The sequence below is a fragment of the Microcoleus harperi Pol14_C6 genome, from assembly GCF_036701295.1.
Classification (GTDB): domain Bacteria; phylum Cyanobacteriota; class Cyanobacteriia; order Cyanobacteriales; family Microcoleaceae; genus Microcoleus.
Genome location: NZ_JAUBQN010000036.1, coordinates 1 through 57,671, shown reverse-complemented (window position 1 = coordinate 57,671; position 57,671 = coordinate 1). Strand labels below are relative to the sequence as shown.

The window sequence follows — 57,671 nt, the reverse complement described above, 5'->3', positions numbered from 1 at the left end:
TCGCGGTACAGCGAGTAGCCTTTGCCCTTCGTACAACAGGCTGGGTTTGCTTCTGGGTACAGGTAGTGCTAGGGGTGGTAGCGGCGATCATTTTGCTCTTTGCCATCCCCTTCGCCCTCCCCAGGGCTAGCGCCGCTGCTGGTTCAACCAGTGCCGGCACCGGCGGCGGCGTATTTTTTGCCATTTGCGGGCTGGCCGTACTCGCTTACAGCGTATATCGCTCTTTCCGCTTCACTCGCTTGTCGAGACAACTGCGATCGCCCGCTAACGCAGTCCGCCCCAAAAAAGCAGACACCATCAAAGAAGTGCGGCTGGCACTTTGGAGCAACTTATCGGGAATGGTGCTGACGCTGATCGGTGCAGAAGCCATCAGCGGCACGCTTTTAGCCAAATCTCTAGCTCAGCCGCAAGCCTTGTTCGGTGCCGCAGTTGATTTGGGCCGATTTATTCAGCCTCTAGATATATTTGTCGTACTCGCTAATACTCACGCCACTGTTGCCCATTTTGTCGGGATTTTCGGGGCTCTTTTTTTGCTCGATCGCATCCACAAGCAATAGAAAATTGGTAAGTGGGAATTGCGCCTCTCCCACTCTCTCTCACTCTCCCACTCTCCCCCAACCGACATCCGGAATCACTGCCAACCTGTCGAAGAACGTACTCAGATACCTTCTACTAAGACAACATGAATATCATGGCACTGAAACCCGAGGCTTATTTTGGGGTGACAGATCACCCAACTATTGAAATTTCTCAAGAAAGTTTTCGTTCTGTCCTAGGTCAAATAGAAACTGAACTCCTCTGTAGCGACACCTATAGCCACGCTCTAGCTAGCCTGCAAACAATGTTGGGCGAAGCAGCCTCCGCTGCCGAAATTTTAATTAGAGCAGTTAGCAGAGAAGCCGTCAAGCTCGCATTCGATCGATTTCCCAAACAAAACAAAATTGAACCGCAAGTACCCCAAGAGAGTTTTACTGTTGTAAGTCCCGCCATTGAGACGGTGACAGAAATTCAAGAATTGGAGTCACCAGTAGCTGCTCCTGTCTTCTATTGGCGCAGCGCTAGTGTGGAAGCGCCACCCCAAACCGAGTCCGAAACTGAAAATTCCGATCGAGACACTGACACTTCTGAAGACAGCAAACAAGCACCCCAAGACGAAATCAAAGTCGAGTCGGCTCCACCTGCAACTGTCACCGTCCCCGGAAAATCCTTCCCAGGGTTCGGTTTTCCCAAAAAGCCGAAAAAACTCACCAAGGAAGAAGAAGCAGCTTTAGCCGTTCAAAAGCGAGAAGAGTGCCTGCGGGAGTTGGGTGGAGAATTGCGTAAGGGACGGCAAATTCGCTCCCTATCCATGCAGCAACTCCACAGTCAAACTCTCGTGCCGCTGCACCACATCGAATCGATCGAAAATGGGGAAATCGACAAACTGCCCCAAGATATTTACGTTAGAGGTTTTATCCGCAGACTCGGCGACGCCTTGGGACTAGACGGCAGCGCTATGGCGAATGCTTTGCCCAAACCCGAGCCGAGCCCAATTCCCAGTATGTATGTGTCTGTTTCCGATTCCGACTCAAGCGAAGGCTTTCAAATGCGTCCGGTGCATTTGTACATCGGCTACACCGCTTTGATGGCTGGGGCTGTAGGGGGTTTGGGTTGGCTGTCGCAGCAACCTGTGGTGCCAGGAGCACAGGCAGTACCTCCAACGCAGGTGACACCGCCAGCCTCAGTTGCACCGGCTCAGAAGACCCCAGAAAAAGCACCTCAACCGGGCTTGAAGAAGTCTAGCAACGGGGGAATGATGGTGGGGGCTGACATGGCGCCGCCGGAGGTGATTTTTGGTTAGTGTGTGTCGGGCGAGTGATCGTCCGACAACTCTCTTGGCGCAGGTGAACTCGCAAACCCGGTTTCCGAGTTCACCTACATACGGATACTTGCTTGAAGAAATAAGTCTTGGAAACCAATTACAGTTGAGATTTTAGTTCCATCCCCCACCTTCATCCATCTGTGGAGTCAAATCTAAAATCTAAAATCTAAAATCTAAAATCGCCGGGTCGTGTACCCAAAGTGAATTTTCAACTGCATCAGGAAACCCGATATGTGCGATAAACTATCTATTTGACCACTCCTCAAAGAGGTTTCCGATAAGATGAGTTCCCCAGCCACCGCTGCTTTCTCCGATCTCGATCCCCTATCGACTCACTCGCCAACAGTCACGAGTTTGGCGGCACCAGACAGTGCTTTGGTAACGGTGGCTCAACTGCCACAAAAATCTTGGACAATAGAAGATAGTGAGAAACTCTACCGCATTCAAGGTTGGGGCGAACCGTATTTTTCGATCAATGCAGCCGGTCACGTTACAGTTTCTCCCAAGGGCGATCGCGGCGGTTCCCTCGATTTGTGCGAACTGGTAGAATCCCTGAAACAGCGAAATTTGGCTTTGCCACTGCTGATTCGATTTTCTGATATTTTGGAAGACCGGATCGAGCGCTTAAATTCGTGTTTTGCCAGAGCGATCGCTCGGTACAATTACAAAAATGTCTATCGCGGTGTCTTTCCAGTTAAATGCAACCAGCACCGACAATTAATTGAAGATTTGGTGCGTTTCGGTCAACCCCATCACTTCGGGCTCGAAGCCGGCTCCAAACCGGAATTAATGATAGCTTTGGCGACCTTAAAAAACCCAGGCGCTTTGTTAATTTGTAATGGTTACAAAGACCGCGAATACATCGAAACTGCTATTTTGGCGCAGCGGCTAGGGCAAACTTCCGTAATTGTACTGGAGCAAATAGAGGAAGTAGAACTCGCAATTGCCGCGAGCAAAGCATTAGGAATTAAACCGATTTTGGGAGTGCGAGCAAAACTCACTACAAAAGGGGTTGGCCGCTGGGGAGGTTCCACGGGCGATCGGGCAAAATTTGGCTTGACAATTCCTGAAATTATCCGTGCAGTCAGCGAACTAGAAAAAGCAGGAATGCTCGATTGTTTGCAGTTATTGCACTTCCACATCGGCTCTCAAATTTCCTCAATTAGTGTCATCAAAGACGCCATTCGAGAAGCCAGCCACATTTATGTAGAATTAGCTAAGTTGGGAGCTAATATGAACTACTTGGACGTAGGCGGTGGACTCGGCGTTGACTACGACGGGTCTAAAACAAATTTCCACGCTTCCAAAAACTACAATATGCAAAACTACGCTAACGACGTAGTAGCGGGAGTGAAAGATGCCTGCGACGAGCGCAAAATCCCCGTTCCAATTATCATTAGCGAAAGCGGGCGGGCGATCGCTTCTCACCAATCAGTGTTAGTTTTTGACGTACTCGGTACTAGCGATGTCCCCAGAGAAGTACCCGAACCAGTAGATGAAAACGCGCACCAAATTCCGCGCAATCTGTACGAAATTTACCAATCTATCAGTCCCGAAAATTACCAAGAAGTTTATCACGATGCTATCCAATTTAAGGAAGAAGCAGTCAGTTTATTTAACTTAGGCTATTTGGGAATTGCGGAACGGGCGAAAACCGAACAGTTGTACTGGGCTTGCTGCGATAAAATACAGGCGATCGCGCGGCAAAACGAATACGTATCTGACGATTTGGAAGACTTAGAAAAAGTGATGGCGTCTATTTATTACATCAACTTATCTGTTTTCCAGTCAGTACCGGATAGTTGGGCAATTAACCAATTGTTCCCAATTATGCCAATTAACAGACTCGACGAAGAACCAACTCAGCGCGGTATTTTAGCCGATATCACCTGCGACAGCGACGGCAAAATCGACCAATTCATCGATTTGCGAGATGTGAAGTCGGTTTTGGAACTGCATACTCTCAAACCTGGAGAACCGTACTATTTGGCGCTATTTTTGGGAGGTGCTTATCAAGAAATTATGGGCAACCTTCACAACTTATTCGGCGATGCTAATGCAGTTCACATTCAGCTAACACCTTCTGGGTATCATATCGAACACGTTGTGAAAGGAGACACTATGAAAGAAGTCCTCAGCTACGTACAGTACGATTCAGAAAATTTGGTTGAAAGCATCCGCCGTCAGACAGAAGCAGCTTTGCAGCAAAATAAAATTACTCTTTCCGAGGCCCAACTTTTGCTGCAAAATTACGAGCGGAGTCTGAGCCAATATACTTATCTTCAGTCTTAAACTGTAGGGTGCAACCTAAGCACATTACCAGAATTGAAAGCTGAGATCGTAAATGTAAAAGTAGGGTGCGCTAGGCGCACCTCACCTTGAGTAATTACCAATTACCAATTATGCACCATGACCGAGAATTTCAGATATCGCCCGCCGCTCTTCCCCGTGGTGAGTGGGTAAAACTTGGCGAGCGTCAGTAATCAGCCAATCTAGAGCCGCCGCTTGCAAATCGATCGCCGCCCCGGTTTTATCAACGCAGTAGCGCCCGAACACCAGTTTGTCAACCAACCGCACCTCCGGGCCCAAACGGGAATACTCAAAAATCACGCTGTTTTCCACAGTCGCGCCACTGCACAGCCAGCAATTTGGGCCAATCATTGTCGGTCCGACAATTTTTGCTCCATCCTCAATGATCGTCATCCCGCCAATGTAAACAGGCCCAGTAATATCAACCTTATCCCAGTTAACAGCTACATTCAAACCCGCGTAAACACCGGGGCGCACTTCAATTCCGGGAATCGAAACATTTTTAACTTGTCCCAGCAGCACGCTCTGAATTGCCCGCCAATAGTCAGGCACTTTGCCGATATCCACCCACTCAAAGTCCATGCTAATCCCGTAAAAAGGCGCGCCTTCTGCTACTAGCTTGGGGAATAACTCCGAACCGATATCGTATTCCTGGCCCGAAGGGATGTATTTGAATATTTCCGGTTCAAAAATATAAATACCAGTGTTAATGTCGGTACTCAGAGCTTCCTCTACAGAAGGTTTTTCTTGGAAATCTTTAATTTTGCCAGACTCGTCTGTTACTACCACTCCGTAACTGGGAACCTCCTCGCGGGGAACCGATTTCATAACAATAGTAGCGATCGCCCCTTTTTCCCGGTGCCACTTCACAGCAGCAGTCAAGTCCAAGTCAATTAAAGCGTCGCCGCACAGCACCACAAAAGTATCGTCAAAAAACGGCGAGAAATCCTGAATTCGTTTCATGCCGCCAGCCGAACCGAGAGCCTCTCCAATCATTTCTCCCTCCTCAATTCGCCCTTCAAAAGAATAGGCAATTTGTACCCCAAACTTTTGACCGTCGCGGAAGTAGTTTTCAATCACGTCTGCCAGGTGGGAAACATTGACCATAATCTGGTCAAATCCGTGCTGGCGGAGCAATTCAACCAAAAACTCCATCACTGGCTTTTGCAGGATGGGAATCATCGGTTTGGGTATTGTCTGAGTAATGGGACGGACGCGAGTGCCTTTACCGGCCGCCAGAATCATCGCTTTCATTATTAACTTCCTCAACCCTCTGTTAACTGATATCAACTGAACAATTAGATGCTAGCGGTTGCGATCGCATCGATCGCAGCAAAATCCTGACCCCGCCCAAAAACGGGTACAAGTTTCCGACGCGAGCGTCCGGGTCGATTTCAAAATTTTAGACGCTAGTTCAAGCTCTCAGATTCAATGCAACAGTAAATCTAAAATCTAAAATCTAAAATCTAAAATCGACTGACCTATTTATAGGCGACATCGTACCAGGCTATCAATGACTCTTCCCTATTTGCTTGATTTAAAAAACCAGGAATCGGGAATCAGCAAAAACTTCGCACTCCCGCTGTCCGCATTCGAGACTCAGCAGCAGAATGGCGGCGAGCGAGGTTCTGTCTGGAATTTTAACCGACGCAGCGGCACAGTTATTAGTTTCGCCCGAGAAACTAATACCCTGCAAGCTCAAAGGGCGCGGATTTTAAGGTCTTGGTAAAACTCCTCTTGAAGCAACTCTACTTTAGACTGAGCCGACAGCAGCAACAGTGCCCAAAAAATACCCACACGGTCATGATTTGGCAAGTGAACTTCCCCAGTCGATACCGGGAGTTCTGGGTTGACAGGAGAGTGCAAATCGTTATGATGCCAGAGGTCCAACAATTTGTCCAAGTCCAGCCAACCCTCGTCAATTTCCGAGCCCCGCTGAGCAAGAAACAGTTCGAGTTCGCTAGCAGTTTCTACGAGATTTTCTTGGTGAGCTAGCTCAAAGATAGCCTGAGCTGCTTGCGATCGCATTTTTGAGGTAGGGCGACGCCGGGGGGTAACTGTCTGCTCCATGGCGGCTTTCATGAGCTGCAACTGCTCAATCAGTTCTGGGAGAGTCACCGGGCGTTTTTGCGGTAGTTGAGCTACACCTCGACGGCGCAATTGCCGCTCCAAATGCTGGGGCAAGTGTCGCCCTCCTGAGTGCTCTGCGTCTTCGAGTGTCGCCTCCTCGGCCGACTCTGGATTCGCGGGGGGTTCTGAGAGGACGATACTTTCTGCTTTGAGCAAAACCAGCATGGAAGCGTACAAAAACGCTTGGCCGGAGTGGGACAAATCAGAGAAATCCTTACTCGCATCGCCATCGCAGGCGTTCGTAAGCTTGCTCAAACATCGATCGAACACTTCAATTACCTTAACGTCCCAAGGATCGATTTCTCCCCGTTCTGCGAGGTCAATTAAAATTGCGATCCCCTCGGAAATCGTTTCTAAACCATCTTGGTCTCGGGAAACGGCCATTCGATTTTAGATTTTAGATTTTAGATTTTAGATTTTAGATTTTAGATTTTGCCTCTGAGAAAACGAGAGAGCATATCAAGTTAATTGGCGGTCATTTCAGCAGTTGTACCCTCAATGGCTGCTATTTCTAAACTTATCGGTTCTGCACTTTCTAACAAAGGTTGTTTGCCTTCTACTTCAGCTTTATAGCGTTCAAGGTTTTGTTCTAATTCCTGAATCCGCTGCTCTTTTTCGCGAACTTGGCGAATCTCTTGGCGCAATGCGAGGGTTCGCTGCATTCTCGACCACAGACTGAACAGCCAGGCTAGTGTTGCCCCTAATCCGGTCGCTACAATTAGTTCTACGCACAGCGGAGCTTTAACTTGGACGCCTTTGATAACTTGAATCGCGACTGGCTGTGTATTTTCGATGCTGAATAATACTAGAGCCAAGCAAATCAGAAAGATGAAGAAGAAATTTAGCGATCGCATTTTCTCTGTTCCTAATTTTCAATTCAGGTTACGCAAATTGTTTCCCATTTGTCAACTGTTTTTGGGCAGATTATCCCAGCTTTTTTGATAATATCAAATCTGCTAAGTTAACTATAATATCCGAAGATTGGCGGGTTTATTGCAGCTCTGAGAGTTGATTGAATAGATTGGTTCACCCGCCCCTCTAGGACATATCGTTTTTAGGTTTGGCCGATGTTTTGCGATTTCTTGCCGATTCCCAGCGCTGGCAATATTTGATATTTCAAAGCAATCCCCGCCGCCACAAATAAGGCAATAATTAGCGCCCCAATTCCTACAGGACTGGGAATCCAGAATATCGCCTCCAAATAGTTAATTTCCCCGGGTTTGAGCTTCCAAACTAACTGTTTTCCCTGCTGATAGCTTTCGGGAACCAGCGCACCGGCGACAGTTTCAATACTTTTGGCGCCCCAAGGCGTGTTCAAGCTAAAGTCTAGCTCCAAAAGTCCCCCCGGACTAAGCAGCAGACTGCCGTTAGAAGAAAGCAGAGAAAGAGAGCGCAAATCCAATTCCAAACTCAACCGATTTCGCAGCACCAATAACAAATTATTCTGCTTGACATTCAGGTGAGATTCAAACTTCGGCAAATCGGTTTCTAGGGGACTTGCAACCCGAGATTTTGTAGTTGGTGCGACAGGATTGTAAAATTGGTTGAACTTGTCTTGCAACTCGGCTCCATTATTGAAAGGAATCCTCACTAGAACTTCGGTGGGCGAAAGCCGTTTAGTTTTTCCGTCCAGCAACCTCACCCGGCGTTCTACGCTTTTCAACCATTCTGCAACAGTTTCGGTGCTGAAGCTCGTCAACCTTTCCCCCAGTTTTATGTGCTGCACGATTTCGCCACGAGTTTGACTCTCAAAGTTCACCCCGACATCGTACTGAACGCATCCACTCACTAGAGTTAAAAGGCAAAAAACTAAAGGTAAAAGAAAGAAAAAGTGCTTTTTCTTCTTCCGAGTTCCATCCTTAAAATTTTGCTCTTTCATTGTACCTTTTTCCCTGTTTTTCCCTATTTGCATGAATTAGCAAAGCGTTGAATAGCCGGCAGTATTTATGTGTTTTTATTTTCACGTCGGGACTTGCGAACCGCATACCAAAAACCCGGTTTAGGAGCTGCCGAAGGGCGATTTCACAGATGCTTTGTGGCAGAAACCGGGTTTTTTTGACGTGAGTGCTAACATTTTTCTAGCAGCAGTGTCGGCCTTACCTGGAATTAACCGCACTGAACTTATTGCCTGGAAGCTACACCCAACTGTTGAAACAGCATACTCGGCAAATATGCCGCACCGCCTACCCATTCGGCTTCGCTGCTCAAATCTGCCAAATTTTTAAAGGCTTCAAAAATACTGCCTGCCACCATTGTATTCTTGACGCGGCCGACAATTTTGCCTTTTTCTACTTTATAGCCTAAGTCCAAATTGACAGAAAATTCGCCAGCTAACTGATTGGACTGACCGGCACCTAAAACCTGCTCTACTATGAGCCCTTCGTCCATGCTAGCAATCAAGTCTTGAGTGGCGGTATTTCCAGGGGAAATGCAAAAGTTAGTCAAATCAGGGCCTGGGCGAGACAATCCGCCACGAAAACCGTTGCCAGTTGATTGTACACCGGCGCGAGCGGCCCACCTGCGATCCCAATAAAATCCAGTGACAGTACCTTTGTCTATCAAGACTTTGCGGGTGGTGGGTGTACCTTCGTCGTCAAAGGGACAAGCAGAAGGGCCTAAAGTGGGGTCTTCAAAAAAGGTAAAGCGTTCGTCAAACAAGGTTTCGCCGATTTTGTCGGCTAGGGGAGAGGCTTTTTGAACTACTGCTTGACCTGAAAGGATGGTATCAAAGAGGCCGCCGAGGGTGCTAGCGGCGCCTCTGGGGGTAAATAATACTGGGTAGGAACCGCTGCTGATGGTGGCTGAATGTTCGGCGAGGCGGTATTTGTCGAGGAGTGATTCGAGGATGCTGTCGGTGTCGAGGGGACGATCGCGCGCTACGTCGTAACTGTATGCTTGCATAAAGTCTTCTCCCTTTACCAAATTTCCCGCGATCGTCCCGCTGATTATTTGGCTACTTCTTTCGGCATACAGGTCTTGCGTCGTAGCAATTTTCACGCGGCCGCTGCGGACGTGGAAGCCGACATCTACCATAATATCGGGATTGTAGGCGTGAACTTGCTCGATGAGGTTTTTGCCGTTTTCCACTAATTCTTGAGTTGTGGGCGGAGTGTAGGTGGTTTCCGGGCCTTTTAGGTGAAAGTTGGAGGCAAGTTCAAATTCTGCGGGGTCGCCGATTTCGGCTGTTTGAATCGCTGCATCTACTAAATCGTCTACCCGCGTTAAATCTGTGGAACTGGCAAAACCGATTTTGCCTTGGTAAATCAGCCGGAGTGCTACGCCTTGCAGTGCTTTGGTTTGCAGGGATTTGAGGCGATTGTTTTCAAATTCTATGGGGGTGTCTTGACTCGAGAGGTAGTATACCTCAGCCGCATCGGCGCGTTGAGAGGCCAATTTCAAAATCTGTTCTATGGTTGAATCGCTCACAATAATCGCCTTTCTGGTTTGGTCTTTTTTTTATTTTAGCAATTATCGCTATTCAACATCTGACTCCTGCCTCTTGCTCGATAATTAATCGGTGTATCCGTGTCAAAACTACTGGTGCTGCCTTCCTTATTCTTTCTTCCTAACCTCAGCTACATCCGTTACATCCGTTAAATAATCCGTTGCCGAAATTCCTTTTCCTATAATTGTAATTCACACTGTTTAAAAACATAGTTAACGGCTGCAAACAGTCGATCTAAGTCTTGAATTGTATAGAAAAATTTATTTATTGAGCAAACATTTATAATTTGATCTTGCCAAGCTGCCACATTGCCCCATTAGAAACAATACTAAAGATAGTTTGTTCTGGTTCATTGTTAAGTCGCTGCACGGCGATCATTTCTGCCAAATACTGCCCCCATACTTCATCAAATGCGCTCTCTTTCTTGGCTTCAACTAATATGAAATAGGGCTTGTCAAAAACTACTGTGCCGAGGGGGGAGCGCTTCGCCTATAATCTGGAACTTCTAACAGATTCTCATTATAGACTAAGGTTTGGTGACTCCAGAGGATAAAATTAGTTCGATAATTTTTCCAAACTTCTTTTAATACAGGATAAATGATATTTTCACCAATGGCGATTTCCGAGTGGTCAAATACTCAGTCATTGACAATCAATTCAAATTATTCCGAAAAACTTCGCTGACTGCAAATTATCTTTCGAGAATAAAATTATTCCGTAGGCAATTAATTTGGAATTCTTTCGCGACAGCGCTGATACTTTTATAATTGCTAAAAGGCATTGCTTAACTTCTCTCAGTAGGGGTGAGGTGAGCCTCGGCGCACCCTAGAGATAGAATTTGTGCGAATGAAAAAATGATTAATAACTAATAAATAAGCCGCCTAAAATTAGCCCGATCGCAATTAAAGCCACCCATATAAACCTATTATCTTTCGTATTAACCTGACTCAAATCTACAGGCTCTGGTACGACTGGCTTGGGTTTAGCGTACTTGATATCAGGGTTCGGATTAGCTTGAAAACTGATTGATTGATTTTCATCTAAAGCTGCCAAATCAGGAATTTTCACCATCCATTCAGGAGGGATAGTGAGTTTGGGAGCTTCGAGAATGTACAGCAAGCGCTTTGCTTGCTGACGGGTTTCTTGGCGGGGATGGCGGGTGAGCGCACGGCAAAGCTCGATCGCCCTTTCTGTATTGCCAGAGGCTTCGTAGGCTGTCACTAACCACATCTGCACCTCACCCCCTAACCGGGAATTTCGATCGACTAAACCGGTAGCTGTTTCTAAACTCTGCACAGCTTGAGCATACCGGCCACTCTCAAAAGCTACTTGCCCAGCTTGGTACTCAGTTTGAACAATTTCTAACTTTTCTGAAGTCACAAGCACCCACCCAATTCACAAATATTACTTCCCAAATTCCCCAAACGCTAGAATTCGCTGTTGTGTTGCGACATACCCGACTCGTTGTCGCGTTTGGAACCCAGCAAGTCTAAATGGTCTACTTTAATTACTGGCTTCGAGCGATTTGAACCCGTATTGCGGTCTTGCCAGCGATCGAACTTCAAAGAGCCTGTTACGCCAATTAGAGAGCCTTTGCGAACGTAGTCAGCCGCAATCTGCGCTGTTTTGCCCCAGATTTCCAGATTGAACCAGTCTGGTTGATCGCTGTTCTTGGTTCTGCGATTCACTGCCAGCGTCAAACTACACTTAACTGTACCCGACTCAAAATACTTAACGTCCGGGTCGCCGCCGACGCGGCCTACTAAAGTCACAACATTAAGACTCATAAACTTTTCTGGGAATGTGGTCGATCGGTGATGTAGTTAAACAGTCCACACGCGCATTAGCCTCCAAACTGAACTTGGAACAACGCTTGTGAGGCTTCATCCTGATTGTACACCCAGTTAGCAGAACATATTGATGGTGGATGATTGGCAAGTCTGCGCTCAACCTGAGCTCGACAATGTACATTTCTGACTAGACTCAGGATGAAAAACGTAATAGAATCCACCTCGGTTACACTTTTGTAACAACATTATTGCACACAATAGTATTTTAGTTTTTGGGGGGGGTACAAATCAGTGGGTCTTCTCAATCGATTTTCGTTATCTAGAGATATGGGTATCGACCTCGGTACTGCTAACACGCTCGTTTATGTATCGGGCAAAGGTATTGTTCTGCAGGAACCTTCTGTAGTAGCGATCGACCAAGATTTAAAAATACCGCTGGCTGTTGGAGAAGAAGCCAAAAAAATGCTCGGGCGCACGCCAGGGAATGTCATAGCACTGCGCCCGCTTCGCGACGGGGTAATTGCAGACTTCGATACGGCAGAACTGATGCTTAAGACTTTTATCCGCAGAGTTCACGAAGGCCGAAGCTTAGTTTCGCCGCGGATAATTATTGGCATCCCCAGCGGTGTCACCGGAGTCGAGAGGCGTGCTGTCATTGAGGCGGCGACTCAGGCCGGTGCTAGAGAAGTACGGTTAATTGATGAACCCATCGCTGCGGCGATCGGGGCTGGACTGCCTGTTGCTGAGGCGACTGGCAATATGATTATAGATATAGGCGGAGGTACGACGGAAGTTGCGGTTTTGAGTTTGCAAGGTACGGTGATCAGTGAGTCTGTGCGGGTAGCCGGCGACGAACTCAATGAGGCCATCGTCCAATACATGAAAAAAGTTCACAATTTGGTTATCGGCGAACGCACTGCTGAAGAAATTAAGATTCAGGTTGGTTCTGCATATCCAACTCCAGAGGATGACGATGTAATGATGGAAGTGCGGGGCTTGCACTTACTGTCGGGTCTGCCGCGAACTGTTACTATCAAAGGCCCAGAAATTCGCGAAAGTATGTCGGAACCGCTTTCAGTAATTGTGGAAGCTGTCAAGCGTACTTTGGAACGCACCCCCCCGGAATTAGCAGCAGATATTATTGACAGGGGAATTATGCTGGCTGGTGGTGGCGCGCTGATGAAAGGTTTAGATACTCTGATCAGTCACGAAACAGGAATTGTCACTCACGTGGCAGCCGATCCTCTGTCCTGCGTGGTTTTGGGAACTGGTAGGGTATTGGAAAACAAACAGTTGGAACGGGTTTTCAGCGGGCAGTCGTCGCGTAATATGTAGTTAACAAATTTGGGATTGTGGATTTAGAAATACGGCTGCAATCTCAAATCTAAAATCCTGACTTAACAATTTTAGATTAGTGAAATTATGCTAAAAAATACATTCCGAAAGTGGTGGGATCTGCGGCTGCAAATTGCTCTTTTAGGTTTAGCTGTAACTGCCGCTTGGGGAGTTAGGCAAACACAAGGTGCTGCTGTATTTGAAGTTTACAATTGGGTGACTCGTCCGTTTCACGCCAACGGCTCTGGGCAAGAGGAACTCATCTCGGCGCGCACTCAAGAATTGCAAGCGCAGCTATTAGAATTAGAAAATCAAAATCAGAAGCTAAAAGAGCTTTTAGGTTACGTTTCGGGTAAGAAACCTCAAGGAATTGTAGCTCCTATTGTCGGTCGCAGCGCCGACCACTGGTGGCAGCAAGTAACCTTGGGGCGCGGCAGTAACGATGGCATCAAAACAGATTTTACTGTGATGGGTCCCGGCGGTTTAGTAGGCAGGGTTGTCAGCGTTACTCCTAATACTAGCTTGGTGCTGTTAGTCAGCGACGCTACGAGTCAATTGGGTGTGGGAATTACCCGCAGTCGCCACATGGGTTTTATGCGCGGGAAAGGCGGAAATCAGGCTGTGATGGAATTTTTTGAGAATGTTCCCAATGTCAAGCCTGGGGATGTGGTTTCAACTTCTTCTTACAGTCAGTTGTTCCCTCCTGGTTTGCCGGTGGGAAAAGTGGTTTCGGTGGATATGAATAAAACTCCGGCTCCCGAAGCTGTTGTTGAGTTCTCTGCACCGATGAGTGCTCTGGAATGGGCGGTGGTTTACCCCCACTCTAAGCAAGTCGAACCAAAGGATTCGTCGAGTCAATCCTCTGCACCATCTGAGGGAGCACAGCAACAATGAAAGCTTTATCTCGGATGTCTTCACCGCGATCGCGCCAATTTCTCAACTTCGCAGTTACATTTCTATCTGTGATGCTGTGCATACTGATATTGCCCACTCGGATGCCGGGAATGGAATTGCTGGGAATTGGACCGAACTGGCTGTTAATTTGGTTGGTAGCTTGGAGTATTAAGCGGAAACGTACAGTTTGGGGAGCTGCTAGCATGGGCTTGGTTTTGGGGTTTCTTCAAGATGCGATGACGGCTCCTCATCCCACCCATGCTGTCAGTCTAGTTGTTGTAGGAGTTTTAACAGTTGTTTTGCAGAAAACCTGGTCGATTCCGGTAGATATTGTTGAGAGAGATCCGATCCCGATCGCGTTAATTGTGTTTGGGATGGCGGTGGTAGCGGAAACGGTGATGGGGCTGCAATTTTTTTCTATGGGCGATCGGGCTTTACTGGAAATTTGGAGCTATCACCAGCGAGTGGCTTTGTGTTCTGCTATTCTTAGCAGTCTGTGGGCTCCGGTCATTTATTTTCCTCTCAATCGCTTGTGGGAAATGACCAAGAATGTAGAAAAACCTTAGTCAGCGATTAGTCATCAGCCATTGGTCATTAGTCAACAATTAAGTGTTAACTAATTACTGTTAACTGCATTCATTCTACTATTACTTGTTGGTCGGAACCTAATAAGTGATGAACGGCAATAATCAAGTTGCTGAGAATGAAGTTAGGCTGATGCTGTTGGAGTTGATAGCGGCTACGAATTCCGCAGGTAACGGCAATGGTAGGTATTCCCAATGCTTTGCCTGCGAGGATGTCTGCTTCTGTATCTCCGATCATCCAAGCCGAACCCAGCGATGACTCAAATTCTTCTGCAACTTCAGCCAACAATTCAGTTTTTAAGGCTGTATAGTTGTGATAGGCGGCATCCGCCATCTGAGTTCCGCGAATGCTGGTAAACAGTCTGGCTAAACCGTAATTTTGTAACAGTTGAACGGCTTGATTTCTCGGCCGCAGGGTGACTAAAATCAGCCGCACGCCGCGGGAGTGCAGAAGTCCGATCGCCCATTGCACTCCCGGCTGGATGCGATCTAAGTGCAACAAGTCTGGCTGATTGACAATCTGACTGACGCATCCGAGAAAAACGTGAATTTCTTCTCCCGACAAGCCGGAACTTTTAGCGATTTCAGCATCGGGTACTCGGTTTTGTTTCATTTGCCAAAACTGCTGTTTGCTGAGGATTTGAAGGTTGAGGTTGATTCCCCTAGTAAGATAAGCTGCTTGAGTGTCGGCCAATCCCTGTTGATAGGTGGTGTAGTAGCGATCGGACACATCGACTATGGGCCCGTCTAAATCGCAAAATACCGTCATCCGGGGGGACGAGTCAGCCTCTGATGGTAGCTTGTACTGAAGGTTTTCGGAGTCTTGGGCGACAGCAGTTAACATAAAACGTTAAGTAAATCAAGGGAGTTATACATTTCTCGACTGTAGCAAAAAATGTATAAGTTATAATACAAAAATTTTAATGATTTCATTAAAAAAACCTATTAATTTTTTGAGGATGGGGCTCAAGAAAGGCGATCGAGCAAGCCTGCGCGTCGATAAAATTCAGGGAAAAAGTGATTTTTGTGGCTGTTAATATGTGCTTTAGCCATTAAAGTTTAGAATTGAGTTTTTAGTCTTTTGTAATTTACCCATGCTCAAACAAAGCGATTTTGTTAGGAATTCGGACACTAATCGAGTAGAGGTGCTGTCCGAAGCGCTGCCTTACATTCAACACTTTGCCGGTCGCACCATAGTGGTCAAATATGGCGGTGCGGCGATGAAAGATAGCAATCTCAAAGACAAGGTGGTTCGGGATATTGTGCTGCTAGCTTGCGTGGGGATGCGTCCGGTTGTGGTTCACGGCGGCGGTCCGGAAATTAATATTTGGCTGGAAAAATTGGGAATTGAGCCGCAATTCAAAGATGGTTTGAGAGTGACTGATGCGGCTACAATGGAAGTTGTGGAAATGGTTTTGGTGGGGAAGGTAAATAAGGAAATTGTTTCCTTAATCAACCAAGCTGGCGGCAAAGCAGTGGGATTATGTGGCAAAGATGCCAATCTGATTCAAGCTCGTCCAGATGGCAGGGAAGGAATTGGATTTGTTGGTGAAGTCAGCGGCGTGAAAATTCAGATTTTGGAGTCTTTGGTGAACAGCGGTTATATTCCGGTGGTGTCGAGCGTGGCGGCGGATGAAAACGGCCAATCTTACAACATTAATGCTGACACGGTGGCTGGAGAAATCGCGGCGGGTTTGGGAGCGGAAAAGTTGATTTTGATGACTGATACTGCGGGAATTTTAGAGGATTATCACAAGCCAGAGAGTCTGATTGCTAAGTTAGATATTCAGGAAGCAAGAGAGTTGGTTGAGTCGGGAGTTGTGTCTGGGGGGATGATTCCGAAAGTTAATTGTTGTGTGCGGAGTTTGGCTCAGGGTGTGAAGGGTGCTCACATTATTGACGGTCGAATTCCTCACGCTTTGCTGCAAGAAATATTTACGGATGCGGGGATTGGGTCGATGATTGTGGCTTCTGAGTTTAGTAGCGCGAACTTAAGGCTTAAGTAAGGCGTAAATCCTAGCGGGGAGAGGGCGGGTGCGTGAAATGGGTAAACTCGCTGCGATTGCGTATATCCTAGCTAAACCTGCCCCTAAAAACCTTGAGGAGGTACTTCTGGGAAATGACTTCAACTATTTCTAACCGTTGTTGGATTTCAGCTTTTATTAAACTATGATCAAACACTTTATAGTTTTGGATTCGGTTGCGATTCTCAAGCCGATTTCAAATACGCGATTAGCGCTAGTGGAACCAGAATATGCCTCTATTTCTAGTTTGCCAGTTGGACTTGTGGGAACTATTGTTGAAGTGTATGAGACGGGAAAGGAATGTCAGTATTTAGTGGAGTTTGCTGATAGTCAAGGGAGTGAATATGCTATAGCTATGTTGAAAGCTGATGAAATTTTAGTTCTGCAATATGAACTTGCTGTTGCTTAGTAAAGTGAGGGGAATAGAAGTTAGATAAGGGCGATTCGCTACGGGATAGCTTGGCACGCGCGTACTTTAGGAAAAAGAACAATTGCGCTACACCCAAAACATTAGGAAACTGCTTTGAGGTATTGCGTGACAGGCTTCACATCGATGTCATCGTGCGAAGTCAGTATTTTAAATGACAATGCCGGCTGCAATCAAAACTTCCCAATCGCGATCGAGCTTTGACCAATTCTCATAAATGCCGACTTGCCTGAGTTACACAAGCTAAAGATGAATCTTTCGGGTCATTCACTCCCGTGTATTTGTACTGAATATCAAAACCAGCCTTTTCCCCAATTTCTTCGAGATCCCAGTCTACAAGTGCCATATCCGTCGCTTCAACGGCTAGGGCAATATGACCGGGCAGTATGGGGTCAAGAGGCTCGCAGGACCAACCCTCAGAATGGTTCCATACACTTTGACCTTGAGATTATCGAATTTTCATGTCTTTTGCCTCACTGAAAGTAGCAGCGAAACCAGGCTTTGCCTTCAGGGCGAACATCTGCAAGAGACCGTTTATATTCAGTTGCTATAGCAATCCTAAATCATTTGTGAATTTCTTACTCCCTCCCCTTGGGTTCGGGCAGGGTTGGGGTGGGGTAAAAATTTACGATTCCTGCAAGGATTGCTATAGCTAATTTAGGATGATTACATTTACGGCCTAGAGCTTAGCTATACAGAGGCTTTGATGGTTTTCCAAGAAGTCTAAAGATGTAGTGAGGGAAATTCGTCTTCCCTAGCAAAAGACCATTCCTGAATTGACTCCTGGAAGGGTTGCACCATCAATGCTTCCACTTTTAATTAGGATTGGGACTCCCACTGTTGCTCCCAAACGTCGAGGAAATTGTGCCGGATGGCTAGAAGGTAAACTTCGTACTCAAAGATGTCGCTATCCCGTGATTAAAAAGGCTAAAGGTCGGTTCCAAAAATCACCAAAAGTCGTAACTTAACCTTGAAAACTCTTTCTAAATTCACTAAAATTTCACTCCGCTAACCTGGAGTCAATTTATGCTTAGTCTAAACTTCAATCTAAATGAAGTATTCAAACTAACTCCGACACCAAAAATTAATGTTCTTGTGGGGGGGGTACTGCGGCCCGCCCCAACTGAATTTATGCTGCTTTAGCCGGACAGGATCTTACCCATTGCTTAACTTACAAATTGCAACTCATATCCCCCGATAATTGACTGAAACGCGTATTTTCCCGATAGTCTACCGGACAGTCAATCACGCAAGGAACATCTTGAGCAAGGGCTTCTTTCAGAATCGGAATTAAATCTGTTGCAGATTCCACTCGATAGCCTTTTAAACCCATACTTTCCGCAAATTTCACAAAATCGGGGTTGCCAAATTTGACGAAATCTGAATGACCAAAATAATCTTGCTGCTTCCATTCAATTAACCCATAACCGCCGTCATTAAAGATCAGCGTCACAAAATTAGTACCGACTCGCAAAGCAGTTTCTAATTCTTGGCAGTTCATCATAAAACCGCCGTCGCCGGTGGCTGCTATTACTTTGCGATCGGGATAAACGAGTTTTGCAGCCACCGCACCCGGAATCGCAATTCCCATCGCCGCAAATCCGTTAGAAATCAAACAGGTATTCGGGCGATCGCAATGATAGTGCCGCGCAATCCACATTTTGTGAGCTCCCACATCCGATATAAGAATATCTTCCGGGCCAAGAACTTGTCGCAAATCGTAAATGAGTTTTTGTGGCTTGATCGGGAAACCGTCGTCGGCTGCATATTGTTCGTACCCAGCGCGAATATCCGCCCGCAATTGCTTAGCAAAAGGGTCTATTTTCTCCATGCGATCGGCACGCTGTAAAATTTCATTGAGAGAATCAGAAATATCTCCCACAACTTCTATAAGAGGAATATAACTGCTGTCAATTTCTGCAGGCAAAGATCCAATGTGAATAATCGGAATTTTTCCTTCTGGATTCCACTTCTTCGGGGAATATTCAATCAAATCGTAGCCAACAGCAATCACTAAATCCGTTTCTTCAAAAGCACAGCTAATATAATCCCGTTTTTGCAGTCCCGTCGTCCACAGTGCCAAAGGATGAGTGTAAGGAATTACACCTTTGCCCATGAAAGTATTAGCTACGGGAATATTCAATCGAGTAGCAAATTGTGTCAAAGCATCGCTGGCGTTAGCACGGATCGCGCCGTTTCCTACTAAAAGCAGAGGACTTTTAGCCTTGGAAATTGCCACAGCAGCTTTATTCAAGCTTTGGTAAGCGCCAAAGGTTTTTTCGCGGTTGTCTTTGGTGAGCGGATTTCCTTCAGCAGGCATTGCTGCGATATTTTCAGGTAAGTCAATGTGAACTGCTCCCGGCTTTTCACTTTGAGCTACTTTAAAGGCTTTGCGGACAATTTCTGCCGTCGTGCTGGGGCGAACAATTTGAGCATTCCACTTAGTAACTGGCTCAAACATGGCAACCAAATCTAAATATTGGTGCGATTCTATGTGCATCCTATCTGTGCCGACTTGTCCGGTAATTGCTATTAAAGGAGCGCCGTCTAAGTTGGCGTCAGCAACTCCTGTCATTAAGTTAGTTGCGCCTGGACCCAAGGTGGACAAGCAAACGCCGGCTTTGCCGGTCAGACGACCGTAAACGTCGGCCATGAAAGCCGCGCCTTGTTCGTGGCGAGTAGTAATAAATTTAATTGAAGAGTTTCTCAGGGCTTCTAGAATTTCTAAATTTTCTTCTCCGGGAAGTCCGAAGACGTATTCGACGCCTTCATTTTCTAAACATTTTACCAATAGTTGAGCTGTGTTCATTTCCGTTTCTCTCCTCGGTTAATGGGGGTTTTTGGTGTTTTTCAACCGATCGCAAAAATACTATATGGACATTTTTAACCGCAGGTAAACGCAGATAAACGCAGACTTATGTAGATTTGTGCGATCGGTTGATAGAGTGGGAGCTTATTTCACCCACACTGTTTTAATGTTAACAAATTCATGAATTCCTTGGATGCTCAATTCGCGTCCGTAACCGGAGCGTTTGATGCCACCGAAGGGCAATCTCGGGTCGGATTTTACTAAACCGTTGATGAATACCGCGCCGGCCTCTAGTTCGGAAATAAAGCGATCGCTCTCTGAGTTTACTGTAGTCCAAGCTGACGCACCCAAGCCAAAAGATGTGCTATTTGCGAGTTCGATTGCCTCATCGATGCCTGCAACTCGGAATACTAAAGCTACAGGTCCGAAAAATTCTTCTTGACGGGCAGAGGCATTCGGCGGAATGTCTGCCAGAATAGTTGGCAAGTAGAAATTGCCGGTCTTCTCTGACAATGGGCGGCCACCTGTCAGAAGTTTTGCTCCCGATTGGATGCAAGTTTGCACTTGATTTTCCAAGTCTTTGAGGATTGCGGGAGTAGCTAAAGGGCCGATATCGGTTTCTGGCAACATCGGATCGCCTACTTTTAATTGCTCGAATTTTTCGACAAATCCTGTGATGAATTCGTCGGCAATCTCTTCTGCTAAAATAAAGCGTTTGGCTGCGATGCAAGATTGACCGTTATTGAGCATCCGGGATGTCACAGCATTTGATAAAGCTGCTGCTACATCGGCGCTGGACATCACAATAAATGGGTCGCTCCCTCCCAATTCCAGCACTACTTTTTTCAAATTTTTGCCCGCATTTGCTGCCAAACTTTCACCCGCTGGTTCGCTACCGGTGAGAGTTGCTGCTTTTATACGATCGTCCGCAACGATATCGGCTACTTTGTCAGCGCCGACTAACAAAGTTTGAAAAACTCCTTCGGGAAAGCCAGCAAGCGTAAAAATTTCTTCGATTTTCAAAGCGCACTGAGGCACGTTGGAAGCGTGTTTGAGCAAGCCGACATTGCCCGCCATTAGTGCTGGCGCCGCAAACCGAAAAACTTGCCAAAATGGGAAATTCCAGGGCATGACGGCTAAAATAGGGCCCAGCGGTTGGTAGCGGACAAAGCTGCTGCTAGCATCAGTGGTTGCCGGTACGTCTGCCATAAATTGAGCGGCATTTTTGGCGTAATAGCGGCAAACTAAGGCGCATTTTTCCACTTCGCCGATCGCAGATTTGAGCGTTTTGCCCATTTCCAGGGTCATCATTTCAGCGTAAATTTCGCGATCGCGCTCCAAGATGTCTGCAGCTTTCTGCATCCACAGAGCTCTCTGCTCAAACGGCAGTTGGCGGTATTTTTTAAAAGCTTGCTGTGCTAATTCTAGCTTAGCTTCTATTACCTGATCAGCGATCTGCTCGAAAGTTTTCAGCGTTTCTCCCGTTGCCGGGTTGATAGTAGCAATAGCCATGGTTTTATCTCCTGTGTGAAAAACACAAAACTCCCTGCTAGTTTTCAGCCTCGGCAGGGAGTTGTATCAAGGTATTACAAAATAGGAATTTACCACCCACGTTTTCTTTCAGGTCTTGCCAAGTTGCAAGTGCCACGATTTGTTTAAATTTCTCTACTTTTAATTATAGTTCAGAGTCTCGATCACAAATCTTAAGAAAATTTGTCTTTCTGAAATCACGCACAAATCTCGCTTAACAGGCTAGACGACCTGTTCCACAAAAGTTAAATGTTCTTGTGGGGCGGGACGCCCGCCCCTGACAGCTTTATTCACAATTAATGGTGTAAGATGGATGAAATATCTTGTGAGGTATTTCGCCCGCCTTGCATTCTCAAGAACAGGCGCGACGGCCTGTTCCACTACACATTTCTCAATTCCTCTCCCTCAAACAGACTGTTCCTGGACGTAATCCTGCACGTAAGACTGATAGTAATACCTGCTGCCTTTATCGTTATTCGCCACCATTCCCAACAGCGGAATTCCCGCCATTTTTAAATCTTCAAACGCCAACAACAGCGCCTCCCGCTCAGTTTGATGCAGCCCCACTACCAGCATCAATCCGTTAGTGTGAGCCGCCAACAAATTCGCATCCGCCAAACCCAAAAGCGGTGGAGTATCGTAAATAACTAAGTCAAATTGACTTGACAAAGCTGCCATTAAATGCGGCATTTTTCGCGAAGAAAGCACCTTTGTCGGATCGAGAGGAACAGGGCCGGAAGTTAACACAAACAAATTTTCATCGCGGGGCGATCGCAAAATCAACTGTTGCACATCCACATCATCTGCGATCGCATTGTGTAAGCCTTGCCAATTCGGTAAACCCAGCATTTCGTGTACCTGCGGGCGCCGCAAATCGGCATCCACTAACAGCACTTGCTGGCCCATTGCAGCAGCCGCCCGCGCCAGATTGACTGCTACAGTAGACTTGCCGTCAGCTACTTGACAAGAAGTAATTACACAAGAATTGATGGGAGTATCAAGGTTGAGTAAGCGAATATTCGCATTGAGCGATCGAAAAGCTTCTTGAAAAGCATCCGTCGGCATCGGCGAAATTGCCACATCCACCGGGCTTGTCTCAGCAGGAGGAAGTCTCAAAATTTTATCGCTAGCAGGAATTACCCCCAACAAAGGCAGGCGAATCGAATGTTTGACATCCTCTGGAGTTTGGAACACCGTTTTATTGTTAAACCGTTCCGCCAACTGCGCCGCCAGCATACCGAACAGCAAACCAGCCAGTCCCCCCAAAGCCAAATTCAAAGGCATAATCGGAGCAACAGCCATCAACTCGCCATTTTTGTAGCGCGGAATTTCAGGCTTAGCAATAACTTCCCAAGCCACCTCTTTTTTGCCCACAGATTCAAGCTGCAAAGCTTGCTGTTTTGCCAGCAAACCATTCAGCGTATTGTTGGTTAAATCCAACTCGCGCTGCAAATCCGAATAGCGCCGCAAAATCACCGGCAATCCTTGAGAGTATTGATTCAACTGCTTAGCAGCTTGTTCCAAAACTTGATTCCGCACGCCCAGCACCTGAATTAAATTAGCAGTACCAATAAACTGCTCAATTAACTTAATCCGCACCGGATCTTGAAAAGCCAGCACTTGCGAATTTACCTTAGCTAAATCAGTTCCCAGAACCTGTTGGGCTTCTTTCTTCAATAAAGGAATTAGGTTTTTGCGCTGTTCTCGCAACAATTGCATTTGCGGAGTTTCGTCTGTAAACGTAGCCGAGTTAATCGCAATTTGCCCTTCTAATTGCTGCAATTGAGTCAGCATCGCTTGATAGCGGGGAGCTTGACTCAGAGCCGAGGCCATCAGCGCTTGCTTCTGGTTTAATCCGAGCTGATTTTGCAGATTGGAATAGAGCAATCTCTGCTGATTGAGTTGGGTTTGCGCGTCCAATCTTTGCGTTTGAATTTCGCTGATTTGCTGCGCGAGTTGTTGGGTTTGAATTTGCGGGTCGATAAAATTGTACTGCTGCCGCAACTTTTGAATTTCTGTTTGCAGAGCTTGTTGGCGCTTTCGCTGGTTGGGAATTTGCGATTTCACAAAATCCAGAGTCTGACTAATTTGAGTTGTGGTATCTTGCACGCTGTAGTTGCGGTAGCCTAGCGCAACTTTTTCCAAAACAAACTGAATTTTTTTCGGGTCATAATCCCGATATCTAACTTCGATAATCTTGGTATTTTTGAAGCGATTAATTGACAGCCTGGTTTCCTGAGAAAACGGCAAATTATCTGCTTTTTGGTTCAATAGGTAGCTGTAATTTATTTCGGGATACTTAGCCTGCAACTGTTTAATAATCGGCGACATTACTTGCGGGCTTTGCAAAACTTGAATTTGGGATTCATAGTCAAAACCGCCCTTTTCTTCTGTCGCCGGAGCCGCTGGTTGCAGTTTCAGCTCACCGGAGTATATTTTTGCTAACGTATTTTGCGTAACTGCGGGTTCTACTAATAATTGAAAGCGCCCCTCGTACTCGCTTTTTTGATTGAGCGTCCAGGCGAAAACCCCGGTGGTTACTGCAGCTGCTACACCAATGACTAAGATGGAGCGACTGCGGCAAACTTCCCAAAAACTTAACTCTTCTGCCTCGGTTTTCTCTCTGCCTAAAAATTGATCTTCTGCATAAAGCCCGGAAGACATTTTTGGCAGATCAGCATTTTTTTTATGATTAAACTGTGCTATTTGAGATTGTTTCCCTGGTTTCATTGGATTTCTACAACTTATTAGTTTAAACGTCTGTACTGCTGGCGCAGTTTCAGGAACCCGGCTGATTCCTATATTTTTCATTACCAAACCGCAATTTTTTTCAGAAATCGAGTTTCTGAGGTCTTCATTCTCGTCTATTCAAATCACCGAAAAATATCGAATAACCGAAATATTCCTAACAGCGGGCTGAGAGGAGCGAGAGTCCCGCCTACATTATCCGAGAACGTAGCGCGGCCCGATCGCCTTACCATAATTACATCATTATTTTGCAGTTTTGGATTAGATTCTTCATTGGCTGTTGCAGAAAAATTAACCTTAACAGTTAGCTGGGAAACTGTGCCGTTAGGATTGAGGCGAATTAAATCCACCGAATCCATTTGAGCGCGCGCTTTATTAAAACCTCCCGCTGCTACCAGCGCTTGATTTAAAGTAGTGTTGGGAACCACCGCAATCGCTCCCGGCTTCACGACTTCTCCCACAATATTCACCTTAATCGTATCAGGTGAAAAATTAGAATTAGACACTTGTTCATCTTGGGTTACCTCGATATTTTCGGCTTTGGGAACGATTACCGTATCTCCCTGTTGCAGCGCTAAATCTTGGGATACATCTCCCCCTTCCAAAAGTTGCCACAAATTCACATTAATAATTTGCTCTGTACCCGCCCGTGTCAGGCGGCGAACTTGTATTTGTCTGATATCAGCTACCGGCGTAATGCCGCCGGCCATTTTAATTGCCCTCGTTACAGTTTGCTGCAAAACAGTTTCCCCGCCGTTTGTTTCGCTGGCAGCAAACAAACCAGAATTTTCACCCATTTCATTCTCTTGTACCCTACTTTGAGCCTCTTTTGCCAAAGTATAAGTACCGGGGCGAGTTACTTCGCCCACCACAGCAATATTAATTGGTTGAGTGCTTTGTCCGGTAATGTTAGCTACTGCTAAAGTCGGTGCTTCTTGGCGGTTGAGGCTAGTTACAGTGGGAATGAATATAGTATCGCCGTCGCGCAAAGTCATATCCGCTCGCAAATCGCCGTTTTGCAATAATTCCCACAAATCCACACTAATAATTTGTTCAGGTGCGTTGCGCTGGGGGCGGCGGATTTTGATTTGCCGCACGTCTGCTGACTGCGTAATTCCGCCGGCCATTCGCAGAGCCCGCGATATCGTTGGCATTTGAGTTCCCATTTGCTCTGCTGTGCCTCCGGGGCCTGCTGCTGAGGATATTGTATAGGCTCCGGGGCGGTTGATTTCGCCCGCGATCGCAATTTGCAAAGGACGCGGTGCCAGCAGTTTGAGGGTAATCCAAGGACGTTTGAGGTATTTGCCGTATTTGTCTTTAACAGCATTAGAAGCTTGTTCTAGGGTCATCCCGTACACCGAAACGCTGCCAATTAACGGCAAACTCAGGGAACCGTCGGCCTGTACTTGGTGTTGACCGTTGGGCCCGCTGTATTCTGGGACGTTGAAGATGTCCATTTGAATACGATCGCCCGCTCCCAAAGTGTAAACTTCCGATCGTACACTTGAAGGTGCACTTGCCGGAATCGCCGGAAATCCCTGAACAGGAGGCATGGGTACGGGAACAGCAGAACCAGGAGGAGGAGGAGAGAAAGCAGGAGGAGGAGGCAAAAACTGGGCCATCCCTGGAGATGAACCCGCAGCCAGCGCTGACACTGTTAAAAATTTGACCGTGAAACCTTTGACAGTATTGAATTTTGAATAGTTTTTGCTCACCATCGCCTTTTGCCCCTATCCGCTCCCTACCCCGCCACCATCAAATGTAACCCAACTCTTCTAACTTGCTTAGAACTTTTTTAACACTCTCTTCCACACTTTCTCGCTCTGTGTAACAAATAATCTCAGGATTGAGCGGTTCTTCATAAGGATCGTCAATTCCTGTAAAACCCTTAATTTCTCCTGCTCTGGCCTTAGCGTATAGTCCCTTGACATCGCGACCTTCGCACACTTCTAACGGCGCGGTGATATATACTTCAACAAAATTGGGTTCCATTGCTCTAATTTCGTCGCGAATTGCTCTGTAGGGGCTAATAGCTGCGGTCATTACGGCTACTCCATTGCGGCTCAGCAGGTGAGCTACAAATCCAATCCGCCGAATATTAGTATCTCGGTCTTCTTGGCTAAATCCTAAACCTTTTGACAAGTTGGTGCGAACGACATCTCCATCCAATATTTCAACTTTGCAACCTCTTGCCTTCAATTCGGGTTCGAGAGCTTTGGTGATAGTTGTCTTGCCGGAACCGCTCAGCCCGGTGAACCACAAAATAAAACCTTTTTCCATTTTCAGCCGTTAATTACTAAGTGGGAAATTATGAAGACGTAAAACTTTATAGATGCTGTTCCCTTTTTTCTATTATCGTTATTCGCGCTGTCAAATTGCCAATATTTGCGTGCACACAATGAGAAATCAAAAGTTGCGATCGCTCCTGCAGTGATTTAGTAACAAAATTGTGCGCTCGCTGCATAATTCCCGATTTATTATTTGTCAAGTCTTTATACACTAAAATTCACTTCGCGATCGCCAACGCCGAACATCTATCCGTAGCGCACTCATCACCTTAATCTAAAATCTAAAATCTAAAATGCTATTGCCCATGTCTTCGGTCTTAAAAGCAGATGTTTTGGTAGTCGGGGGCGGCACCGGCGGCACTGCAGCAGCCGTGCAAGCAGCCCGCCGAGGTGCCAAAACTATTTTAGTAAGCGAATTCCCCTGGCTGGGAGGAATGCTGACAGCAGCAGGCGTTTCGGCCCCCGATGGCAATGAATTAGCAGCTTTTCAAACCGGTTTGTGGGGCGCATTTTTGCGGGAACTCCAGCAGCGACAGCCGGGAGGTTTGGATTGGGGCTGGGTCAGTTTTTTTACTTACGATCCCCGCACCGGTGCTGAAATTTTCGCTGATTGGGTTAAATGTTTGCCGAACTTGCACTGGATTTCTGGAAAAAAAGCTCACGATGTGCTGTATGAAGGAGATCGCATTTCGGGCGTTCAGTTTGCAGATTTTACGGTTTCGGCCAAAATCACTTTGGATGCAACGGAATTGGGAGATTTGCTGGCTTTAGCGGAGGTTGGACACCGCTGGGGTTGGGAATACCAAGCCGAGTGGGGAGAACCCAGCGCGCCGATCGCCTCTAATACTCTGACAGAGAGCTATTCGGTGCAAGCTCCGACTTGGGTGGCCATCATGCAGGATTTTGGCTTAGGTGCGGTTGCGCCAGAAATTCCCGCGCCGCCTGTTGAAAATCCCGATCGATTTATCGGTGCTTGGGACAGTTACACTCCCGAACAATTTCTCAATTACGGCAGGCTTCCGGGCGGATTGTTGATGATTAATTGGCCGATTCGAGGTAATGATTATGGTGAAGGGGTCGATCGACTCATTAAATCTGAAGCATCTCGACAAGAATTCCTGCAAGAAAGTCTGTGGCACACTCAAAGTTTCGCCCGCTTCATTCAAACCCAACTCGGCCGCCGCTACGGCTTAGCACAGAATATTTTCCCCATTTCAACGATCGAAAATCAACAAAATTCTTCCATTCTTCCTTCCTTTGCCTTACATCCTTACTACCGAGAAAGTCGCCGCTTGCGAGGAGTACAAACAATCCGAGAACAAGATATTTTGCCTATTGCCGGCGGAAGAGTCGCGAAGTTGCCGATAAATTATCAGGGCATTTGTGAAACAATTGCGATCGGTAACTATGCCAATGACCACCACTACCCCAGTGGCGACATTCCTCTGCAGCCCAAATCCATCCGCTGGGGCGGCCGCTGGACGGGAACTCCGTTTACCGTTCCTTACAGCGCGCTAATTCCTGCGAGTACAGACGGTTTGCTAGTCTGCGAAAAAAATATTTCCGTTTCTCACCTCGCCAACGGTGCAACTCGCTTGCAACCGACGGTAATGAATATTGGACAGGCAGCGGGGATGGCGGCGGCTTTGTGCGCGGAATCTGGATGTCAGCCGCGGGATTTGCCGGTAAGAGTTTTGCAGGAAGCTTTGCTGCAAGATTCCGAGGCGAGTGCGGCGGTTATTCCTTTATTTAATTTGACACGGGATCGATCAGACTGGCTCGATTGGCAACGCTATTATCTCGATCGGCCTGAAGCATATCCCGCCAGCGGCGAATGTCAGGAGTCAGTAGAGAAACCAAGCAGTCAAACAGCAAATACCCACAGCCAATTTTCTGGCATTTTCCGCCGCCTCGGCGAACAAGACTGGACACTAACGCTGACAAGCCCTGCATCCTTAGCCGGTCAAACTTGGCAACTCGTGACTTTGGACTCGGAAACCGACAGGTTTTTACAGAATTGTGAAACCGAAAAGCCTCTGACAGTATGGGGTAGGCTGAATTTTGCCGGTGCTTGGCTGCTGGCGGTATCCGTAGAATTGAAAATGTAAGGTTTTTTGCAGAGATCCGAAAATTGCACAGATATCTATCCTGATCGATCGGGGCAAGTCCGTATCACGTAATAGACACTGACACGGATACTACCCATGCAAACCTACACTGCAATTGCTTTACTGAGCCTGTTGGGCATTACCTTGAGTGCCAGCGCCGCTCAAGCTTTTGAATCTTCACTCCCCATTGTCGCAACTGCCACCGCCCAATATATGTTGTCAGCCCAAACTCAACAAAAGGGTGAGCGCGGTCCTGAGAGGGGCAGCGGACGCAGAAATTTTACTGAGCCTAATGTTTACACTCATGCGCTACAAGATTTCTAATGGCACTGGACACAAGCGATTACCACAACTGAGTTGCTTCGGGCCGTTCATTTGAGCACTCGATCGGATTTTCTGGGATTCTAGTTTTTCAGGTTAAGCGACAACTGCACTTTTTGTGGACAGTTCTGAGGAGATTCTTTTTTGTGTGATAAATGTTAGCATATAAACGGGAAACCGCCATCTACCTAGAGATAGATTCTAGTATGTGGCGGTTTTGTATTGAAAACGCTTCAATTAAACAGGAACTAACCACAGGCCTCCGATCATCTGGGTTTTTCAACCGATATCCCTCGCCCTCTAAGCCTTATTTTGGCATTGCACAATTTGAGGACGATTCTTGTGGGGTGTCCCGCCTGCTGTGAAAATACAGCAGATGACCTACGAGATCCCATCCCACAAAACCATCAAAATCTTCCCGCAATTATGCAACAGCCTTATTTTAGTTGATCGAACTTGGTTTCGGCATCCATGACTATTCAAGAATTAGGAGCTCGCAGTCGCCTCAAATTCCTGGGATCGCAACAGTTATTTACCTTCTCCTCCCCACAGGTAGGGTTTAATTTTCAACGGCTGCACTATAATAAACGTGCGATAACTAACTTATATATAGGTAAACTGTCAGCGCAGAGGGTGCAGCAATCTACTTAAATTGGCCACCAATAAGAACCACTTATGCGGTGTGGATAGCCTTTAAGCCCATGCCCCTGTTACCTCAGGGAAATTAACTAACCTGAATATTAGGGTAGCTGGCAAGCTTTCCGGCGACAGTCGGCTATGCTTGATTCGGCGCTCTCGCAATAATTTAATGGAGGATAACAAAATGCCTCCTAATTTGGCTATTTCGGGGATAGTGATGAAAAATGACTCTTTGGATCTGGTCAAAAGCCTCAGCCCTAGTGCAATGGATCAGATCATGCTATATCTGGCGTTTAGCGCCATGAGAACCAGTGGGCACAGGCACGGGGCGTTTCTAGACGCGGCCGCAACGGCGGCTAAGTGTGCCATTTATATGACTTATATGGAGCAGGACAACAACCTGCGGATGACTGGGCACTTGCATCACATTGAGCCTAAACGGGTGAAGGTGATTGTTGAGGAAGTCCGGGAAGCTCTGACTCAGGGAAAATTGCTGAAAATGTTGGGTTCCCAAGAACCTAGATATTTGATTCAGTTTCCTTATGTCTGGTTGGAACAGTATGGTTGGATGCCGGGACGCCCTCGCATTCCGGGAAACAATTTGACTGTAGATGAAAAAAAATATCTCGAAAGCAAGATTCCTCCTAATCCGCCTGATGCTCAACTGATCAATTCTTTTCAGTTTATGGAGTTGATCGAGTTTCTGCACAGGCGATCGCAAGAAGATATGTCTCCAGAAAGGCGAATGCCTTTGAGCGAAGCTCTAGCAGAACACATTAAGCGGCGCTTGATTTATTCTGGGACAGTAACTCGCATTGATTCTCCTTGGGGAATGCCGTTTTATGCCCTCACTCGCGCTACTTATTCTCCGGCAGAGCAGGAAGAGCGGACATTTACTATGGTTGAGGATACGGCTAGATATTTCCGGCTGATGAAGGATTGGGCGGAAAAACAACCGAATGTGATGCGAATTATGGAGACTTTGGATATTCCGCCGGAACGCCTCGACCAAGCCCTTGAGGAATTAGATGAAATTATTCGCAATTGGGCCGATCGCTATCACAAGCGGGGCGAACCGACGATGATTTTACAAATGGTTTTTGGACCGCAAGACGACGCTTAGTTTGATTAACTATTAATCATTAGTCATGAGTTGATTGCGGGAGACTAATGACTAATGATTAATAGCTGATAGCTCGCGAGGCCGAAACCGGGATTCTCTGGAAAAATACTGCGTTAAGGCCTTGAATTATCGTAATAAACCCGGTTTATTAGGTCGCGAATGCGTCCAGCATTAACTAAGCTAAAAAAGCTCTCCAGGCGGCCGCTAAAATAATTGCTGCGATCGCTCCTATGAGTGTATTAAAAAAATTTACCACCTCGTTCGTGAGCCACTCAAACTTTGATTGCACCGTCGCCCCAATGACGCTCTCGATGTTCGTGGCAATAAAAGCTGACATAACACAAAAAACAATTCCTGTCAAGTCAATTAAACCGACCGCCCAACTCAAAAGCGCGATCAGAATTGAGCCGACAATACCTGCGATCGTTCCTTCCAAACTTACGGCCCCTTCCGTACCCCTAGGTACAGGCTGCAAGCTGGTAATTAAAAAAGTCCGCTTCCCGTAAGCTTTGCCGATTTCGCTGGCGCTGGTATCGGAAAGTTTGGTGCAAAAACTCGCCGCGTAACCCAGCAATAATAGGGAAATAGCATCTTGTGGCACAGACATCTTGCCTGTCTCTCCTAAAATAGATAATGCCAAAACTCCCAACGCGCAAAGAGTGGCGGTTAAAGCCGAACCCCAGACATTTTCTGGGCCTCGTGCGCCTGAACGCTTTTCGGCTATGCCTTCTGCTTCTTTTTGGGCTTTGCCGATGCGGGTAACTCCCGATCCGACAAGAAAGTAAAACATCACCACAGCATAGCCTTGCCATCCCAAACAGCCCCAGATGAGGACGCCCAAAACCCAGCCGTGAAATTGCCCAGCGGGAGTGAGCAATTTTTTAGGAGCAATGGTGGCGATCGCGAGTAAAACTGTATTTAGGGCGATCGCCACCAACCAAGGATTAGACCAAGATAAATAATTAAAGAACAATTCTGAATTCTGCATTTAGTACCTCCATGAGCCAAGTCTTATTTCATCTTGCCTTCCCCGTGACCGATATTGCCCAAACCAAAGCGTTCTACGTAGACGGGCTCGGCTGCGAACTAGGTCGCGAATCGCCAAATTCTGCGATTATGGGTTTGTGTGGGCATCAAATTGTCGCCCACGTCAGCCGCGAACCTTTGGCGCCTCAGCGAGGCATCTATCCCCGGCATTTTGGGTTAATTTTTACTTCCGAAGCTGACTGGGAAGCGTTGCTAGAAAAAGCCCAGCAAAACAACTTAAATTTCTATCAAGAACCGAGACGGCGATTTGTCGGTTTGCCTACAGAACACCGTACTTTTTTCTTAGAAGACCCTTTCCACAATATACTTGAGTTCAAGTATTATTGTGAAGCTGAAGCAATTTTTGGTTGCAGCGAATACGCTGAAGTTGGGGATGCTGTTTGATATTTAGTCCGGTAGCGATTTGCATCCTGTGGGGGCGGGTTTAGGAAATTGTTGGTTTTAGGCAATTACTATAGGTCAAACCTGCCTCTACAAAATTTGACATTATACAAGAATGAATCAAACGGTCAATCATGAACTTTCAAGGGTTCTGAAAGTGCTTCAGCGACCGCTTTTAAACTGCTGGAATTTCTCGCCATCATGGCATGGGCGAATACGGACAATTTTACTTCTTTGGCAGCAGATATTTGGGAACTAGAAGCAGGTACAATGATGAAATCCCAATCTGTCCAAATCGAAGTAAAATTGAGTTTTTCCAACAAGGCAGCATCTCGATTTAAATCTTCCAAAAAAGCACTGCCAGGACGCATTTGAACGCAGCCTTTTCCCCAGAGAGTGTAAGCCATCCAAGTACCGCTGTGAGGAGAAGATATGGCAATAAAGCGCTGGACTCGGTTAATGCCGCCTAACCTTTGCAGGTAGTAGCGAGTTACTAAACCGCCCATGCTCAATCCTACTATATCTAAATGTTGTTCTGGCGCAAAGTTTTTGTCTATATAATCTGCTAATTGTTGGGCTAATTCGTCTATGCTGGCATTGCCCCAATGAGGCGAGAGATTGAGGGTGTAAACTGACCATCCCAGTTGAGTGAGGTAGGCAGACATTTTGTAAAAAATTCCCGATTTGCGGAAGATTCCGTGAATTAGCAATACTGGGTTGCGGCTGAAACTGCTATTCATTTTTAAGTGGGAAGTTTATTGTTAATAGGTGCTTTGAGTTCTTCAACTAATTCGTTAATACTTTGGGGTTCTGTCACCATTTGGCGGTGCAGCAAAACGTTGACTTTAACTTCTTTACCTACTGGCATTTGGGAGCTATTCGCCGGTACAATCATTATGTCAAATGGCGTCCACATTGATGTAAAGTTTATGCGTTTGAGCATTGTCACATCTTGATTCAAATCGCGCAGCAAGCCACTATCGGGGCGCATATCCAGGTATCCTGGTAGGCGTAGGGAATAAGCGGTGAGGGTGCCGTGGTGGGGGGAAGATAGGGTGATGAAACGCTGTACGCGGTTGATTCCTCCGAGTCGCTGGACGTAGTAGCGACTGACGATGCCACCCATGCTGTAGCCTACTATGTCTAAAGGCTGTTCTGGGTCGAAGGTTTCAGAGATGTAGTCTGCTAGTTGCTTGGCCAGTAAGTCGAGGCTGAGGCTGCCGTCGTTGGGGGTCAGGTTGAGGCTGTGGACTGACCATCCGAGTTCGGTGAGGCGGGCGGACATTGTGTTGAAAATAATCTTTGTGTCCCAGATGCCGTGTAGGAGGATGACGGGATTGCGATCGAGCGAACTGTTCATTTTGCTGGAAAATTGCTTGGTGATTAAAGCATAAATCACTGCCCTAGGGAGTGTGATCCGTACTAGGACAGCTAGCGAATCGGATCGAGGTACGATCGACAATTAGTGGGAATCGCTAACAAATTCTGAGATACTTGTAAATAAGTGCAAAGCAGGGCTAGTATTTATACTTAAAATTTGCTTTGATGAGGTAGCTTAAAGACAGCCAAATGTAAATTTTGATTAAGAAATGTAGACAAAGGTTGCTCTAGCTCGTAATCTAACTTTGTTGACAAGCTTGTACAAATTTCTCTAAAAGAACAAAAGGAGTAAGTCTAATGTTTGGTTTTATCAAAAATTTCTTCGGCGGTATTTTCGGATTTTTCGCCAGACTGTTGGGCTTGAAAAAGTCTGAATATTTCCTAGATTTGGGCGAATCGGGAGCTAAGGAACCAGCAAAAGTTGCGCCTGCGAAGGCTGAGCCTGTTGCGATCGCACCGGCAAAAGTTGAGTCTGTTAAGTCTGAAAAGTCTGAGAAGTCTGAAAAGTCTGAACCTGCTAAAAAGGCTAAGGTAGAGAAAAAGTCTAAGAAAGAAAAGGAACCAGTCGCTAGCGTTCCTGCTAATACTCCGGAACCCGTGAAGGTACCTGCAGTGGCAGCAACTAACGGAAAAGTGCCGAGTCAAGCTGAACCGAATCGGACTTTTGCTCCTAATAATTTAATGCCGACACCAAATGGAAGTCGTCGAACCCCTGGCCCCAGCATGAACAATTTCCGGGAAATGGCTCGTCAGGTGAAAACGAAATAGGAAATTGGGAATTGATAATAGGGAATTGGGCATGGGATAATTCCCAATGCTGGCGTTAACAAATTAAAAATGGGATTCCTCATTTTTAATTTTAACTCTTGGTTCTATTCCCTATTTTCTGGGTTTCTGAGGAAGGCTAATCCGCTGTATAGCTGAAAAGCTGAGTCCCAAGGAGTTTCGGATTTGCGCTCGACTTCTATATAAGATTCGATCTTGCTCAACATATTAGTGTAATCGAGCACTGTCTCGGCAAAGGGCGTAAATTCTGACCAAACTGTAACGTCAAGCTGGCGATCTAATATTTCCAGTAAATTATTCCAGTTAATTCTGGTGGTACTTTGAGGAATTTGTTGAGAGTTTTTGACTCTCGATGTTTTGTTTTTCTGGTTCGGTGAAGTGGGGAACTCAGCCGAAGCTTTGGTGAAGTCAACTCCTTGTTGAAATTCGTAACTTTGGTCGCAAATTCGCAGAATGCAGTTTCTGCTGGGAATGTGTAAGTCACAGATTTGAGCGTAATCTTGCCTGATTTCTCGGTGGCGAAATTGCTCCTTTCTTCGGTTGGGGGAGTAGTCCATGACTTCGATGAACATCGGCAACAAGCCTTCTACTCTTTGGGTAACTTCTGACCAGTTAAATTCGATCGCACCGAGTCGATCGAGTTGATCTTTGCAAACAACGGCTGGGGAAGAGAGAGACTGGAAGTGCTGCACTCGGAAGATTTGGATTTTTTGAATATTGCTTAGGGTTGCCCAAAATACGGGAATGCCGGCTTTGAGGAGTTCTTTACCGTAAATTCGGAGTTCGGCGATGGGGGCAGTTTTGTAGAGTCTCCAGCCGCGGCTTTGGATTTGCATCCGGGTTGTGTAGGCGTCGATTTTAAATATTCTGCTGATATTTTGAATGGCTGCGGGTTTGTTTTCGGGACTCACGGGTTCGAGGATGAGGAGTCCGGGTTCGAGGTTGCTGGGGTCGTTTTTGGCGGTTTCTATGGCTTGTTGGCGGAGGTTTTGTTGTGCGGTTTCAATCCGTTGAATAGCTTGGCGGGTCTGGGAGACGATTTTGGGGTTGGTGATGTCGCGGAGTATTTGTTTATAGGTTGTTTGGGCTTTTTCGAGGTTCTTGGTGAGTTCGTAGTAGCGGGCGATATAGTATTGTACCCACGGATTTTCGGGAGATTCTTTTTGTAATTGTTTGATGAGTTGGGCAGCTTGTTTGTAGTCTTTACCCTCTAGGGCGGCGGCTATTTGGTTGATGTCTGTCATGGCGGTTGCGGCAATGGCGTTGTTTCTATCTTGGCTGATGTTTGGTTGGTTTCGCTAGTGGTTAATAACTTTGGCTTTTTTTTGTTTGGGAGTTTGGGCTGTTGGGAAAATTTAAGATTTGGATTTTTTAACCGCAGATGTATGCGGATGAACGCGGATGAACGCGGATGTGTAGAGAGGGATGTTGAGTGGATGTGAAAATCAATATAAGTCAAAGTTGATTGGAATTAATGCTTAAGCTGTAGGAACCTTTGCTTGTACGATCGCCTCCTTTAACAACTATTTTATAAGTGCCGTTACTAGGCAATTTTACGGTGAGTTGAGACTCTTGGCGATTCTGGGAGTTACCTGCTGTTTGGGCAATATTTTTACCGCTGGTGTCGAACAGTGTTATGTTGTGGTCGAATGCTCTGCTTTTGAGGTCGATCGTAATAGATTGACCTGCCCGTCCTTGAAAGTTGTGTTGGCGTGATTCGCCGTCTGTGAGGGTTCCCCGCTGCTGTAGGATAGAAAGGGAGGTGAGTTTTGGGCGATCGACATTGCTCAATTCTAAGCCGTAATTGGTCATGGGTGCTTCGGGGCCATTTCCTTCTCGGACTGCGATGATAAAGGCTGTTTTGTTGTTGGGGTCTCGGACTATTTTGTCAATAAAATTGGCTTGTATTTTTTGTTCATTTATAGGTTTTGGTTGATTAAAATTGGGTTTAGATATACAGAGAAGTACGCCTCCATCTTGATAGCGGGCGGCGTAGAACCAGTAGTTTTGACCGTTAGTTGTAAATTCGTTTCTGCTAAAGATAGTAAATCTTTCAAGTTGCGGTAGTTGCTGATTGCGCTGGCAATTTTTATCGATGTATATTTCGTTGACTGATGGCGGTCGCTGGGCGAAAACTGCTGGGACGATGGTGGTTACAATTGCTGAGATGATGCTGAGGGTGAAGGGCGAGCGGGTTTTCATAAATACTTGTTTATCTTTATTCTTGTCAGGTGTTTTACGGTATACTTCCTATTTTATCTTTGTTTTAAATAGTTTTCTAATTCCGCAGTGCGCTGTTTAGTCATGCGATCCAAACATTCACTGAGGAAACCTCCATAACCCGTACCGCCACGATTTTTATAAACTTCAAATTCACAGGTTTTATCTCTTAAGTTAATCCACCCTAATTGGGCTTCGGAAAGTAGCGCCCGCTCTTCGCCACTCAATTGGGAAATCAGTTGTTTGTAAACCTCGTTTAGTCGTTGATCCGAGGCTTCGTAATTCAACCGAATACAAGTTCTGACTTGTGCATCTCCTTGCGGGCGATCGCAATTAATCTGTTGAGCAATGGGAAAAATCGGAGATTGTGCAGAAACTGATTGTGTACCGAAAATTGCCAAAAGCGCGCTGGACCAAAAGAGCGATCGACCTTTCCTTAACTCTATTTTCATTCCCCGTCAACCCACCTATCTGATGAATTCTTTGTTATTTGTTGATATTAGCACTTCTCAAATGCCGCGCCAACTAAAGATAAAGCCACAATCGGAGCTGTCACCGCTCTTAAAATTCTACTACCCAAAGAAACAGCTTCAAAACCAAATTCGATCGCCTTTTCGACCTCCCGCTTAGTCCATCCACCCTCCGGGCCAATAGCTATGACAATCGATAATTCTCCGCCATCTTGCTCCCCCCTTTGTACGGGCAGTCCCCCCGTGTCCGCCCTAAACTGGGGGGGAGCCAAACCGACTAAACAATCCCACAAATGCCGATTGTCCCCGCGAGCAACACAGATAAATCGATTTTTTCGACCGCAATCTTTCACAGCAAAATCAAACGAAATAGGCTCTAAAATCATTGGCACAATTTGACGTTCCGACTGTTCCGCCGCCTCCGCAGCAATTCTCCTCCACCGCTCAACTTTTTGATCGCTTGGTTTGAGCAAAGTTCGATCGCTCGTTACCGGCACAATACTTGCCACACCCAACTCCGTCGCCTGTCTCACAACCTCGTCAAAGCCGTTTCCCTTGGGCAAAGCCGCCATCAAAGTTACTTCCACTGGAAGCTCCCTGTTCACAACAATCTCCTCTGCTATCGAGGCAAATAACCCGGTTTCCTGGGCTTCTAGGACTGCTAACCACCAATGCCCTCGGCCGTCCATCGCAATAAATCGATCGCCCGCTTGCAAACGTAGCACTCGATTTAAATAATGCTGCTGTTCCCTAGTTAAGTCGATTGTGCGATCGCAAATTTGAGTGGCAGTAACTGCTAATCTTTGTAATTGAGCCATTGGATTTTAAATTGCTCTTTCCCTAATATTTTGTTTTATTTAACCGCAGAGAACGCAGAGAACGCAGAGGAAGAGAAAAAGAGAAGAGATGGACAGGCGGAGTTTCAACCGCTCAAAAACAATAAAGGCAGAGCATCTACAACCGGAATTATCTTACAAATTCAAGTTTTTTCTGCAAATGCTCCGCCTTTATATTATTTTTGCGTGAGTTTTATGTGATGTGAGCAAAAATCGACAATTGAAAATCGGCTTATGCTTCCTCCTTAATCTTTTTTAAATAAGTAGAAATCGCTTCTGTAGCTAGCTGTGTAATCGGCTTGCCCTGACGGGCTGCTTCTTCCTTGAGCTCGTTGTAGATTTCATCGCGGACGCTAATTCGACGGCGGACTTTGCCACCGCCAGCAGTGGCAGTCTCGTTCCCGTCATCGTTACTAGACGTAACTTCTAATTCATTTATCTCAGTTGTCATCGAGTCAGCAGATTGGTAGTTGGTTACAAATTGACGGATAGATTCTAACCCGACGCGATCGCAAAAATTGCCAAAACTCTCGCTCAGTTGCCGTTTTTGCTTGAAATAAACAAAAATCGGCTCCAGAAAAGCTTCAAAATCCTTGACGTGCAGCTTTTCCTCAATTGGTTTTGCCAGCCGCGTTTGGTCGGGAGAACCGCCCAGCCAAATCTGGTAGGATTCCGGCGAACTCCCGACAAACCCCAATTCTGCCATATAAGGGCGGGCGCATCCATTTGGGCAACCAGTCATCCGCACCACCAAATGCTCGTCTTGCAAGCCAACTTTCGTCAAAAGTGCCCGAATCCGCTCTAAAATGCTCGGCATCACGCGCTCAGACTCGGTAATCGCCAGCCCGCAAGTCGGCATGGCCGGACACGCCATCCCATAGCGCACCAATGGGTCTATTGCAGTTTCCCGCTGAATGCCGCATCGATCGAGTATTCCCTGAATTTCTTCTTTAAGATCCGGCGAAATATCGTAAATCAGCACGTTTTGGTGCGGCGTCGCCAGTACCGGCAAGTTGTACTTCTGCACAATTTCCCGCAAAGCAGTTTTTAGCTGAAATGAACCTTCATCCTTGATCCGGCCATTATCCACAGAAATGCCGACAAACAGCTTGCCGTCTCCTTGGTCATTCCAGCCCAAGAAATCAAAATACTTCCACTCAGGCAGCGGTTTAAACGCTTCTAGCGGCTTGCCAAAATATTCTGCTACTTTTTCGCGGAACCACTGTACGCCTTTATCGTTAATCAGGTACTTCAGCCGCGCGTGCCGTCTGTCTGTGCGATCGCCGTAATCTCTTTGGGTTGCTACAATTGCCTTGACCAAATGGTAAACATCATCCTTGGCGACATAGCAAATCTCATCCGCAACCCGTGCAAAAGTCTCTTCTTTGTTGTGAGTGCGGCCCAAACCGCCGCCAGCAAACACGTCAAAACCTTGCAACTCGCCAGCTTTATTGGTAATTACCACCAAGCTCAAATCCTGAGAGTACAAGTCAATTGAATTGTCTCCCGGCACGGTAACGGAACACTTGAACTTCCGTGGCATATAATGGCTGCCGTAAATCGGTTCTTCTTTGTCGTCAAATGTTGTGCCGTTGCGGTTGGACTGTCTGGCAGCTTTCACTGCGGGGTCTTCTTCGGCCGAAACAGCCTTTTCCCCATCCAGCCAAATTTCGTAATAAGCACCGGTTTGCGGTGTCAGCAAATCGGCGACATTGTTGGCGTATTGCAGCGCATACTTGTATTCTGGGCGATTTTTGTACGGTGCTGGCGGTGCCATGACGTTGCGGTTCAAGTCGCCGCAAGCTCCCAAGGTTGACCCCATATTTTTAATAATTGAGGAAAACACTGCTTTAAGATTTTTCTTCAACACGCCGTGCAGTTGGAAACCTTGGCGCGTTGTAACGCGGATCGTGTGGTTGCCGTATTCTTCAGATAGCTTGTCTAAGGCTAAGTATAATTGCGGCGGCGTGAACCCGCCGGGATTGCGGGTGCGGAGCATGAACTGATAGTCTTTTTCTTGTCCTTTAACTCGATTGTCGCGGTTGTCTTGCTGGTACGAGCCGTGAAATTTGAGAATCTGAATCCCGTCTTCGGTGAAGTGGGTAGTTTCTTGTAACAGTTCAGTGGCAACGGGTTCTCGTAAATAGTTGCTGCGTTCTTTGAGACCTTCTGATTTAGAGGGCTTGCGCGCAACAGGGGTTGAAGGGGAAGATGTGATCATGGGAATGTATAGTGCCAGTTATAATTAGATACAGCCGAGCGAATATTTCTTGACAATTTGACACTTGACAAATTTACACTTGACAAATATCCTCAGAAATGCTGTGTCGGATATTATGTTGACAACTCGGTTAACAAGTAAGTTAACAAGTAAGTTAATAACGGTAATCCGGTAGGAATTCTGATGTTGTTCAATTGTAACACGATTGACCCGGGGCTGAAAAATTGTAATTAAGAGTTTATACTTTCGATCGCTTAAGTGTACGAAACTTTAGAAATAATTAACCTCAACCATTGAAACTATGTCACTGTATGACGAAGACACCTTTGTGGTGTTAGAAACAAACCAGTCAGAGCAGTTTTTGACGGCGGCGGAACTGTTAGAAAAGCTGAAAGCCGTATTAACCGAGGAACACGAAGATTTGCCGCAGGACGTGGATAAAATATCTGGCGTGGAAGCTCAAGCCAAGTATTTGATTGATACTTATTGTGAATTAGATGTCGGGGCGGGAAAATTTTTACAGTGGTATGCTGTGCGCTTGGAAAAGTAATTTTGGGGATGGGGATTGGTAATACAGTTAGCCGTTAGCAGTTAACATTCAAAAATTCTTCAATCTAAAATCCAAAATCTAAAATCGGTTAATCTTCCAACTGTTGAACCGATGATACTTCAACTGCGGTAACATCGATCGTACCGGGTGGTGTCAAGCGACTAAAATGACCTTCCTCTATTTTCAGAGGTTCGCCACAGTTCGCACACTGAAACTGAGTTTGATTTAAAGCTGTAAATTCGTATTGACAAACTGGACAATTGTCCTCAATTAAATTGCGTTTCAGCCACCACTGAAGCGCGAAAAATGCGACCACAGGCGTCAGCAACAAAAAAGCTACTAAAATCAACACTGATTTAACTATCCAACCCAAACCAATAGACACCAACAAATAGGCGATGCCCAGCAGTATCAACCAATTGCTAATACGGGGTAGCTTGAAAGATATTTTGGGGGTGCCTTGGTTCACGGTGGTCTCCTTGGGTGTCTTTGCAGGTAGGCATAACTCTATCCTACTCAGAAATTCAGGCGGTCGATCGAGTTAATTTTCCCATTGTACACCCAGAAACCGCTCTCTACGGCATAAGTTTATCTGAGTCAGAGGGTTGAAAAATTCCTTGTAAGGATTGACAAAGGGATTCAAAACTAAATCTTGCCAGGGTTTGTTCCCTCAACCAGTGGCGATCGCACCTTTTATCCTCTCCTCGCAGCATTTCCACACAAGCAAGCGCTACTGCTGCTGAATCTCGGTGGGGAACTCGCCATCCCACTTTACCATCTTGCAGCGGATCGGCCGATCCGTCGGTGTCTCCCGCCAGTACGGGTACTCCGCAAGCGAGCGCTTCCAAATAAACTATACCGAAGCCTTCCTGGGAGGGCATTACATAAGCATCGGCCAACTGGTAATGTGCTGCTAAATTTTCTGTCGGTACAAAACCCGCAAATATTACTCTTTCGGTAACTCCCAAATCATCAGCGAGTTTGGCTAATCTCGATCCATCGTCTCCTCTGCCAATAACTAAGTATTTCACATTCGGAAAAGTTTTGGCTATTTGTGGCAAAGCTTGAATTGTGACATCGACGCCTTTGTAAATATCCGTCGATCGCAATCTGGCTACAGTCATCAATATTTTAGCACCAACCAAATTGTACTGCTCTAATAAATCCTGTGGCTTCTGTCCAGTGGTAAATATATTTTCATCAACAGTACAAGGCACTATTTGGAACTTTTCAGGATTTAATTGGTTAATTTCGCAAGTGCGATCGCGCGTGTATCTGCTAATAGTCCAAATAGTCTCAGCTTGTCTCATTGCTGTTTGATATTTGGGAGCAAGCGGTTCCCAAACTTCCTTGCCGTAAGTTAAAATTGTGTAGGGAATTCCCAAGGGTTGGCACAGAATTTGAATTAGCGGTGCGAGTTTGATGTGACCGCAAAAAACCCGCTGCGGTCGTTTTTGCAGCAATCGAGTTAGTAATACTGTAGCAAAATTAAGACGACCCAACCAGGGATTCTCGGTTTGGATGTAATAAAATTTCAGATTTTTTGACTCGTAAGGATTGTTGCAGTCTGGGGAATCTCGCAACAGCAAAACTTCAGCTTGCCGCGGGAAGTTTGTCCTTGCGGTTATTGACACGTAAGCTTTGAGAATGTCTTGAACGTAGGATTGAATGCCGCCTTCGCTGGCAAATATTTCTAGGAAACAGAATAGGTGATTTGCCGATCGCATCTCAGATTTACCCATTGACAGCGCAGACAATTATTGCATTATAGTGATTTTGTCAAAAAGGGCGATCGCCATTATCCAGAGCTTTTAAACCATGTCAAGATGACTGTAGTTGGAGGTTTTACAGCCCAATACTCGACTCATCTACTCTCACCGTTGGTTTTGAGGGACTATCTGCTTTTTTACTAGGGCTTTTTAACGGGCTGCATCGGTTAGTGCGAAACTTTTTTTATAGTTTACTATGATTTACCATAATTGACTGTAAACTTAATGATTTTTTACAATATCCTACCCCAAGCAAAATTTAAGATTTATTAAGTTGGTGCGGCGCGTCCGAGCAGACTGAGGATTAGCAGATGGTGTCGATCGAGGATATCGCATTTTTAGTCTTTGGTAAAAGTATTGTCTATCCAAAGATAGATATAGAACCAGTATTTAATTGTTATCATCAGCAAGATAGAGAGTTAAATTTAATATGACTCGGCCAGCTTTTAAAAGCAATTTCTGAAAGATTTTGTCGAAAATATCCTCCTAAAAATTTGTCACGCATTGCCAAAAAATTAATGCTTATAAAGCATTAAAAAAAGATTAATATCGTTGATTATTTTGGCATCGAGGAGATAGTTTGAATCTTCATCTTTTCGGTTAACAAAAGTAGTCTGGCGAGCCGAGTGAAAAGTTTTTACGAGCAGAAAATAAACACGATCTCGTACAATCATGTACAAAGAAAAGCCGCTCACCTAAAACATTAGGTATTCGAGCTTAAACCTAACAAAGCTAATGTTAGGTTGGCAAGGTCATATTTACGAGCGACTCTCTCCAAATGAGCCTTCATTGGAGTTTGAGGTGAAACGAGTAACGATCGCACTCAGTCTTTTTAGTCTACTCAGCAGCACTCTGGCAAGTTGCACAGCCGCTTCCCGGAACGCTCAAAACAGCATACAAACCAGCAACTCAAAACTTTCATCAGTTGCTGTAGCAGTCCGCGACCTCGGTAATCCATTCTTCGTACAAGTTGGCAAGGGCGCTGAGGCCGCAGCCAAGAAAATCGGCGGTGCAAACGTGAGGACAACTCTCGTTTCCAGCGGCGATGATTTAAATCAGCAATTCAATCAAATCGAAAACTTTATTGCCTCTAATGTCAGCATGATTGTACTCAATGCTGCGGACACCAAAGGCATTGCACCCGCTGTCGAAAAAGCCAAGCAAGCCGGAATTCCGATAATTGCAGTTGATACCGCCGCCGAGGGAGGCGTGGATGCCACAGTTACTTCAAATAACGTGCAAGCTGGCGAAGTAAGCTGTCAATATATAGCCGATCGCTTGAAAGGAAAAGGCAGCGTTGTGATTATCAACGGGCCTCCCGTCGCTTCAGTCGTCGAGCGAGTTCAGGGGTGCCAAAGTGTCTTCTCCAAATATCCCGATCTCAAGGTTCTTTCCAAAGATCAGAACGCAGAAGGCAGCCGCGATGGCGGGTTAAGAGTGATGAGCGATTTGCTTACTTCCTTCCCAAAAATTGATGCTGTTTTTGCAATTAATGACCCCTGTGCCATTGGTGCAGAATTAGCAGCCAAACAGGCACAAAGGAGCGAGTTCTTTATTGTGGGAGTCGATGGCGCACCTGAAGCTTTAGATGCACTCAAGCAGAACAACAGTTTATTTGTGGCTACAGCAGCTCAAGATCCATTTCGCATGGCAGCCAAGGCAGTTGAAGTCGGCAACGACATTCTCAAAGGAAACAAGCCAGCCAATCCAAACATTCTGATTCCAGTCGCGTTGATTACTCGAGAAAACGTCAATCAACATAAAGGCTGGACAAGCGAGTGACCTTCTTCGTGTCAAGTTAAGACTAAAACCCTTGAGGAATCCCGTTTTTGCCCGAGTCTAGATCCCCCTAAATCCCCCTTCTTAAGGGGGACTTTGAGAAGAATCTTCTCCCCCCCTTAAGAAGGGGGGCTAGGGGGGATCTTAAGTTTAATAGTCAAGCAGATTTCCTTACGGTATTTACAATGGTAAATAGCACTCAAGATTCAATTAAAACTAAGCCCGTACTAGAAATGCAAGGTATTACAAAAACCTTTCACGGTTTTACAGCATTGCACGATGTAAATATCACCGTTTACCCAGGCGAAGTCCACGCCCTCATGGGGGAAAACGGTGCGGGCAAAAGTACGCTGATGAAAATTCTGGCGGGAGCCTACATAGCTGATGCAGGCGAAATCAGAATTGACGGTCAAGCTGTTAAGATGACAGACCCCGGTCAGGCCAGAAATTTAGGGATAGCGATTATTTATCAAGAACTCAATCTCGCCCCCAATCTGACAGTTGCTGAAAACATTTTTATGGGCAGCGAGCTGAAGAAAGGAGGTACATTTCTAGACCAAGATGAAATGCGACGTAGGGCCGCTGAGGTATTAACAAACCTCGACGCAAGTTTTGATGCTGGAGACCTGGTTTCCACACTTTCAATTGCCGAACAGCAGCAAGTGGAAATAGCTAGGGCGCTCAAAGATAAAAGCCGAATTTTAGTGATGGATGAGCCGACAGCGGCACTTTCAGACCGCGAAACAGATAAGCTTTTTGAAGTGGTTCGCCGTTTGCGAAATGAGGGCATTGCTATTATTTATATCAGCCACCGAATGGAAGAGATCTATGCTCTTGCCGATCGCGTGAGCGTCATCCGAGACGGCGGGTATATTGGCTCTTTGGAAAAGCACGAAATTTCTGCCAATCGCTTGGTGGAAATGATGGTGGGTCGTTCTTTACAGGATTTGTACGAAAACAAGCATCAAATAACACCGGGTGCTGTTGTTCTTGAGGTAACAAATTTAAGCGACGGCCGCAAAGTAAAGCCTGCCACTTTTCAACTTCATGCGGGCGAAATTCTGGGTTTAGCTGGTTTAGTAGGCGCTGGCAGAACAGAACTTGCCCGCCTGATTTTTGGTGCCGATCGAAAGACAAGCGGTGAAATCAAACTAGAAAATCGTCCTCTGAATGTCTCGACACCCAATGAAGCAATGGCCGCCGGAATTGCTTACGTGCCCGAAGATCGCAAGGCTCTCGGACTATTTTTGGAGGCCACTTCTGGTGAAAATATCACCATGAATGTCCTCGATCGAGAAGCAAAAGCTGGCATTATTAACTCAGATTTTTTGTTGAAAATTGTCAATGATGCTATTAATAATTTGCAAATTCGCCTTGCAAGTCCGAGCATTAGGGCAATGGATCTTTCTGGGGGGAATCAGCAGAAGTTGCTGCTAGCGCGTTGGTTGGCTATCAACCCAAAGGTACTTTTGTTAGATGAACCAACGCGAGGAGTGGACATTGGCGCAAAAAGCGAAATTTATCGAATTATTAGCGATTTGGCAGCCAAGGGTGTAGGTATTTTAATGATTTCCAGCGAACTGCCGGAAATTGTGGGAATGAGCGATCGCGTCTTAGTGATGCGAGCAGGAAGCCTCGTCGGTGAAGTAGGCGGATCGACTGGGGAAGCAATTACGCAAGAGAACATTATGGCTTATGCCACCGGGGCAACAGAGGTAAAAAAATCATGAGTCAAACAGAAGTAAAAAGCACCAGAAATCAATCAAGCGATCGCCAAAAAGCCAGTAAAGCTCAAGCTTGGAGAAATTTTATCCAAGTAGCCGGCATCCTGCCGATTTTGATTGGCATCTGTATCATTTTTTCCCTGGTAACGCCCAACTTTCTTTCAGTAGGAAATTTGATCAATGTCATCCGGCAAGCATCGATCAATATTGTCCTTGCTACAGGCATGACTTTTGTGATTTTGACGGGGGGAATTGACCTTTCAGTCGGGTCAATTTTGGGCGTGACGGCAGTTGTCGGGGTGCTGGTTTCCTTAGTTCCAGGTCTCGGTTGGTTTGCTGTACCGGCTGCGTTAATAGCCGGAGTATTTTTAGGATTGCTTAACGGCTCGCTAATTGCCTATTTAGGTTTGCCTCCGTTCATCGTAACCCTGGGTTCTTACACAGCTTTGCGGGGAGTTGCTTATTTAGTAGCTAACGGCACTACAGTTATCAATAGAAATTTGAATTTTGCTTGGGTAGGTAACAATTATGTCGGGCCAATTCCCTGGTTAGTTATTATCGCTTTTTTAGCAGTTTTAGCGAGTTGGTTTGTCTTGCGGCGGACTGTTCTAGGGAGGCATATTTATGCCGTGGGAGGTAACATCCGGGCAGCACGATTGACAGGTATTAAGGTGAGTCGGGTGCTGTTATTTGTCTATGGCGTGAGTGGGTTGCTTTCTGGTTTAGGTGGAATTATGAGCGCGTCGCGCCTCTACAGTGCGACGGGGATGTTAGGGCAAGGCTACGAATTAGATGCGATCGCTGCTGTAATTTTGGGAGGAACCAGTTTCACAGGTGGAATTGGTACTATTTGGGGTACTTTGCTGGGGGCTTTAATTATTGCCCTGCTCAACAATGGACTAACTCTCATGAACGTGTCTTTCTTCTGGCAGTTAGTTGTGAAAGGTCTGGTGATAATTATCGCAGTGACGATTGACAAAGTTCGCACCGGTTCAAGCGCAGCGTAATATTGCTAATTCGGTCGATCGGTTCCTTATGCGGAGCTTTGTCCTATGCACATTCAGCATTTTTATCACCTGATTACTGCTTTTATACTGGGAACGCCTGGTGTATTTCTACTAACATCATTACCAAGTTTTGCTGCACCAATTGATAGATTAGTTGCTCCTGAACCGTTAAAGACCTTGGCAGAAGACCCCTTCGCGCAGGTGAATTCTGTCTCTCAACTCTCGGATGTAAAACCAACTGACTGGGCGTTTCAGGCGCTGCAATCTCTCGTAGAACGCTACGGCTGTATTGTCGGTTATCCCGACGGAACTTACAGAGGCAACCGGGCGCTGACGCGGTACGAATTTGCAGCAGGATTGAATAGCTGTCTCGATCGCATCAGCGAAATAATTGCCACAGGAACAACCAACCAGATTACTAGAGAAGATTTAGCGATCGTCCAAAAGCTGCAAGCAGAATTTGCAACTGAATTATCGGTGTTGCGGGGTCGAGTAGATGCTCTCGATGCACGCACGGCAGAACTAGAAGCGAATCAGTTCTCGACTACGACGAAGCTGAATGCGGAAATTATCGTGGTGGTAACAGATATCTCCGGCAACAGTGTTGGGGATTCGCGCGATCGCACCAACACTATTGTTGCCAACCGGGGGCGATTAAATTTTGAAACCAGCTTCACCGGTCGCGATATGCTGAGAACCCGTTTGGAATTCGGCAACTTGGGCAGGATTGCCGACAATACTGGTACAAATATGACGGCATTGAACTTTGATGGCAATGTCGATAACACGATCACCGTCCCTCACGTATTGTATGTCACCCCCCTGACCTCTAATCTGGCCCTGACCGTCGGCCCCACAGGTGTCGGGTATCCCGATATTACTGATTTGCTGACTCCTCCAACGATCGCCAGCGATAGTGAGGGAATTCCCTCGAAGTTCGGACAATACAATCCCCTCTACCGGCGGGGAGGTGGCGGTGCTGCTGTCAACTGGACGATCGTCAAAAACCTCACCCTGACTGTGGGTTATGTAGCCGGAAATCCCAATCTCTCGCAGCAAAGTAACGGTTTATTCAACGGTTCCTACAACGCTCTGGTTCAGCTTGCCTACCGGGGCGATCGCGGAGCAATTGGCGTAGCCTATTCTCGTACCTTTGCACCAAGCGGTAAAGCCGACCTCACAGGCGGTACGGGCAGTTTTCTGGCGGCGCGACCGTTTGGGGACAATATTGCTACCTCCAGCGATTCTGTAGGCGTACAAGGATTCTACCGCCTTGCTCCCCGCTTGCAAGTTCATGGCTGGGGCGTTTATACTCGCGCCAATGCAGAAAATTCCGGTGTTAGCAGCGTTTCTGATGGTAGAGGTGGCGTGGTTTTGCTAAATGTTGACGGGGACGATCGCGCTGATATTGTGTATGCAGCGATCGGGATCAGTTTCCCAGATGTGGGAGGTGAAGGCAACCTACCGGGGATTTTAGTGGGTTTGCCAGGTCGCGTGACGAGCAGTAATGTGCGCCGCGAGCGAGATACTTCCTATCACATTGAAGCGTTCTATCGCTTTCAGGTCAACGACAACATTTCCATCACCCCTGGTGTTTGGGCCGTTGTTAATCCTGAGAATGACAGCCGCAACGACACTCAATGGGTTTGGTTGCTTCGCACTGGCTTTAACTTTTAACCGGAAAGATATTTTAGGACTTACTAACCTAGTCTTGGACACAAAAACCCAGTTTCTTAACGTAATTGCCTCATTTGAGACGAGAATCGCGAGAAACCGGGTTTTTTAGACCGATCGTGCATCCAGGACTTCTAGTCCATGCCACACAACAAAAAACCCCTACCATCGCTGGCTGGGGTAGAAAATTATCAGGGTGCATCTACTAATATTTGCAAGTATAGCAGACATTTGTGGGGTGTCACCCTTCATGGGTGATACCCAACTAAGATTTTAAGTCAGAATAAATTATGATTCAATATGCCAATGATTAACAAAGCTTCTATATCATCTCGTTCTGTCCCAGCCGATCTAAAATTTAAGATTTAGAATAAATCTGTGCTAGACCTCAAATTAATCCGAGAAAACCCGCAAGCCGTGCAAGAAAGCCTCAACCTGCGCGGAGGTAACTATGAAATCGAGCCGATTTTGCAATTAGACAAACAGCAGCGGGAGTTGGAAGGCAAGCGATCGCAACTACAAGCCCGCAGCAACGAAATTGCCAAACTCATCGGTCAAAAAAGAAAATCGGGTTTACCCCTCGAATCTCCCGAAGTTCAGGAACTGCAAGCAGAAGGCAACGCAGTCGGCACGCAGTCGAACGAACTGCAAGCACAGGAAAAAGACCTAAAAGCTCAAATAGAAGCTTTATTGCTACCGCTGCCAAACTTGCCGAGTTCCTCAACGCCGATCGGCAAAAATGAAGAGGAAAACGTCGAAATCCGGCGCTGGGGAGACGAATACATACCCCAAAATTCCGGTATTTTACCGCACTGGGAAATCGGCGAAAAATTAGGAATTATCAACTTTGAACGGGCAGTAAAAATCGCTCAGCCCCGCTTTGTGAGCTTAATGGGAGCCGGGGCAGCCCTGGAAAGAGCGATTATTCAATTCATGCTCGATCGCCACACAAAAGCCGGTTATGTAGAAGTAATTCCCCCATTTTTAGTTAACACTGAATCCCTCACCGCTACTGGTCAATTACCCAAATTTGCTGAAGAAAGTTTCAAGTGCGATCAAGATGATTTGTGGTTAATTCCTACTTCCGAAGTTCCGGTTGTCAATTTGTACAGAGGTGAAATTTTGACAGCAGAACAGTTGCCAATTTATCACTGTTCTTATACTCCTTGTTTTCGGCGCGAAGCTGGCAGTTACGGCAAAGATACAAGGGGATTAATTCGATTGCACCAATTTAATAAAGTTGAATTAGTAAAACTCGTGCATCCGAGTACCTCCGAGGCAGAGCACGAAAAATTAGTGCAGGATGCTGAGGGAGTTTTACAGGCGCTGAAATTGCCTTATCGGGCGATCGCACTGTGTACCGGGGACTTAGGTTTCGCGGCAGCCAAAACCTACGATTTAGAGGTGTGGCTGCCCTCTGCAGGCAAATACCGCGAGATTTCCAGTTGTTCCAACGTCGCAGATTTTCAGGCGCGGCGGGCGAATATTCGCTTTAAAGAAGCGGGTAAAAAAGGCACTCAATTCGTTCACGCCCTCAATGGTTCCGGTTTAGCTGTGGGCCGGACAATGGCAGCAATTTTGGAGAATTACCAGCAGCCAGACGGAACTGTAAAAGTGCCGGAAGCCTTACAACCATATTTGGGACGGGAAGTTTTATAAACAAGTTTGTAGTTATATCAAATCTGTTAGCAGCGGAATTATTCCGATCTCTATTCTCGACAAGCGCGTGACTCAGCGTCAATCCATTCTTATCTGCGGTTCATACATTCTCTTTTTTTCACCGCAGATGAGGGCAGATTAACACAGATTAACGCAGATGAATTAGATAAATTCCGGTTCCACCGTCGGCGGTTGAATGTTGACTGGATTTTACGCCCGACGATGCTACCGGATTTGATATTACTCGGCGATTGAAATCGATCCTAGACAAACTTTCTTCCCAGCAGAAGGGTACTAAAAAATAACGTGAAACGCGAATGCTGTTAGATCCCCGACAACTTCGGTCAAGTCGGGTATCTGGGTGCTCTATTTTTTATCGACTTCTTCCTTCTTCCTCCTTTTTACTCTGAGCGAAGCCGAAGAGCCTTGTTCCTTCTTCCTTCTTCCATCGGACTGACATCCATTACATCCGTTACATCCGTTACCGAATCCGTTGCCGAACTTCCTTCTTCTTACAGTTTGAGCAAGGCTTCTTTGATATTTAATGCTAAAAATCTATCCAATGCTAGATACATCCAGTAAACAGATAACTGACTATCACTGCTAGTCTTATGAAATCCCAAAGCCAGGGACATTTTTTCGTACATGGGGTGAATCATCAGGGTGTATAAGTCGCAAAGATTGGGAAAATCTGTTTGCATTTCCCTTAAAACTTTTTGTGTGTCTTCCAGAAAAGTAATGCGGTATTCTGACAAATACTGCGGCTCGATCATCCAACTGCGGATAAATACTGACTGGCTATTTTGATCTCCTGGTAGCGCCATATTGAAAGGATCGATATCGGAAATAGAACTTAAATGAAGGCTTTTGCTAGGAGCGTTAAAAAAATTGACTTCTGATTCGCTAGCTGTTGGATAAAGTAAGTAAAATCCGACTGGATTGAGGTTATCTGAGCGCCGCAAAACGCGCATTCCCTTTGAGTATTGACGGGCCAAAAGCCGGAGGATTTTAGCTATTTTTTGGGGTACGGCGTTTGTGTTGCGGTTCATCCAGTTGTAATTGGTTGCTAATAAATTGGCAACGGGAATCGCGTCGCACCGAGGGTTGAAATCATCTAATTGAAGTTGTACAGGCTTTTGAGGTTCGGAAATATTTAAAATTTCTGGAACGGGTTGAATTTCTATTTCCGTAGTGTTACCGTCAAAGTGTTTTTTAATTAACCCCAGGGCTGCTAATTTATCTAACATCATTCCGGCAGCGCGATCGCTTCCGCGATCGGAATCGGAGTAAAATAGTTCCGCCGCTTCCCGGTGAGTGCACTGCACTTCTGTTGAGGGCAATTCGAGTTTCGTTAGCGGTGGTTTGAGACGGGGCTGGCTTTCCTGAAGTTGTTTCACCGACAAGTAAACCCAAAGCCTTACAAAGCATTCAGCCCTAGTGCGAGTTACGCCTACTCGTTTCATCAACAGCGAGACAGCCGTGCGTCGTTGAGATTGAGAATACCAAGCATCTAGTTCTTCAATATCCATTTCAGTCACCAAGCAGTGAAGGAACTCTAGTTACATATTGGCTCAATTACAATAAACTTCACCCCGCTTCAGGTTACTTGTTGCTGCTGTTGCTCAACTTGCCTGATTCCCGGCGACTCTACAAGATAGCTGGTTCTTCCTTGCAAGGTCACTACTTCACAAAGCACAATCAATTTTAGATATTTTTTGGCTGGATTTAACAAACCAACGAACCCGAGTAAATTAGCAACTTTAGAGGTGTACGCCATTTACAGTCCTTATATTAATCGGATTGGAAAATTTTTGCTGGGAGAACCGATTAATAATGATGAGATGGAAGAGTATCTCGGCAAAATTGCCTCGCGCCCTTCGAGATTCAGGCAGCAAATTCTCAACAGCAACGGCATTCCACAGCGCTACTACGCGATCGACAAACAGCAGCACACTATATTCTAACAGTCAAATGGCAGGTTTGGCTGTCCGCGACGTGATTTTTTAGTCAAATTTGGAACCAGGGGCGATCGACTTATTGGCCTGCGCTACCACTTTACCAGACTTATTAGTATCGAGATTTGCCAGCACAGTACACGGGGAACTTTCCGAATTATCTCCCCTAGAAATAGTGTCAACTCAAGGAGTTTGCTGTGCCGGAGTTAGTGCTTTAAATTACGCCGCTTCTCAAATCGAACTCGGCAAAAAAAAAACAGCAATTGCCGTCGCTTCCGAATTGCCTTCGCGCCTGTTCAAAAACACCAAATTTGAAGCAAAAACTTCAGTACAAGCGGGAACATCGCTGCTTTTCGATACAGAATTTTTTTACCCCGCCAGATACATGATGTTAACTGCTGTGGAAAATAGCAATAAATCTATGATTTCTCAAATTTCTCACTTTTATGAGGTTCCCGAAGTTTCGCCTCTCGAAAGCATTAAACCGGAACACCCGAAGTCTCCGCAAGCTTATTTCTTGCGGGAGTTAGTATGGATTTGGCTTACCTCAGCGAGATTACTGGGAATTGCGACAGGAATCATGTAATTGTCAACCGCCATCCGCTAGCAACCAACAGTCCGTTTAATGCGGCATGCGACTTGTTTTTGCACGGAATAATTGCGGAATATCTCTATCGCTATTTGGAACTGCAAAAAGAAATGAGAAATCTTTCAAAGTAAGGTGCTTAGGTAGATGCAACGTAAGCACCTTACGAATATAAGTAGCGCGTCCAATAACTTTTTGCGTAAGTCCTGCTGTTTGAAAGAATGGTTAATTTTTAGAGCAAAAATTAATATCAGAACTCAAGCTGCTGCTAGCTGTGCTTGTTCTGCTGCTTTGGGCAAAGTCTGATATACCACAATCCACTTGCCTGTAATTGGGTCGCGGTAAGTAATAAAAGGATTAGATTTTAAAGGTTGACTGCAAGGTTTAGCGCCCATTTCTACACACTCCCAATATATGGTATTGAATAACTACTACAACACCATACTTTTAATAATCGGATGTTTCGCCTAAAATTCGCGTGATTTCTACCTCAACAAAAGGTGATATTTTAGGTAGGTTTTGGTGACAGAGAACACTGCATAAAGTGATTTAAAACTGCGTTGGCAGTGAGCAGTATCACCAAAAACCTTCCGTAAAAAAAATCTGCCTTCTGGTTTTTACCTTCTACCTTTAAGAGGGCCACTATTTTCAGTATACATCTGATATTATTAAGTAAGGTAAAGACGTTTATCAGAGATCCCCTCACAAACTTATGGTGCTATTTGGATTTGGCAAAAAGTCGAGCCTGCCCTCTCCCCAAGAGGCATTACCGGGACGGGCAGAGTCGATGTCGGTACCGGCAACTCACTTTGTTAACGGCAATCCGCTCAAACCTCCCTTTCCAAACGGCATGGAGACTGCCTTGTTTGGCCTGGGCTGTTTTTGGGGAGCAGAACGCAAATTTTGGCAGCAAAATGGAGTTTTTTCGACTGCTGTTGGCTACGCGGCCGGGATTACTCCGAATCCTACTTACAACGAAGTTTGCAGCGGGATGACGGGACATAATGAAGTAGTTCTGGTTGTGTTCGATCCCAAAGTAATTAGTTACGAAACGCTGCTCAAAGTTTTTTGGGAAAGTCACAATCCTACTCAAGGAATGCGTCAGGGCAATGATTCTGGTACTCAGTACCGATCGGGAATTTACACGTATTCAGCCAGCCAAAAGCAGCTAGCTGAAGCTTCGCGCGATGCTTACCAGCAGGCTTTGACTGCGGCCGGTTACGGCAAGATTACGACTGAAATTATTGATGCTCCTGAGTTTTATTACGCAGAAAGCTATCATCAGCAGTATCTTGCTAAAAACCCGAACGGTTATTGCGGTTTGGGCGGTACAAAGGTTTGTTTGCCTGCTATGTCTCAGGCTTAAAACTTGACACAGGTTAGGGATAGGGACACATAGTTCAGGACAAAACATTGTTGTGTCCTTAAAACATATATCAGGACACAACAATGTTGTCTCCCTACAATATATCGGGTAGGCAGTTGCTCCTAGTCCGCAACAAAAAGCGGAATATCTTAGTAGTATTTGAAAATGGGTAATAAATGCTGAGTGCTGTTGTAATTATCAATCTACTAATATCTGTGGTCTGTTTTTATATCGCTGCGAAGGTGTGGAAAATTCGGCGGACGATCGCACGTTTGGAAATTCGGATCGCAGCAATCGAACGCTGTAGCAGCAATGTCCTCAGTATGTCGCCGGATTTCCTTGGTAAAAGGCAGCAAGGTACCCGCCAACTGCGACGGCGCTATCAACAACTGGAATTGCAACTGCAACAGGTTCAGCAACTTTTGGGATTGCTGGGTTTGGGACGGATGCTTTGGTCCAGGCGCGATCGACGTTTGAGGTAAGCTATCCTAAAATTGCTGCCCGTGCTGACTCAGTAGGATTTTCAACCATATTTCTACCTTTGTAAAGGGCTGCGATCTGGCAAACGTGCCTAAAATTGGTGTATGGAGAGAAGTTATAAAAATGTCAACTAAACGTTCAGGATTATTTATTGGCGGTTTGCTTGTGGGTTCTGCGATCGGGGCCGTGACTGGCTTGCTGATGGCACCGCGACCCGGCAAGGAGACGCGGCAGATATTGAAAAAATCGGCAGATGCTTTGCCGGAGTTGGCGGAAGATTTATCGACTAGCGTGCAGTTGCAGGCCGATCGACTTTCTGAAACTGCCATCCGAAATTGGGACGAAACTTTGATTAGACTCAAAGAGGCGATCGCGGCAGGTTTGGAAGCGACTCAGCGGGAACGCCAAACCCTGTCGGAAGCTGAAGCTGAAGTGAGTCCCCCGTCGCGCCCTCCCATCCGCTAAATGGCATGAAATTCTCAACCCCCAATCCCCGATTCCAGTGAGCGATCCCATATTTTGGCTAGGACTTTCGATTTTGCTAGTGGCAGTTAGCCTGACTGCTGTTTTAGTGACTTTAATACCTGCGGTGCAAGCGCTGGCACGGGCGGCCCGCAGCGTGGAAAAGCTCGCTGACACGCTTTCTCGCGAATTTCCGCCCACTTTGGAGGCGATTCGGTTGACGGGGCTGGAAATTAGCGAGTTGACAGATGATGTCAGCGAGGGAGTACAAAGTGCGGGGGATGTTGTCAAACAGGTCGATCGAAGTATTGGTACCGCCAAAAAGCAGGCGCAAAACGTGCAGGTAACTACTCGCAGCGTGGTGACTGGGATTAAGGCTGCTTGGAAAACTTTAACTCGGAAGCCGCCGATTTCTGGGACAAATCGCCGCTCAATAGATAGATTGTCGCCGAGTCAAAGAAGTGCGATTTCGCTGAGGGATTCGAGTTTGGAGGATAGGTATTCTGGGGTTTACGGTGCGGGTGCGAGTAATGGGGAATCGCCCCGGTTGAGGAGTAGCGAGGGTTCTGGTTTGCCGGGGGATGCTGAAGAGTTTGAGGAAGTGTCGAACGATTCTTGATTGCACCCAAATCCTCATCCTTCCTCAACAGCACAGCCATCCCACCAGCAAGGATTCTTATCAATAAAATCCATCAAAGCATCATACTTAGGCGAACCCTTTTGTTCCACATACTCCAAAGCCCCCCAACTTCCCCACTTACTAAATGAACTCACATCCACAAAGTGCATGAAAAGACTGCCTCCAGCTTGTTTCCAACTATTGAGTAATTGGGTGTAGATATCATACATTTCTGGACGCCTATTTAATTCCATAAAAAACTTGGTCAGTTTTTCGTTATTCTCAACTCCTTCAATACCTACAATATGTTGACCGCCCTCGTAAACAAATAACTTGAGACCTTTTTTTTGAGCCACATCTAAGAAATACATAAAGTCCTTCTCGACATCGGGCAAACTATCATTCGACCCCGGAAGTAACCCGCCCTCTCTTAATTGCTTAAAAGCTTTGCCAAACCCGCCATCGGCGTCCTTCAACCAAGACTCTACTGTACTGACACTTTCTTTCCCGCCCAAGTTTCCGCTAAAATATCCAGCTATGGCTACGGCATCAATACCGTGTTGATAACAAGGTTTATGGCCCTCAGCCACCCAATAGGAACACTCTAAAGAATAAGTTTCTAACTCTCTCCAAGCTCTTTGAGTTCCTAAGACGCAGACAACTCGATTCTTTTGCTCCCCAAAAACGCCTTTCCAGATATCGCACATTTGAGCAGTACGCATTCCGTACCATTGCATAAAAGCATCGCCTTTATCTCCCCACCTCGCTTTACCTTGTTCCAAAGCATAATGCGATTGTGGAAATGACCAATTCCAAACCTCATTAGAATACTCTACATTAACTTTCAGCTTGGGATCTAAACTATCTTTGACCATTTTAGCAAAGTTAGTCATATATTCATCCGTAGCCTGATGCGGCATATTAAACCAGGGTTCTGCTTGGACTTTATTAGATAAATTTACCATAACTTCTATGGGAACATTTCCTCTGTAAGCATAGGATATACTCTCAGGTTTAGGTCGGTTTGACCAGTCTTTTTGTTCCGAACCATTTGTCCCCATCCAGTCCATAAAACGCAAGACTCTAAACTTGTTAATCTTGTCTATAAACAGCGGATTAAATATTTCACCCCTTTGATAAAGCTGTTCATCTTGAGAGCGAACAACTTTAATATTGCGGATATAGTTCCCTATTTTATTGGGATCGGTAGCAGTAATTATAATCATTATGCCTCCGCCTTGTGTGGCATCGACATTAATGATATCCCTCCCAGGTTTCGACGCAGCCTCATCTTTTTTGGCATCCAAGCTATATTCGATCGCACCTTCACCCTCATAGGTAACAATATATTGCCCTGAAGGATAGCGATTGGGGATTTCCCTAAGTAATAGGGTACTTACCCTAGTATATTTAGGAGCATCTTCGGGGGATGGAAGAGACTTTACCCACCCATTTTCATCAAGATTTAAAAGATTATACTCATCAGTATTCCATTCACCTTTACAGTTTGGTTGTCCGCTGACGCATTGAGTTATCCATTGTCTAGAAGATTTGAAAGCATCTAAAAAGGGTAATTGTGTTGAGTAGTCAGCAATACCATTAAGCCCAACTCCTAAAGAAGAGCGAGAATTTGATTTATTTTGTACATCTGCACGCACAGCTACTTTGTTATCTACTTGCCGTGCTGCTGTGGGAGCAATATTAGTTGTTAAAGCCCAACATCCGGGAATAAAAATGACAAAAATTAATAAACCCAGCACAAAGCCCAGAGCTTTGTTGTTTGATCTGATACTTAATCGAAACATAAATTTGACTAAAATTTGATTGTTTTAGGTAAAATCGAAGCGGGTGAGGCAGTTTTAATTTTTATATGTTATCAAAAAGCTCCTTCTCAAACTATCAGCTATAAGATTATTAACATTTTTCTCTCTCAGTGGAGGCGCGATCGCCCTTTCTGTCCCCAAGTGCGATCGCACATCTAATCTTTTTTATCCAAGTCTTCTGTTTTTGCAGTTTCTGAAGTTGAGGGAAATTCTAGTCGAATGTTAATATCAATTGATACTGTACTTTCTTTAAAACGTATATTAACTATCTTTATTAATGCTTCTGTAGGTACAGAATTATTTATTTTAAATTCAGGAGAACACTGAGTTTTAGATCCGGCTTCCTGTAGCCGATCGCAAATATTGCGCCAATTTTCTACAGGTTCGTTAGGTACATCTGCGAGTTATTTAACATATTAGTATAAAGTTTTACATAACAATACTCCGGACAGTTTTTAAGCAGCCAGAGTACCATAAGACAAGACTGAAGGAAGATTTGGATGATTTAAAA

55 protein-coding genes (1 of these 55 running past the window's edge) are annotated in these 57,671 nt (G+C 45.9%); 28 read left to right on the top strand and 27 right to left on the bottom strand.

The features are described 5' to 3' along the window. From QUA27_RS21335 to speA, 3 genes are all read left to right on the top strand, one after another. Nucleotides 1–557: the 3' portion of a DUF3611 family protein gene (locus QUA27_RS21335; RefSeq protein ID WP_333070262.1), read on the top strand. It extends 34 nt beyond the left edge of the window; 557 of the gene's 591 nt are visible here — the last part of the coding sequence; the start codon falls outside the window, past its left edge; it ends in the stop codon at nt 555–557. A gap of 125 nt (nt 558–682) precedes the next feature. Further along, on the top strand, nt 683–1,840 hold the full coding sequence (locus tag QUA27_RS21330) for a helix-turn-helix domain-containing protein (protein WP_333070259.1): 1,158 nt from the start codon (nt 683–685) through the stop codon (nt 1,838–1,840). Between the two features lie 303 nt (nt 1,841–2,143). Then, the gene (gene speA / locus QUA27_RS21325) at nt 2,144–4,153 is read left to right on the top strand and encodes a biosynthetic arginine decarboxylase (protein ID WP_333070258.1); all 2,010 of its coding nucleotides are present in this window, start codon (nt 2,144–2,146) and stop codon (nt 4,151–4,153) included. Between the two features lie 108 nt (nt 4,154–4,261). Here speA and QUA27_RS21320 read toward each other — a convergent pair whose 3' ends face one another. Next, nucleotides 4,262–5,425, bottom strand: a complete 1,164-nt coding sequence (locus QUA27_RS21320; protein WP_333070257.1) for a nucleotidyltransferase family protein — start codon at nt 5,423–5,425, stop codon at nt 4,262–4,264. A gap of 259 nt (nt 5,426–5,684) precedes the next feature. Between QUA27_RS21320 and QUA27_RS21315 the strand changes: the two genes are divergently transcribed. Further along, a complete protein-coding gene (locus QUA27_RS21315) occupies nt 5,685–5,900 on the top strand; it encodes a hypothetical protein (protein WP_333070256.1) in 216 nt (71 codons plus the stop codon). Here QUA27_RS21315 and QUA27_RS21310 read toward each other — a convergent pair. From QUA27_RS21310 to QUA27_RS21285, 6 genes are all read right to left on the bottom strand, one after another. Next, nucleotides 5,870–6,685, bottom strand: coding sequence for a segregation/condensation protein A (locus tag QUA27_RS21310; protein WP_333070255.1), 816 nt, complete (start codon nt 6,683–6,685; stop codon nt 5,870–5,872). The two genes, QUA27_RS21315 and QUA27_RS21310, sit on opposite strands and share 31 nt — an antisense overlap. A gap of 80 nt (nt 6,686–6,765) precedes the next feature. Further along, nucleotides 6,766–7,155, bottom strand: a complete 390-nt coding sequence (locus tag QUA27_RS21305) for a LapA family protein (protein WP_333070252.1) — start codon at nt 7,153–7,155, stop codon at nt 6,766–6,768. Between the two features lie 200 nt (nt 7,156–7,355). Beyond that, nucleotides 7,356–8,180, bottom strand: coding sequence for a DUF3153 domain-containing protein (locus tag QUA27_RS21300; protein ID WP_333070250.1), 825 nt, complete (start codon nt 8,178–8,180; stop codon nt 7,356–7,358). A 242-nt stretch (nt 8,181–8,422) separates the two neighbouring features. Then, nucleotides 8,423–9,727: a TldD/PmbA family protein gene (locus tag QUA27_RS21295; RefSeq protein ID WP_333070249.1), complete on the bottom strand. Its 1,305-nt coding sequence runs from the start codon at nt 9,725–9,727 to the stop codon at nt 8,423–8,425. Nucleotides 9,728–10,604: 877 nt separating this feature from the next. Then, nucleotides 10,605–11,126, bottom strand: a complete 522-nt coding sequence (locus QUA27_RS21290; protein ID WP_333070247.1) for a tetratricopeptide repeat protein — start codon at nt 11,124–11,126, stop codon at nt 10,605–10,607. Between the two features lie 47 nt (nt 11,127–11,173). After that, on the bottom strand, nt 11,174–11,533 hold the full coding sequence (locus QUA27_RS21285; protein ID WP_190663675.1) for a single-stranded DNA-binding protein: 360 nt from the start codon (nt 11,531–11,533) through the stop codon (nt 11,174–11,176). A 330-nt stretch (nt 11,534–11,863) separates the two neighbouring features. Here QUA27_RS21285 and QUA27_RS21280 point away from each other — a divergent pair, with 330 nt between their 5' ends. From QUA27_RS21280 to mreD, 3 genes are all read left to right on the top strand, one after another. Beyond that, on the top strand, nt 11,864–12,871 hold the full coding sequence (locus tag QUA27_RS21280; protein WP_190738046.1) for a rod shape-determining protein: 1,008 nt from the start codon (nt 11,864–11,866) through the stop codon (nt 12,869–12,871). A gap of 87 nt (nt 12,872–12,958) precedes the next feature. Then, nucleotides 12,959–13,765 (top strand): rod shape-determining protein MreC, encoded by an 807-nt coding sequence (gene mreC, locus QUA27_RS21275; RefSeq protein WP_333070245.1) that lies wholly within the window; start codon nt 12,959–12,961, stop codon nt 13,763–13,765. Then, a complete protein-coding gene (gene mreD, locus QUA27_RS21270) occupies nt 13,762–14,331 on the top strand; it encodes a rod shape-determining protein MreD (protein WP_333070244.1) in 570 nt (189 codons plus the stop codon). Before mreC ends, mreD begins: the two co-directional genes overlap by 4 nt. Before the next feature lie 70 nt (nt 14,332–14,401). On the opposite strand, the gene QUA27_RS21265 is transcribed toward mreD, so the two are convergent. Beyond that, nucleotides 14,402–15,193 (bottom strand): HAD family hydrolase, encoded by a 792-nt coding sequence (locus QUA27_RS21265; protein WP_333070243.1) that lies wholly within the window; start codon nt 15,191–15,193, stop codon nt 14,402–14,404. 250 nt (nt 15,194–15,443) lie between these two features. Here QUA27_RS21265 and argB point away from each other — a divergent pair, with 250 nt between their 5' ends. Both argB and QUA27_RS21255 read left to right on the top strand, forming a co-directional pair. Further along, a complete protein-coding gene (gene argB / locus QUA27_RS21260) occupies nt 15,444–16,355 on the top strand; it encodes an acetylglutamate kinase (RefSeq protein WP_333070242.1) in 912 nt (303 codons plus the stop codon). Nucleotides 16,356–16,518: 163 nt separating this feature from the next. Continuing rightward, entirely contained in the window at nt 16,519–16,782 is a 264-nt protein-coding gene (locus tag QUA27_RS21255; protein WP_333070239.1) for a DUF4926 domain-containing protein, read from the top strand. Between the two features lie 229 nt (nt 16,783–17,011). Here the strand turns inward: QUA27_RS21255 and QUA27_RS21250 are convergent, their stop codons facing one another. The 6 genes from QUA27_RS21250 to cysC all read right to left on the bottom strand — a co-directional run bounded on the left by QUA27_RS21250 (nt 17,012) and on the right by cysC (nt 26,167). Further along, on the bottom strand, nt 17,012–17,146 hold the full coding sequence (locus tag QUA27_RS21250; protein ID WP_333070238.1) for a hypothetical protein: 135 nt from the start codon (nt 17,144–17,146) through the stop codon (nt 17,012–17,014). A gap of 825 nt (nt 17,147–17,971) precedes the next feature. After that, nucleotides 17,972–19,609: an acetolactate synthase large subunit gene (locus QUA27_RS21245; protein WP_333070236.1), complete on the bottom strand. Its 1,638-nt coding sequence runs from the start codon at nt 19,607–19,609 to the stop codon at nt 17,972–17,974. A gap of 144 nt (nt 19,610–19,753) precedes the next feature. Continuing rightward, nucleotides 19,754–21,121: an NAD-dependent succinate-semialdehyde dehydrogenase gene (locus tag QUA27_RS21240; RefSeq protein WP_333070234.1), complete on the bottom strand. Its 1,368-nt coding sequence runs from the start codon at nt 21,119–21,121 to the stop codon at nt 19,754–19,756. Nucleotides 21,122–21,544: 423 nt separating this feature from the next. After that, nucleotides 21,545–23,869, bottom strand: coding sequence for a GumC family protein (locus QUA27_RS21235; protein WP_333070232.1), 2,325 nt, complete (start codon nt 23,867–23,869; stop codon nt 21,545–21,547). Between the two features lie 143 nt (nt 23,870–24,012). After that, a complete protein-coding gene (locus tag QUA27_RS21230; protein ID WP_333070230.1) occupies nt 24,013–25,605 on the bottom strand; it encodes a polysaccharide biosynthesis/export family protein in 1,593 nt (530 codons plus the stop codon). 37 nt (nt 25,606–25,642) lie between these two features. Beyond that, the gene (gene cysC, locus QUA27_RS21225; protein WP_199292456.1) at nt 25,643–26,167 is read right to left on the bottom strand and encodes an adenylyl-sulfate kinase; all 525 of its coding nucleotides are present in this window, start codon (nt 26,165–26,167) and stop codon (nt 25,643–25,645) included. Nucleotides 26,168–26,480: 313 nt separating this feature from the next. On the opposite strand from cysC, the gene QUA27_RS21220 reads away from it, so the two are divergent. From QUA27_RS21220 to hetR, 3 genes are all read left to right on the top strand, one after another. Then, nucleotides 26,481–28,283: an FAD-dependent oxidoreductase gene (locus QUA27_RS21220; protein ID WP_333070227.1), complete on the top strand. Its 1,803-nt coding sequence runs from the start codon at nt 26,481–26,483 to the stop codon at nt 28,281–28,283. Nucleotides 28,284–28,379: 96 nt separating this feature from the next. Further along, nucleotides 28,380–28,607 carry a heterocyst-inhibiting protein PatX gene (patX, locus tag QUA27_RS21215; protein ID WP_333070225.1) on the top strand — a complete coding sequence of 76 codons (228 nt, stop codon included), beginning with the start codon at nt 28,380–28,382 and terminating at the stop codon, nt 28,605–28,607. Between the two features lie 853 nt (nt 28,608–29,460). Then, nucleotides 29,461–30,366 carry a heterocyst differentiation master regulator HetR gene (hetR, locus tag QUA27_RS21210; protein WP_333070270.1) on the top strand — a complete coding sequence of 302 codons (906 nt, stop codon included), beginning with the start codon at nt 29,461–29,463 and terminating at the stop codon, nt 30,364–30,366. Between the two features lie 175 nt (nt 30,367–30,541). Here hetR and QUA27_RS21205 read toward each other — a convergent pair whose 3' ends face one another. Further along, entirely contained in the window at nt 30,542–31,354 is an 813-nt protein-coding gene (locus tag QUA27_RS21205; RefSeq protein ID WP_333070223.1) for a TIGR00297 family protein, read from the bottom strand. Nucleotides 31,355–31,365: 11 nt separating this feature from the next. Between QUA27_RS21205 and QUA27_RS21200 the strand changes: the two genes are divergently transcribed. After that, on the top strand, nt 31,366–31,797 hold the full coding sequence (locus QUA27_RS21200; protein WP_333070221.1) for a VOC family protein: 432 nt from the start codon (nt 31,366–31,368) through the stop codon (nt 31,795–31,797). Between the two features lie 125 nt (nt 31,798–31,922). On the opposite strand, the gene QUA27_RS21195 is transcribed toward QUA27_RS21200, so the two are convergent. Then, entirely contained in the window at nt 31,923–32,534 is a 612-nt protein-coding gene (locus tag QUA27_RS21195; RefSeq protein WP_333070219.1) for an esterase/lipase family protein, read from the bottom strand. Nucleotides 32,535–32,536: 2 nt separating this feature from the next. Next, nucleotides 32,537–33,154, bottom strand: coding sequence for an esterase/lipase family protein (locus QUA27_RS21190; protein ID WP_333070218.1), 618 nt, complete (start codon nt 33,152–33,154; stop codon nt 32,537–32,539). Between the two features lie 317 nt (nt 33,155–33,471). Here QUA27_RS21190 and QUA27_RS21185 point away from each other — a divergent pair, with 317 nt between their 5' ends. Further along, on the top strand, nt 33,472–33,942 hold the full coding sequence (locus QUA27_RS21185; protein WP_333070216.1) for a hypothetical protein: 471 nt from the start codon (nt 33,472–33,474) through the stop codon (nt 33,940–33,942). A gap of 104 nt (nt 33,943–34,046) precedes the next feature. On the opposite strand, the gene QUA27_RS21180 is transcribed toward QUA27_RS21185, so the two are convergent. The 5 genes from QUA27_RS21180 to sir form a co-directional block, all read right to left on the bottom strand. Next, nucleotides 34,047–35,204, bottom strand: a complete 1,158-nt coding sequence (locus tag QUA27_RS21180) for a tetratricopeptide repeat protein (protein WP_333070214.1) — start codon at nt 35,202–35,204, stop codon at nt 34,047–34,049. A gap of 211 nt (nt 35,205–35,415) precedes the next feature. Beyond that, on the bottom strand, nt 35,416–36,162 hold the full coding sequence (locus QUA27_RS21175) for a PPC domain-containing protein (protein ID WP_333070212.1): 747 nt from the start codon (nt 36,160–36,162) through the stop codon (nt 35,416–35,418). 53 nt (nt 36,163–36,215) lie between these two features. Beyond that, a complete protein-coding gene (locus QUA27_RS21170) occupies nt 36,216–36,632 on the bottom strand; it encodes a lysozyme inhibitor LprI family protein (protein WP_333070210.1) in 417 nt (138 codons plus the stop codon). Nucleotides 36,633–36,679: 47 nt separating this feature from the next. Beyond that, nucleotides 36,680–37,468, bottom strand: a complete 789-nt coding sequence (locus QUA27_RS21165) for a 16S rRNA (uracil(1498)-N(3))-methyltransferase (RefSeq protein ID WP_333070208.1) — start codon at nt 37,466–37,468, stop codon at nt 36,680–36,682. 250 nt (nt 37,469–37,718) lie between these two features. Further along, nucleotides 37,719–39,707: a sulfite reductase, ferredoxin dependent gene (sir, locus tag QUA27_RS21160; protein ID WP_333070207.1), complete on the bottom strand. Its 1,989-nt coding sequence runs from the start codon at nt 39,705–39,707 to the stop codon at nt 37,719–37,721. 301 nt (nt 39,708–40,008) lie between these two features. Here sir and QUA27_RS21155 point away from each other — a divergent pair, with 301 nt between their 5' ends. Beyond that, complete coding sequence (locus QUA27_RS21155; RefSeq protein ID WP_333034902.1) at nt 40,009–40,257, top strand: CRR7 family NDH-1 assembly protein; 249 nt, start codon at nt 40,009–40,011, stop codon at nt 40,255–40,257. Nucleotides 40,258–40,345: 88 nt separating this feature from the next. Here the strand turns inward: QUA27_RS21155 and QUA27_RS21150 are convergent, their stop codons facing one another. Both QUA27_RS21150 and QUA27_RS21145 read right to left on the bottom strand, forming a co-directional pair. Next, complete coding sequence (locus QUA27_RS21150) at nt 40,346–40,726, bottom strand: hypothetical protein (RefSeq protein WP_190737398.1); 381 nt, start codon at nt 40,724–40,726, stop codon at nt 40,346–40,348. Nucleotides 40,727–40,832: 106 nt separating this feature from the next. Then, entirely contained in the window at nt 40,833–41,999 is a 1,167-nt protein-coding gene (locus tag QUA27_RS21145) for a glycosyltransferase family 4 protein (RefSeq protein WP_333070206.1), read from the bottom strand. Nucleotides 42,000–42,761: 762 nt separating this feature from the next. Here QUA27_RS21145 and QUA27_RS21140 point away from each other — a divergent pair. The 5 genes from QUA27_RS21140 to serS all read left to right on the top strand — a co-directional run bounded on the left by QUA27_RS21140 (nt 42,762) and on the right by serS (nt 49,869). Next, a complete protein-coding gene (locus QUA27_RS21140) occupies nt 42,762–43,808 on the top strand; it encodes an ABC transporter substrate-binding protein (protein WP_333070205.1) in 1,047 nt (348 codons plus the stop codon). Nucleotides 43,809–43,990: 182 nt separating this feature from the next. Next, on the top strand, nt 43,991–45,535 hold the full coding sequence (locus QUA27_RS21135; RefSeq protein ID WP_333070204.1) for a sugar ABC transporter ATP-binding protein: 1,545 nt from the start codon (nt 43,991–43,993) through the stop codon (nt 45,533–45,535). Then, nucleotides 45,532–46,536 carry an ABC transporter permease subunit gene (locus tag QUA27_RS21130; RefSeq protein ID WP_333070203.1) on the top strand — a complete coding sequence of 335 codons (1,005 nt, stop codon included), beginning with the start codon at nt 45,532–45,534 and terminating at the stop codon, nt 46,534–46,536. The genes QUA27_RS21135 and QUA27_RS21130 overlap by 4 nt, the downstream gene beginning before the upstream one ends. A gap of 45 nt (nt 46,537–46,581) precedes the next feature. Further along, on the top strand, nt 46,582–48,213 hold the full coding sequence (locus QUA27_RS21125; protein ID WP_333070202.1) for an iron uptake porin: 1,632 nt from the start codon (nt 46,582–46,584) through the stop codon (nt 48,211–48,213). Between the two features lie 375 nt (nt 48,214–48,588). Continuing rightward, on the top strand, nt 48,589–49,869 hold the full coding sequence (gene serS / locus QUA27_RS21120; RefSeq protein ID WP_333070201.1) for a serine--tRNA ligase: 1,281 nt from the start codon (nt 48,589–48,591) through the stop codon (nt 49,867–49,869). Nucleotides 49,870–50,381: 512 nt separating this feature from the next. Here the strand turns inward: serS and QUA27_RS21115 are convergent. Further along, entirely contained in the window at nt 50,382–51,398 is a 1,017-nt protein-coding gene (locus tag QUA27_RS21115) for a hypothetical protein (RefSeq protein WP_333070198.1), read from the bottom strand. 186 nt (nt 51,399–51,584) lie between these two features. Here QUA27_RS21115 and QUA27_RS21110 point away from each other — a divergent pair, with 186 nt between their 5' ends. From QUA27_RS21110 to QUA27_RS27495, 3 genes are read left to right on the top strand one after another with little or no spacing between them, the layout of a single operon-like run. Further along, a complete protein-coding gene (locus QUA27_RS21110) occupies nt 51,585–51,833 on the top strand; it encodes a hypothetical protein (protein WP_333070197.1) in 249 nt (82 codons plus the stop codon). Between the two features lie 49 nt (nt 51,834–51,882). Beyond that, on the top strand, nt 51,883–52,410 hold the full coding sequence (locus tag QUA27_RS21105) for a hypothetical protein (protein WP_333070196.1): 528 nt from the start codon (nt 51,883–51,885) through the stop codon (nt 52,408–52,410). Next, nucleotides 52,356–52,544 (top strand): DUF6999 family protein, encoded by a 189-nt coding sequence (locus QUA27_RS27495; RefSeq protein ID WP_445251532.1) that lies wholly within the window; start codon nt 52,356–52,358, stop codon nt 52,542–52,544. Before QUA27_RS21105 ends, QUA27_RS27495 begins: the two co-directional genes overlap by 55 nt. A gap of 123 nt (nt 52,545–52,667) precedes the next feature. Here the strand turns inward: QUA27_RS27495 and QUA27_RS21100 are convergent, their stop codons facing one another. Then, complete coding sequence (locus QUA27_RS21100) at nt 52,668–52,805, bottom strand: hypothetical protein (RefSeq protein WP_333070194.1); 138 nt, start codon at nt 52,803–52,805, stop codon at nt 52,668–52,670. Between the two features lie 317 nt (nt 52,806–53,122). On the opposite strand from QUA27_RS21100, the gene msrA reads away from it, so the two are divergent. From msrA to QUA27_RS21080, 4 genes are all read left to right on the top strand, one after another. After that, nucleotides 53,123–53,776, top strand: a complete 654-nt coding sequence (gene msrA / locus QUA27_RS21095) for a peptide-methionine (S)-S-oxide reductase MsrA (RefSeq protein WP_190731749.1) — start codon at nt 53,123–53,125, stop codon at nt 53,774–53,776. A gap of 176 nt (nt 53,777–53,952) precedes the next feature. Then, nucleotides 53,953–54,258: a hypothetical protein gene (locus QUA27_RS21090; protein ID WP_333070191.1), complete on the top strand. Its 306-nt coding sequence runs from the start codon at nt 53,953–53,955 to the stop codon at nt 54,256–54,258. A gap of 121 nt (nt 54,259–54,379) precedes the next feature. After that, nucleotides 54,380–54,721 carry a YtxH domain-containing protein gene (locus QUA27_RS21085; protein WP_190663664.1) on the top strand — a complete coding sequence of 114 codons (342 nt, stop codon included), beginning with the start codon at nt 54,380–54,382 and terminating at the stop codon, nt 54,719–54,721. Nucleotides 54,722–54,758: 37 nt separating this feature from the next. After that, entirely contained in the window at nt 54,759–55,337 is a 579-nt protein-coding gene (locus QUA27_RS21080; protein WP_333070190.1) for a DUF948 domain-containing protein, read from the top strand. Nucleotides 55,338–55,351: 14 nt separating this feature from the next. Here QUA27_RS21080 and QUA27_RS21075 read toward each other — a convergent pair whose 3' ends face one another. Further along, on the bottom strand, nt 55,352–57,142 hold the full coding sequence (locus tag QUA27_RS21075) for a cellulose-binding protein (protein WP_333070189.1): 1,791 nt from the start codon (nt 57,140–57,142) through the stop codon (nt 55,352–55,354). 15 nt (nt 57,143–57,157) lie between these two features. On the opposite strand from QUA27_RS21075, the gene QUA27_RS21070 reads away from it, so the two are divergent. Further along, nucleotides 57,158–57,319, top strand: coding sequence for a hypothetical protein (locus QUA27_RS21070; RefSeq protein WP_333070188.1), 162 nt, complete (start codon nt 57,158–57,160; stop codon nt 57,317–57,319). Nucleotides 57,320–57,671 lie beyond the last annotated feature (352 nt).

What these genes read in the sequence shown, in the direction of transcription:
- QUA27_RS21305 (WP_333070252.1), bottom strand. Translation starts at nt 7,155, where the DNA reads ATGCGATCGCTAAATTTCTTCTTCATCTTTCTGATTTGCTTGGCTCTA.
- QUA27_RS21165 (WP_333070208.1), bottom strand. Translation starts at nt 37,468, where the DNA reads ATGGCTCAATTACAAAGATTAGCAGTTACTGCCACTCAAATTTGCGAT.
- QUA27_RS21175 (WP_333070212.1), bottom strand. Translation starts at nt 36,162, where the DNA reads ATGAAAACCCGCTCGCCCTTCACCCTCAGCATCATCTCAGCAATTGTA.
- QUA27_RS21100 (WP_333070194.1), bottom strand. Translation starts at nt 52,805, where the DNA reads ATGGGCGCTAAACCTTGCAGTCAACCTTTAAAATCTAATCCTTTTATT.
- QUA27_RS21195 (WP_333070219.1), bottom strand. Translation starts at nt 32,534, where the DNA reads ATGAATAGCAGTTTCAGCCGCAACCCAGTATTGCTAATTCACGGAATC.
- QUA27_RS21140 (WP_333070205.1), top strand. Translation starts at nt 42,762, where the DNA reads ATGTTAGGTTGGCAAGGTCATATTTACGAGCGACTCTCTCCAAATGAG.
- QUA27_RS21145 (WP_333070206.1), bottom strand. Translation starts at nt 41,999, where the DNA reads ATGGGTAAATCTGAGATGCGATCGGCAAATCACCTATTCTGTTTCCTA.
- QUA27_RS21310 (WP_333070255.1), bottom strand. Translation starts at nt 6,685, where the DNA reads ATGGCCGTTTCCCGAGACCAAGATGGTTTAGAAACGATTTCCGAGGGG.
- patX (WP_333070225.1), top strand. Translation starts at nt 28,380, where the DNA reads ATGCAAACCTACACTGCAATTGCTTTACTGAGCCTGTTGGGCATTACC.
- sir (WP_333070207.1), bottom strand. Translation starts at nt 39,707, where the DNA reads ATGATCACATCTTCCCCTTCAACCCCTGTTGCGCGCAAGCCCTCTAAA.
- QUA27_RS21200 (WP_333070221.1), top strand. Translation starts at nt 31,366, where the DNA reads ATGAGCCAAGTCTTATTTCATCTTGCCTTCCCCGTGACCGATATTGCC.
- mreD (WP_333070244.1), top strand. Translation starts at nt 13,762, where the DNA reads ATGAAAGCTTTATCTCGGATGTCTTCACCGCGATCGCGCCAATTTCTC.
- msrA (WP_190731749.1), top strand. Translation starts at nt 53,123, where the DNA reads ATGGTGCTATTTGGATTTGGCAAAAAGTCGAGCCTGCCCTCTCCCCAA.
- QUA27_RS21245 (WP_333070236.1), bottom strand. Translation starts at nt 19,609, where the DNA reads ATGAACACAGCTCAACTATTGGTAAAATGTTTAGAAAATGAAGGCGTC.
- QUA27_RS21085 (WP_190663664.1), top strand. Translation starts at nt 54,380, where the DNA reads ATGTCAACTAAACGTTCAGGATTATTTATTGGCGGTTTGCTTGTGGGT.
- QUA27_RS21285 (WP_190663675.1), bottom strand. Translation starts at nt 11,533, where the DNA reads ATGAGTCTTAATGTTGTGACTTTAGTAGGCCGCGTCGGCGGCGACCCG.
- QUA27_RS21240 (WP_333070234.1), bottom strand. Translation starts at nt 21,121, where the DNA reads ATGGCTATTGCTACTATCAACCCGGCAACGGGAGAAACGCTGAAAACT.
- QUA27_RS21115 (WP_333070198.1), bottom strand. Translation starts at nt 51,398, where the DNA reads ATGGATATTGAAGAACTAGATGCTTGGTATTCTCAATCTCAACGACGC.
- QUA27_RS21180 (WP_333070214.1), bottom strand. Translation starts at nt 35,204, where the DNA reads ATGACAGACATCAACCAAATAGCCGCCGCCCTAGAGGGTAAAGACTAC.
- QUA27_RS21075 (WP_333070189.1), bottom strand. Translation starts at nt 57,142, where the DNA reads ATGTTTCGATTAAGTATCAGATCAAACAACAAAGCTCTGGGCTTTGTG.
- QUA27_RS21300 (WP_333070250.1), bottom strand. Translation starts at nt 8,180, where the DNA reads ATGAAAGAGCAAAATTTTAAGGATGGAACTCGGAAGAAGAAAAAGCAC.
- QUA27_RS21250 (WP_333070238.1), bottom strand. Translation starts at nt 17,146, where the DNA reads ATGGCACTTGTAGACTGGGATCTCGAAGAAATTGGGGAAAAGGCTGGT.
- QUA27_RS21185 (WP_333070216.1), top strand. Translation starts at nt 33,472, where the DNA reads ATGTTTGGTTTTATCAAAAATTTCTTCGGCGGTATTTTCGGATTTTTC.
- hetR (WP_333070270.1), top strand. Translation starts at nt 29,461, where the DNA reads ATGAAAAATGACTCTTTGGATCTGGTCAAAAGCCTCAGCCCTAGTGCA.
- QUA27_RS21205 (WP_333070223.1), bottom strand. Translation starts at nt 31,354, where the DNA reads ATGCAGAATTCAGAATTGTTCTTTAATTATTTATCTTGGTCTAATCCT.
- QUA27_RS21135 (WP_333070204.1), top strand. Translation starts at nt 43,991, where the DNA reads ATGGTAAATAGCACTCAAGATTCAATTAAAACTAAGCCCGTACTAGAA.
- speA (WP_333070258.1), top strand. Translation starts at nt 2,144, where the DNA reads ATGAGTTCCCCAGCCACCGCTGCTTTCTCCGATCTCGATCCCCTATCG.
- argB (WP_333070242.1), top strand. Translation starts at nt 15,444, where the DNA reads ATGCTCAAACAAAGCGATTTTGTTAGGAATTCGGACACTAATCGAGTA.
- cysC (WP_199292456.1), bottom strand. Translation starts at nt 26,167, where the DNA reads ATGGAAAAAGGTTTTATTTTGTGGTTCACCGGGCTGAGCGGTTCCGGC.
- QUA27_RS21090 (WP_333070191.1), top strand. Translation starts at nt 53,953, where the DNA reads ATGCTGAGTGCTGTTGTAATTATCAATCTACTAATATCTGTGGTCTGT.
- mreC (WP_333070245.1), top strand. Translation starts at nt 12,959, where the DNA reads ATGCTAAAAAATACATTCCGAAAGTGGTGGGATCTGCGGCTGCAAATT.
- QUA27_RS27495 (WP_445251532.1), top strand. Translation starts at nt 52,356, where the DNA reads ATGGATTTGGCTTACCTCAGCGAGATTACTGGGAATTGCGACAGGAAT.
- QUA27_RS21320 (WP_333070257.1), bottom strand. Translation starts at nt 5,425, where the DNA reads ATGAAAGCGATGATTCTGGCGGCCGGTAAAGGCACTCGCGTCCGTCCC.
- QUA27_RS21330 (WP_333070259.1), top strand. Translation starts at nt 683, where the DNA reads ATGAATATCATGGCACTGAAACCCGAGGCTTATTTTGGGGTGACAGAT.
- QUA27_RS21130 (WP_333070203.1), top strand. Translation starts at nt 45,532, where the DNA reads ATGAGTCAAACAGAAGTAAAAAGCACCAGAAATCAATCAAGCGATCGC.
- QUA27_RS21280 (WP_190738046.1), top strand. Translation starts at nt 11,864, where the DNA reads ATGGGTATCGACCTCGGTACTGCTAACACGCTCGTTTATGTATCGGGC.
- QUA27_RS21125 (WP_333070202.1), top strand. Translation starts at nt 46,582, where the DNA reads ATGCACATTCAGCATTTTTATCACCTGATTACTGCTTTTATACTGGGA.
- QUA27_RS21255 (WP_333070239.1), top strand. Translation starts at nt 16,519, where the DNA reads ATGATCAAACACTTTATAGTTTTGGATTCGGTTGCGATTCTCAAGCCG.
- QUA27_RS21220 (WP_333070227.1), top strand. Translation starts at nt 26,481, where the DNA reads ATGTCTTCGGTCTTAAAAGCAGATGTTTTGGTAGTCGGGGGCGGCACC.
- QUA27_RS21315 (WP_333070256.1), top strand. Translation starts at nt 5,685, where the DNA reads ATGACTCTTCCCTATTTGCTTGATTTAAAAAACCAGGAATCGGGAATC.
- QUA27_RS21155 (WP_333034902.1), top strand. Translation starts at nt 40,009, where the DNA reads ATGTCACTGTATGACGAAGACACCTTTGTGGTGTTAGAAACAAACCAG.
- QUA27_RS21170 (WP_333070210.1), bottom strand. Translation starts at nt 36,632, where the DNA reads ATGAAAATAGAGTTAAGGAAAGGTCGATCGCTCTTTTGGTCCAGCGCG.
- QUA27_RS21230 (WP_333070230.1), bottom strand. Translation starts at nt 25,605, where the DNA reads ATGGTGAGCAAAAACTATTCAAAATTCAATACTGTCAAAGGTTTCACG.
- QUA27_RS21190 (WP_333070218.1), bottom strand. Translation starts at nt 33,154, where the DNA reads ATGAACAGTTCGCTCGATCGCAATCCCGTCATCCTCCTACACGGCATC.
- QUA27_RS21235 (WP_333070232.1), bottom strand. Translation starts at nt 23,869, where the DNA reads ATGAAACCAGGGAAACAATCTCAAATAGCACAGTTTAATCATAAAAAA.
- QUA27_RS21265 (WP_333070243.1), bottom strand. Translation starts at nt 15,193, where the DNA reads ATGTTAACTGCTGTCGCCCAAGACTCCGAAAACCTTCAGTACAAGCTA.